At 69.6% G+C, this 54,184-nt stretch carries 57 protein-coding genes, 1 tRNA gene and 1 pseudogene; 31 read left to right on the top strand and 28 right to left on the bottom strand.

Going from position 1 to position 54,184, the window contains the following annotated elements:
- The 3 genes and pseudogenes from MKK84_RS18665 to MKK84_RS18655 all read right to left on the bottom strand — a co-directional run.
- Nucleotides 1–282 (bottom strand): annotated as a pseudogene (locus MKK84_RS18665) (porin family protein); the annotation flags it as partial.
- A 404-nt stretch (nt 283–686) separates the two neighbouring features.
- Nucleotides 687–848, bottom strand: coding sequence for a hypothetical protein (locus MKK84_RS18660; RefSeq protein ID WP_243922328.1), 162 nt, complete (start codon nt 846–848; stop codon nt 687–689).
- Between the two features lie 24 nt (nt 849–872).
- Nucleotides 873–1,058: a hypothetical protein gene (locus MKK84_RS18655; RefSeq protein ID WP_243922326.1), complete on the bottom strand. Its 186-nt coding sequence runs from the start codon at nt 1,056–1,058 to the stop codon at nt 873–875.
- Nucleotides 1,059–1,458: 400 nt separating this feature from the next.
- Here MKK84_RS18655 and MKK84_RS18650 point away from each other — a divergent pair, with 400 nt between their 5' ends.
- The 3 genes from MKK84_RS18650 to MKK84_RS18640 all read left to right on the top strand — a co-directional run bounded on the left by MKK84_RS18650 (nt 1,459) and on the right by MKK84_RS18640 (nt 2,548).
- A complete protein-coding gene (locus tag MKK84_RS18650) occupies nt 1,459–1,698 on the top strand; it encodes a 3',5'-cyclic-nucleotide phosphodiesterase (RefSeq protein WP_243922324.1) in 240 nt (79 codons plus the stop codon).
- 127 nt (nt 1,699–1,825) lie between these two features.
- Complete coding sequence (locus tag MKK84_RS18645; protein WP_243922322.1) at nt 1,826–2,077, top strand: 3',5'-cyclic-nucleotide phosphodiesterase; 252 nt, start codon at nt 1,826–1,828, stop codon at nt 2,075–2,077.
- A gap of 222 nt (nt 2,078–2,299) precedes the next feature.
- Complete coding sequence (locus MKK84_RS18640; protein WP_243922319.1) at nt 2,300–2,548, top strand: hypothetical protein; 249 nt, start codon at nt 2,300–2,302, stop codon at nt 2,546–2,548.
- 464 nt (nt 2,549–3,012) lie between these two features.
- On the opposite strand, the gene MKK84_RS18635 is transcribed toward MKK84_RS18640, so the two are convergent.
- Together MKK84_RS18635 and MKK84_RS18630 are read right to left on the bottom strand one after the other, a co-directional pair.
- Nucleotides 3,013–3,618 carry a hemerythrin domain-containing protein gene (locus MKK84_RS18635; RefSeq protein WP_243922317.1) on the bottom strand — a complete coding sequence of 202 codons (606 nt, stop codon included), beginning with the start codon at nt 3,616–3,618 and terminating at the stop codon, nt 3,013–3,015.
- A gap of 37 nt (nt 3,619–3,655) precedes the next feature.
- Nucleotides 3,656–4,144 carry a hypothetical protein gene (locus MKK84_RS18630; protein WP_243922314.1) on the bottom strand — a complete coding sequence of 163 codons (489 nt, stop codon included), beginning with the start codon at nt 4,142–4,144 and terminating at the stop codon, nt 3,656–3,658.
- Between the two features lie 109 nt (nt 4,145–4,253).
- Between MKK84_RS18630 and MKK84_RS18625 the strand changes: the two genes are divergently transcribed.
- Both MKK84_RS18625 and MKK84_RS18620 read left to right on the top strand, forming a co-directional pair.
- Nucleotides 4,254–4,436: a hypothetical protein gene (locus MKK84_RS18625; RefSeq protein ID WP_243922312.1), complete on the top strand. Its 183-nt coding sequence runs from the start codon at nt 4,254–4,256 to the stop codon at nt 4,434–4,436.
- Nucleotides 4,437–4,590: 154 nt separating this feature from the next.
- Nucleotides 4,591–4,806, top strand: coding sequence for a hypothetical protein (locus MKK84_RS18620; protein ID WP_243922311.1), 216 nt, complete (start codon nt 4,591–4,593; stop codon nt 4,804–4,806).
- Between the two features lie 180 nt (nt 4,807–4,986).
- Here the strand turns inward: MKK84_RS18620 and MKK84_RS18615 are convergent, their stop codons facing one another.
- The 6 genes from MKK84_RS18615 to MKK84_RS18590 form a co-directional block, all read right to left on the bottom strand.
- Complete coding sequence (locus MKK84_RS18615) at nt 4,987–6,585, bottom strand: ABC transporter substrate-binding protein (RefSeq protein ID WP_243922309.1); 1,599 nt, start codon at nt 6,583–6,585, stop codon at nt 4,987–4,989.
- Between the two features lie 93 nt (nt 6,586–6,678).
- On the bottom strand, nt 6,679–7,002 hold the full coding sequence (locus tag MKK84_RS35500; protein ID WP_279599601.1) for an Arm DNA-binding domain-containing protein: 324 nt from the start codon (nt 7,000–7,002) through the stop codon (nt 6,679–6,681).
- 75 nt (nt 7,003–7,077) lie between these two features.
- Nucleotides 7,078–7,701, bottom strand: coding sequence for a hypothetical protein (locus MKK84_RS18605; RefSeq protein WP_243922308.1), 624 nt, complete (start codon nt 7,699–7,701; stop codon nt 7,078–7,080).
- 4 nt (nt 7,702–7,705) lie between these two features.
- Nucleotides 7,706–8,161: an amino acid ABC transporter ATP-binding protein gene (locus tag MKK84_RS18600; RefSeq protein WP_409566525.1), complete on the bottom strand. Its 456-nt coding sequence runs from the start codon at nt 8,159–8,161 to the stop codon at nt 7,706–7,708.
- A gap of 57 nt (nt 8,162–8,218) precedes the next feature.
- The gene (locus MKK84_RS18595) at nt 8,219–8,626 is read right to left on the bottom strand and encodes a RidA family protein (protein WP_243922333.1); all 408 of its coding nucleotides are present in this window, start codon (nt 8,624–8,626) and stop codon (nt 8,219–8,221) included.
- Between the two features lie 266 nt (nt 8,627–8,892).
- A complete protein-coding gene (locus tag MKK84_RS18590) occupies nt 8,893–9,570 on the bottom strand; it encodes a hypothetical protein (protein ID WP_243922306.1) in 678 nt (225 codons plus the stop codon).
- A 263-nt stretch (nt 9,571–9,833) separates the two neighbouring features.
- On the opposite strand from MKK84_RS18590, the gene MKK84_RS18585 reads away from it, so the two are divergent.
- The 4 genes from MKK84_RS18585 to MKK84_RS18570 all read left to right on the top strand — a co-directional run bounded on the left by MKK84_RS18585 (nt 9,834) and on the right by MKK84_RS18570 (nt 13,382).
- Nucleotides 9,834–10,091, top strand: coding sequence for a hypothetical protein (locus MKK84_RS18585; protein WP_243922304.1), 258 nt, complete (start codon nt 9,834–9,836; stop codon nt 10,089–10,091).
- Between the two features lie 256 nt (nt 10,092–10,347).
- The gene (locus MKK84_RS18580; protein WP_243922302.1) at nt 10,348–11,565 is read left to right on the top strand and encodes an FAD-dependent monooxygenase; all 1,218 of its coding nucleotides are present in this window, start codon (nt 10,348–10,350) and stop codon (nt 11,563–11,565) included.
- Between the two features lie 263 nt (nt 11,566–11,828).
- Entirely contained in the window at nt 11,829–12,638 is an 810-nt protein-coding gene (locus MKK84_RS18575) for an enoyl-CoA hydratase/isomerase family protein (protein ID WP_243922300.1), read from the top strand.
- Between the two features lie 498 nt (nt 12,639–13,136).
- Nucleotides 13,137–13,382, top strand: coding sequence for a hypothetical protein (locus MKK84_RS18570; protein ID WP_243922298.1), 246 nt, complete (start codon nt 13,137–13,139; stop codon nt 13,380–13,382).
- A gap of 34 nt (nt 13,383–13,416) precedes the next feature.
- Here MKK84_RS18570 and MKK84_RS18565 read toward each other — a convergent pair whose 3' ends face one another.
- Nucleotides 13,417–14,952: a sensor domain-containing diguanylate cyclase gene (locus tag MKK84_RS18565; protein WP_243922296.1), complete on the bottom strand. Its 1,536-nt coding sequence runs from the start codon at nt 14,950–14,952 to the stop codon at nt 13,417–13,419.
- A gap of 256 nt (nt 14,953–15,208) precedes the next feature.
- Here MKK84_RS18565 and MKK84_RS18560 point away from each other — a divergent pair, with 256 nt between their 5' ends.
- Complete coding sequence (locus tag MKK84_RS18560; RefSeq protein ID WP_243922293.1) at nt 15,209–15,436, top strand: hypothetical protein; 228 nt, start codon at nt 15,209–15,211, stop codon at nt 15,434–15,436.
- A gap of 102 nt (nt 15,437–15,538) precedes the next feature.
- Here MKK84_RS18560 and MKK84_RS18555 read toward each other — a convergent pair whose 3' ends face one another.
- Entirely contained in the window at nt 15,539–15,802 is a 264-nt protein-coding gene (locus tag MKK84_RS18555; RefSeq protein ID WP_243922291.1) for a hypothetical protein, read from the bottom strand.
- 199 nt (nt 15,803–16,001) lie between these two features.
- On the opposite strand from MKK84_RS18555, the gene MKK84_RS18550 reads away from it, so the two are divergent.
- Complete coding sequence (locus MKK84_RS18550) at nt 16,002–16,292, top strand: hypothetical protein (protein WP_243922289.1); 291 nt, start codon at nt 16,002–16,004, stop codon at nt 16,290–16,292.
- 120 nt (nt 16,293–16,412) lie between these two features.
- Here the strand turns inward: MKK84_RS18550 and MKK84_RS18545 are convergent, their stop codons facing one another.
- From MKK84_RS18545 to MKK84_RS18525, 5 genes are all read right to left on the bottom strand, one after another.
- Nucleotides 16,413–17,216: a class II aldolase/adducin family protein gene (locus MKK84_RS18545; RefSeq protein WP_243922287.1), complete on the bottom strand. Its 804-nt coding sequence runs from the start codon at nt 17,214–17,216 to the stop codon at nt 16,413–16,415.
- A 903-nt stretch (nt 17,217–18,119) separates the two neighbouring features.
- A complete protein-coding gene (locus MKK84_RS18540; RefSeq protein WP_243922285.1) occupies nt 18,120–19,403 on the bottom strand; it encodes an amidase in 1,284 nt (427 codons plus the stop codon).
- A gap of 99 nt (nt 19,404–19,502) precedes the next feature.
- Nucleotides 19,503–20,282, bottom strand: coding sequence for an SDR family oxidoreductase (locus MKK84_RS18535; RefSeq protein WP_243922283.1), 780 nt, complete (start codon nt 20,280–20,282; stop codon nt 19,503–19,505).
- A gap of 109 nt (nt 20,283–20,391) precedes the next feature.
- A complete protein-coding gene (locus MKK84_RS18530; RefSeq protein WP_243922281.1) occupies nt 20,392–20,715 on the bottom strand; it encodes a hypothetical protein in 324 nt (107 codons plus the stop codon).
- Between the two features lie 91 nt (nt 20,716–20,806).
- The gene (locus tag MKK84_RS18525) at nt 20,807–20,944 is read right to left on the bottom strand and encodes a hypothetical protein (RefSeq protein ID WP_243922279.1); all 138 of its coding nucleotides are present in this window, start codon (nt 20,942–20,944) and stop codon (nt 20,807–20,809) included.
- A 223-nt stretch (nt 20,945–21,167) separates the two neighbouring features.
- On the opposite strand from MKK84_RS18525, the gene MKK84_RS18520 reads away from it, so the two are divergent.
- Nucleotides 21,168–21,422, top strand: a complete 255-nt coding sequence (locus MKK84_RS18520; RefSeq protein WP_243922277.1) for a hypothetical protein — start codon at nt 21,168–21,170, stop codon at nt 21,420–21,422.
- A 13-nt stretch (nt 21,423–21,435) separates the two neighbouring features.
- Here MKK84_RS18520 and MKK84_RS18515 read toward each other — a convergent pair whose 3' ends face one another.
- The 5 genes from MKK84_RS18515 to MKK84_RS18495 all read right to left on the bottom strand — a co-directional run bounded on the left by MKK84_RS18515 (nt 21,436) and on the right by MKK84_RS18495 (nt 23,126).
- Complete coding sequence (locus tag MKK84_RS18515; protein WP_243922275.1) at nt 21,436–21,900, bottom strand: hypothetical protein; 465 nt, start codon at nt 21,898–21,900, stop codon at nt 21,436–21,438.
- Entirely contained in the window at nt 21,897–22,406 is a 510-nt protein-coding gene (locus tag MKK84_RS18510) for a hypothetical protein (RefSeq protein ID WP_243922273.1), read from the bottom strand. Before MKK84_RS18510 ends, MKK84_RS18515 begins: the two co-directional genes overlap by 4 nt.
- A 65-nt stretch (nt 22,407–22,471) precedes the next feature.
- Entirely contained in the window at nt 22,472–22,693 is a 222-nt protein-coding gene (locus MKK84_RS18505) for a hypothetical protein (RefSeq protein WP_243922271.1), read from the bottom strand.
- Complete coding sequence (locus tag MKK84_RS18500) at nt 22,684–22,953, bottom strand: hypothetical protein (RefSeq protein WP_243922269.1); 270 nt, start codon at nt 22,951–22,953, stop codon at nt 22,684–22,686. The genes MKK84_RS18505 and MKK84_RS18500 overlap by 10 nt, the downstream gene beginning before the upstream one ends.
- Before the next feature lie 98 nt (nt 22,954–23,051).
- Nucleotides 23,052–23,126, bottom strand: a tRNA-Val gene (locus MKK84_RS18495).
- A gap of 435 nt (nt 23,127–23,561) precedes the next feature.
- On the opposite strand from MKK84_RS18495, the gene MKK84_RS18490 reads away from it, so the two are divergent.
- The 8 genes from MKK84_RS18490 (at nt 23,562) to scpA (ending at nt 34,921) form a co-directional block, all read left to right on the top strand.
- Complete coding sequence (locus tag MKK84_RS18490) at nt 23,562–25,748, top strand: glycosyltransferase family 2 protein (protein WP_243922267.1); 2,187 nt, start codon at nt 23,562–23,564, stop codon at nt 25,746–25,748.
- A gap of 155 nt (nt 25,749–25,903) precedes the next feature.
- The gene (locus tag MKK84_RS18485) at nt 25,904–27,238 is read left to right on the top strand and encodes an MFS transporter (protein WP_243922265.1); all 1,335 of its coding nucleotides are present in this window, start codon (nt 25,904–25,906) and stop codon (nt 27,236–27,238) included.
- 203 nt (nt 27,239–27,441) lie between these two features.
- Nucleotides 27,442–28,632 carry a ubiquinol oxidase subunit II gene (gene cyoA / locus MKK84_RS18480; protein WP_243922263.1) on the top strand — a complete coding sequence of 397 codons (1,191 nt, stop codon included), beginning with the start codon at nt 27,442–27,444 and terminating at the stop codon, nt 28,630–28,632.
- A 110-nt stretch (nt 28,633–28,742) separates the two neighbouring features.
- A complete protein-coding gene (gene cyoB, locus MKK84_RS18475) occupies nt 28,743–30,743 on the top strand; it encodes a cytochrome o ubiquinol oxidase subunit I (RefSeq protein ID WP_243922260.1) in 2,001 nt (666 codons plus the stop codon).
- A 4-nt stretch (nt 30,744–30,747) separates the two neighbouring features.
- Nucleotides 30,748–31,380: a cytochrome o ubiquinol oxidase subunit III gene (cyoC, locus tag MKK84_RS18470; protein WP_243922258.1), complete on the top strand. Its 633-nt coding sequence runs from the start codon at nt 30,748–30,750 to the stop codon at nt 31,378–31,380.
- Nucleotides 31,377–31,781: a cytochrome o ubiquinol oxidase subunit IV gene (gene cyoD, locus MKK84_RS18465; protein ID WP_243922256.1), complete on the top strand. Its 405-nt coding sequence runs from the start codon at nt 31,377–31,379 to the stop codon at nt 31,779–31,781. Before cyoC ends, cyoD begins: the two co-directional genes overlap by 4 nt.
- A gap of 74 nt (nt 31,782–31,855) precedes the next feature.
- Nucleotides 31,856–32,593, top strand: coding sequence for an SURF1 family protein (locus MKK84_RS18460; RefSeq protein ID WP_243922254.1), 738 nt, complete (start codon nt 31,856–31,858; stop codon nt 32,591–32,593).
- A 162-nt stretch (nt 32,594–32,755) separates the two neighbouring features.
- Nucleotides 32,756–34,921, top strand: coding sequence for a methylmalonyl-CoA mutase (scpA, locus tag MKK84_RS18455; protein WP_243922252.1), 2,166 nt, complete (start codon nt 32,756–32,758; stop codon nt 34,919–34,921).
- 95 nt (nt 34,922–35,016) lie between these two features.
- On the opposite strand, the gene MKK84_RS18450 is transcribed toward scpA, so the two are convergent.
- Nucleotides 35,017–36,126 (bottom strand): alpha/beta hydrolase, encoded by a 1,110-nt coding sequence (locus MKK84_RS18450; protein ID WP_243922250.1) that lies wholly within the window; start codon nt 36,124–36,126, stop codon nt 35,017–35,019.
- Between the two features lie 217 nt (nt 36,127–36,343).
- Here MKK84_RS18450 and MKK84_RS18445 point away from each other — a divergent pair, with 217 nt between their 5' ends.
- Nucleotides 36,344–37,978, top strand: coding sequence for an alpha-D-glucose phosphate-specific phosphoglucomutase (locus MKK84_RS18445; RefSeq protein WP_243922248.1), 1,635 nt, complete (start codon nt 36,344–36,346; stop codon nt 37,976–37,978).
- 194 nt (nt 37,979–38,172) lie between these two features.
- Here MKK84_RS18445 and MKK84_RS18440 read toward each other — a convergent pair whose 3' ends face one another.
- Nucleotides 38,173–38,685 carry a GNAT family N-acetyltransferase gene (locus MKK84_RS18440; protein WP_243922246.1) on the bottom strand — a complete coding sequence of 171 codons (513 nt, stop codon included), beginning with the start codon at nt 38,683–38,685 and terminating at the stop codon, nt 38,173–38,175.
- Nucleotides 38,686–38,880: 195 nt separating this feature from the next.
- Between MKK84_RS18440 and rpsD the strand changes: the two genes are divergently transcribed.
- Entirely contained in the window at nt 38,881–39,498 is a 618-nt protein-coding gene (rpsD, locus tag MKK84_RS18435; RefSeq protein WP_243922244.1) for a 30S ribosomal protein S4, read from the top strand.
- Nucleotides 39,499–39,606: 108 nt separating this feature from the next.
- On the opposite strand, the gene MKK84_RS18430 is transcribed toward rpsD, so the two are convergent.
- Entirely contained in the window at nt 39,607–39,921 is a 315-nt protein-coding gene (locus MKK84_RS18430) for a hypothetical protein (protein ID WP_243922242.1), read from the bottom strand.
- 114 nt (nt 39,922–40,035) lie between these two features.
- Between MKK84_RS18430 and MKK84_RS18425 the strand changes: the two genes are divergently transcribed.
- The 8 genes from MKK84_RS18425 to MKK84_RS18390 all read left to right on the top strand — a co-directional run bounded on the left by MKK84_RS18425 (nt 40,036) and on the right by MKK84_RS18390 (nt 48,444).
- Nucleotides 40,036–40,410 (top strand): DUF2293 domain-containing protein, encoded by a 375-nt coding sequence (locus MKK84_RS18425; protein WP_243922240.1) that lies wholly within the window; start codon nt 40,036–40,038, stop codon nt 40,408–40,410.
- Between the two features lie 75 nt (nt 40,411–40,485).
- Nucleotides 40,486–40,695 carry a molybdopterin-binding protein gene (locus tag MKK84_RS18420; protein WP_243922238.1) on the top strand — a complete coding sequence of 70 codons (210 nt, stop codon included), beginning with the start codon at nt 40,486–40,488 and terminating at the stop codon, nt 40,693–40,695.
- Between the two features lie 223 nt (nt 40,696–40,918).
- Complete coding sequence (gene tsaD / locus MKK84_RS18415; RefSeq protein WP_243922236.1) at nt 40,919–41,980, top strand: tRNA (adenosine(37)-N6)-threonylcarbamoyltransferase complex transferase subunit TsaD; 1,062 nt, start codon at nt 40,919–40,921, stop codon at nt 41,978–41,980.
- Nucleotides 41,977–42,828 (top strand): GNAT family N-acetyltransferase, encoded by an 852-nt coding sequence (locus MKK84_RS18410; protein WP_243922234.1) that lies wholly within the window; start codon nt 41,977–41,979, stop codon nt 42,826–42,828. The genes tsaD and MKK84_RS18410 overlap by 4 nt, the downstream gene beginning before the upstream one ends.
- Nucleotides 42,825–43,817 (top strand): NAD(P)H-dependent glycerol-3-phosphate dehydrogenase, encoded by a 993-nt coding sequence (locus MKK84_RS18405; protein WP_243922232.1) that lies wholly within the window; start codon nt 42,825–42,827, stop codon nt 43,815–43,817. The genes MKK84_RS18410 and MKK84_RS18405 overlap by 4 nt, the downstream gene beginning before the upstream one ends.
- 776 nt (nt 43,818–44,593) lie before the next feature.
- Nucleotides 44,594–44,998, top strand: a complete 405-nt coding sequence (locus tag MKK84_RS18400) for a hypothetical protein (RefSeq protein WP_243922230.1) — start codon at nt 44,594–44,596, stop codon at nt 44,996–44,998.
- 290 nt (nt 44,999–45,288) lie between these two features.
- The gene (locus MKK84_RS18395) at nt 45,289–46,854 is read left to right on the top strand and encodes a Hint domain-containing protein (protein ID WP_243922227.1); all 1,566 of its coding nucleotides are present in this window, start codon (nt 45,289–45,291) and stop codon (nt 46,852–46,854) included.
- Between the two features lie 3 nt (nt 46,855–46,857).
- Nucleotides 46,858–48,444 (top strand): glycosyltransferase, encoded by a 1,587-nt coding sequence (locus MKK84_RS18390; RefSeq protein ID WP_243922225.1) that lies wholly within the window; start codon nt 46,858–46,860, stop codon nt 48,442–48,444.
- Between the two features lie 292 nt (nt 48,445–48,736).
- Here the strand turns inward: MKK84_RS18390 and MKK84_RS18385 are convergent, their stop codons facing one another.
- A complete protein-coding gene (locus MKK84_RS18385) occupies nt 48,737–49,597 on the bottom strand; it encodes a LysR family transcriptional regulator (RefSeq protein ID WP_243922223.1) in 861 nt (286 codons plus the stop codon).
- A 108-nt stretch (nt 49,598–49,705) separates the two neighbouring features.
- On the opposite strand from MKK84_RS18385, the gene MKK84_RS18380 reads away from it, so the two are divergent.
- Complete coding sequence (locus MKK84_RS18380) at nt 49,706–51,259, top strand: MFS transporter (protein WP_409566524.1); 1,554 nt, start codon at nt 49,706–49,708, stop codon at nt 51,257–51,259.
- A 134-nt stretch (nt 51,260–51,393) separates the two neighbouring features.
- Here the strand turns inward: MKK84_RS18380 and MKK84_RS18375 are convergent, their stop codons facing one another.
- Entirely contained in the window at nt 51,394–53,772 is a 2,379-nt protein-coding gene (locus tag MKK84_RS18375; protein ID WP_243922221.1) for an EAL domain-containing protein, read from the bottom strand.
- Nucleotides 53,773–54,184: the final 412 nt, after the last annotated feature.

The raw sequence follows: 54,184 nt of genomic DNA, 5'->3' as shown, positions 1-54,184 counted from the left end.
GAGCTGAGCGCCGCCGGAGAAGCCGTCCTGGCTGTGGTTGGGGACGGTGGAGACGGGGCCGGGTGTGGCGTAGCGGAAGGGCACGCCGAAGCTGGTGCCGCTGGATCGTCTGGAGGCGTCGAAGGCGGAGCCGGCGTTGATACCGGAGTAGGCGCCCGACCAGGTGAACACCGGCACGGGGGTGAACACGGGCGGCGGGGCGGTGCGACGCGGCAGGTCGGCGGCCGAGGCGGCGGCCGTCAGGGCGGTGAAGGCGGCGAGCGAGGCGAGAAGCTTGGTCATCACGTCAGGTCCAACATTCAATCTGGAGCTATGACTACCGGACGGTGAGCCAAATGGCTGTAGTTTTACGGACACACCGCTGCCTGACGAGTGCTTGTGTCGTAGTAAACCGCCTCTTAACGCGCCTTCGACCGCCGTAATACTTCGCGGTCTACATGCACGAGCGCGACAACATGCCAGAGGCGCTTTGGTTGCGGGCCGTCAGGATGTTGCCATTCAGCTGTGGCCGCCATGCAACAGGGTCGAAGACCGCTTCGCTGCAAAACCGGTCGCGTTCCGCTTCCCCGGCATCGGCATGCCGACCCGGCCCGAGCACCGCTTCCTCGACCCGCCCGACTGGGCGCAGCGCTCGGCCGTGATCCGGTTCAAGCATAGGGTCCAGCCACTCGGCGTCGCCGACCCTGTCAATGGAACATCGGTAGCCCCGCGCCGAGGAGGCCAAGGCCGGATACGATCAAGGAGCCTGCCAAACCTTCGAGGACGCCACGGGCGATCGGCCGCCGCATCGCTTCGATGGCCAACACGATACCGCTGCAGAAGGCGAACAGGCTCAGTCCGAACAGCATCGTGGCTCTCCCAGATATCGCCGGTCAGGCGCCGTTGTCGGTGGTGATGTCGTCCGATCTCATGGCGTCGTCCGGGGCGCCGGCTGGAGAAGCCCCCAGCAGGACGCGTGTGACGATCGCCATGGCGGCGCGCACACGGGGGATTGCAGCGGCGTGGATCACACCACAGCCAAGCGCGGAGGTGCGGACCTGTGCGGCCGGTGCGATCAAGCTAGTGGCCATTCCGAGACCCGCGCCCTTTCGACGATGGCGATTGGAGCCGTGACCCGCTTTGATACCGAAGCGGATTCTGACGTGCGTCACCCAAACGAGGGATCGTCCACGCTTTCCGGTGCCGGTCACGCCGCGCGTGGCTTGCCGTTGCGGACTCGCGCGAACTTGGCCAGTGCCGCCTCTGTCGGCATCGTCCCGGTGCGTCAGGTCGAGGGCGAAAGCGGCACGCCGCGGCCGGCGACGCTGACCGTCTTGCAGCAGGCCCTCGAAGCCGCCGGCCCTGCGTTCATCCCTGAGACTGGAGGCGGGCCTGGGATCCGGTTTCGAGATCGGAAGGGATAAAATTCGCGCTTCGTTTGTTAGGACCTCCGCCAATCGCTCCGGTTAAGGACCAAGAATGCGCAGCCTCATCCTCGCCGTCAGCCTCATCGCTGTCGCCGCCCCTGCCTCGGCGCAGTCGCCCAACCGCGGCAATGCTGACCTACAGACCAATTGTGCCGGTGACGCCCTCGCGTTCTGCGCCGGCATCGATCCGAACAGCCGGCAGATGGATACCTGCTTCGAGAAGAATATGAGCAAGATGTCCCCGAACTGCCGTCGCGCCATCGATGCCTACAAGGGCGCCGGCGGGAAGTAGCAACGCTGCCATTCGGTGACAGCTCCAACGCCGCGGAGGGGTCGAACCTCGTCCCCGCAGGCGGAAGGGATAGATCGCCGAGCCAAGCCGTTAGTGCATCGACGAATCCATCAGCCAGGTATCCCATATGCGCAGCAGCATCCTCGCGCTCGGCCTCATCGCCGTAGCGGCTCCCGCCTTCGCGGCGCCTGAGGCGTCTGCCTCGGAGCGCGGCAACAAAGACCTGAAAACCTATTGCTCCGGCGATGCGGTCACCTTCTGCAGCGGCAATGATCCGGACAGTCCGGAGATGGATGCCTGCTTCAAGAAGAATATGGACAAGATTTCGGAGAACTGCCGGCGCGCGATCACCGCCTACAAGGCCGGTGGGGGCAAGTAAGACCTCCGCCCGACCTAGGGCCGTTCCCGATCGCGTTGGAGTCGTGAACAGCGCTAAGTCTTTGTTATGGGGCGCGCTCTTGCGCCGGACCGGTATCCAAATCGTCGGAGAGCGCTTGAGGGACAACGACAGCGCAGATCGGCCGTGCATTCGTGAACGGGATCGGTCTGTCGCTGCTGCGTGTTCAACCCTTGCCGCATCTGCAGCGGTGCGGAGTATGCCGTGTACAATCCCTTCTTCTCATCGCTGATGCTCGCAATCGAGGCTCAGCGCGTCGTCGAGCTGCGCTTGGTTCGTCTGGCCTGGGGCGGCAGCGAGGGACTGGCCGAGGCGCAGTCCATGGTGATCGAGAAGGTTCACGCGGCCGGCGAGGCTGTGACGACGTTGATGTTCGGCGGCTCACCCGAGACGGTCATCGCCCGCTACCGCGAGCATGTGGCGGCCAACACGAAGCGCTTGTTGGCCGTCTGAGCACAGCCCCCAGAGCGCGCTTCGCAGGGCGCTGGAGACACCCCAGCGAAGCTCGCAACGGCACCCACTGGAGCGCTCGCCGCCGAAGTGGAAACCGGTTCGGCGCAACAGGGCGCGTCACATCAAGAACTGAGAGCCGCGCGCGATCGCAACGCGGTCGGGCACGGCTCGAGAGAGCCTTCGTCGGCGGCAACGATCTGTTAACCATAAGCGCCCAGGGAACTGTCAGCGATCGGCTGGGGCTGAGCGCCGGACGAGCAGCACCGGACCCGCGGTGCGGCCGCGTCGGCGTCGTCGCAACAAGCCCGCACCTGGAACACCAGGGCGGGCTTTTCTCATCGGATTGCGTGGCGGGGTGCCAGCCAAGGAGAGCCGCATCTTCGCGCGCTATCGCCGCAAGGCTGCGATCCACGCGGCATGGGGCGGACTGCCTGGCGGGGGACGCGCTCCGCATCCTGGGCAGCTCAATTTGACCGCGATCGACCGAAGCGTCCGCTATTCCAAATCAGGTAACCGAGGCCAACCGCTACCCCGGCGAGCGTGGCGACGAGGGTGACCTCGCTCGACATGATCCCGGTCGCGCGGCCCCGCCTGCGGCTCCGAAGGGCGTTCGTCTTCGCGCGCACGAACGCCCGTGTGGCGGCAGCGACCTCCTCGGGGGAGAAGAGTGCCTGAGCTGCTGGGATCAGTTCGTGAACGTGCCGGTGCAGGTGTTGGTCCACGAGGAAGGTCGCATCCTCGAAGGTATCGAGCCAGCCGGCCGAGCCCTTTGTGCGGTCCTGGGCGAGCCGTTGGAGGTGGCGCCTGAACTCTGCGTGGCCGTGGTGCAGTTCTTCGATCAGCGCCCGTGTCCGGCTCTCGCGGCTGAGGGGAGCATAGAGGCTTGCATCAACGGCGATCGCATGCAGCTTCAATTCGTCCATGAGATCGGCCAGCATCTGCTCCCGGCCGCCGACGGCACGGGGGTCGTTGAGCGCAAGCGGGATATCGCGGATCAGCCCCCCGATGTTTTTGTGATCGCGCTCGATGAGCTGCCAGAGTGTCACGCGCTTCTCCCTTGTCTGTGTCATATCGACGGCTGTAAGAGTCTGAATAGGTTGGAAGGGGCTATGATTTCATTGTGGTCAGTTCCTGCAGGCGAAGATCGATTGCGCGGACGAGCTCTTCGGCAGCTCTAGCAAGGGTAGCATTGCGCGAGATCGCAAGTGCGGCTTGCTGCAGCGTGCGAAACTCTTGAAGGCGCGCGACTGGATCGCCCCCTTTGGCGATCGCCGACTGTACGAGGCCTTGGACCAACTCTTGCGCCAAGTGCGCGTCAGGGCCCGGTGCGACCCAGCCCGACGACGGCGGAAGGGCCGTGTTCATGCCCGGTTCGGATGTCGAGCGGATCAGCCTTCGCCACTTCGGATAATTTCGGCCACCCACGCGCTCGATCAGGCCTTCACCCTCCAGGACGTCGCAGGCCAGTTTGACGACCTCAGCCCGCCGCCGCGCCGTGATGCTGGCCCGCTCGGCAAGCTGCAGAGTGCTGATCGGCTCGTCGGTCAGAGCGATCAGGATGCGGGCGCGAATCGAGAGATGTCGGCTTGCAGTCACACGAACTCAATTTGCCACGAAAGCGACCGTTCACTGTTCAACGTCGCTGGTCCCGCACCGGTTTAGCGGTCCGACTATTGAGGGATCCGTCGAAAGTCCGCGCCAACCCATGTTGGGCAACCGCGCTTCCGGCCGCATCGTCACCGTACCGGCCGTGTCGGAGCGCGGCGGCATGGCCGCCGAATTTGCTCCGACCATGCGCCCCGACGCCGCCGTGTCGCGCAGCGCCCTTGAAGACCCGTCTCCGCACGCCTCGCCCTGCCGGTATCATCCCGACCCGGATCGGTTTTGATCGTGGCCCAGGTCTCGTGGCCAGACGGCCCGCAACACCGGCGCCGAAACAGGCATCTCACCGACATCATCCACAAGCCAGCGGACGTGCCCCCATTGGAACCGAAAACGATTCGTTAATTTAACCTACGTGTAAATTGCGGTGGAGCGTCCGGGTGAGCTTTACGGTTGTGGGTCCCAGGGACGATCACGAACTGGAGGACGCTGTACGTCGCGGTGTCGCTGACGGGTTGGCCCGGATGCTCGGCGTGCCGAAGCACCCGGTCGGCGTTCAGGCGTTCCTCGACAAGAATGCCCACGAATCCGATGAAGGTAGCGAGGGTCGGAGCGAACCAACGCGCCACCTCTCAAAGGCCGCAGCCGAAGTCTGAACCGCTCATCCCTGGACCGGGAAGCCCATGATTGTGGCGGTCTTCGCCATCGTGCGGCGCAGGCCCGGACTGATCGCTGCGTCGGCCAAGAGCTTCTTGGCCTGCTGGTGCATCTCGATCGCTTTGGCCAGGCATGCTTCCTCTACAGCCTGTGACGCTCGTCCAGGCGCCACACCCGGATCAGGTTTCTCGACGAGCGTTCCAAAACACGAACTGATCCTGGACGATGTCGCGGATCTCGCGCCGGTAGGCGGTCCGGTAGAAATACTGACCGGTCGGCAGGTATGGGACGTGAGTCATCGCCGCTACCTGTAGGTCGCGGGCGATTGCCTGCCGAGCAGTGTTGTCAGGTGCCTCAATCCAGGCCTCGCGCAGGGTCTCGATCTCCGGGATGTCTGGCCAGCCGAAGAAACCCCTCTGGCCGCCGCAACGCAGGACTTGCTCGGCGACCGGGTTGGTCATGTCGAGGCCGGTCCAGGTGGTGTTGAAGATGCTCCAGCCGCCCTGGTCCGGCGCGGCCTTGCTGGCGCGGCGGCTCACCACGCTGCCCCAGTCGGTGACGACGTATTGTACGTTCATCCCGAGCCGCCTCAGCAGGTCGTTCATGACTTCACCGAGCGCGCCGAGCACCGGATTGTCGCTCGCCGCCATCAGCACGACGCGCTCGCCCTTGTAGCCGGCGGCGATCAGGTCTCGCTTGGCGCGCTCCAAATCCCGCTTGCGCGTGAGCACGTCGAGGCCAGACTCGTTGGCCATAGGCGTGTCCGGGGTAAAGATCCCGACGCCGGTGCGCCAAAGCTTCCGATCGTCGCCACCCGCCGCGGCCATGAAGTCCTCCTGCGACAGGGCTTCGAGCACGACCCGCCGGACCGCCGGCTTATCGAAGGGCGGGTGAAGGTGGTTCATCACCGCGGTGCCGAGATTGCCCAGGCGGCCAGCGAGCTGCGTGACGATCTGCGGATTGCTCTGGAGGCTCGGCAACAGGTCGTTGATCGGGTTCTCCCACCAGTCGACTTCGCCGTTCTGGAGCGCGGCGGAGGCGGTCCCGGGATCGGGCATGATCTGCCACTCGACCCGCTCGAAATGGACGCGCTTCGGTCCGGCCGCCCACGAGACGTCACCGCTCGCGCGGGGTCGATAGTCAGGATTACGGTCGTAGACGACCCGGGCGCCGACCAGCCGCTCCTTGGTGTTGAAGCGGAACGGGCCGGAGCCGATCACCTCCGGGATTTGCTGCGCCGGGTCGATGCTGGCGAGGCGCTCGGGCATGATCATCAGCGCGGGCGGGCCGAGCTTGGCAAGGGTGTCCAGCATCAGCCCGTAGGGCCGCTTCAGGCGGATCATGAAACTGCGGTCGTCCAGCTCGCGCATGGTGTCCGTTCGAGCCATCAGCGCTTGGCCAAGGCTGTCGCGCTGGGCCCAGCGCCTGATCGACGCGATGCAGTCGCGGCCGCGCACGGCCTCGCCGTCGTGGAACCTCAGCCCCTCCCGGAGGCGGAAGGTCCAGATCAAACCGTCAGCCTCGACGTTATGGCCCTCGACCATCTGAGGCTGCGGCCTCAACTGCGCGTCGAGGCCGTAGAGCTGGTCGAAGACCATGAGCGCGTGATGGCGGGTGATGTAGGCGGTGGTCGTCACCGGATCGACGATGGTCAGGTCGGATTGCGGGACGAAGCGCAGTACGCTGGCGCGGCTACCCTGAGCGATCGCCGGGCGCGCCGGCAGGAAAGGCACGGCGCTGGCCGCCGCCGCACCGCCGAGGAAGGTTCGTCGCAGCATGGTTTCGAACTCCGGACGTCGCGTGCGAGGAGGGCGCCGGATCGAACTGCAAGACACGTTCCCGGTCCGCGCAGACGCAGTCCATGCCCTTCCTCATCCGCGTCGAGCGCAGGCCTCCGCAGGCTGCTGGCCGGGCGGCCGTATCATCGCCGCTCGCCCGGCTTCGTGCGCATCCCGACCGCGCCCGCAACTGGTCGCAAAACGCCGGGCCTCTTTGGCTATCAGAGCGCTGCGTAGCCCGATCGTGACGTGGCGGGGCCGCCCGGCTGACCGATACGGCACGAGGTAGCTGCGCCGCCCGGAGGTGAAGACGCGCAGGCCAAAGCCCGGGATCTCATCGCACCACAGGAAATAGAAGCGACCCTGGGGTTCGGCCGCCTCCACGGTGCGCTTCGTGATATTCGTCCTGGCTGCCATCCGGCATTGCTGAAGCAAGATGACCCGAAACAAAGCTTGGTCTTGAGGGCTTGGTTCGCGCGCTCAGGCGGTTGGCTAAGGCCTTTGGCCGTCGGCTCGATGCCGGGCTGCCAGTTTCTCGAGACGCTCGATGATGACGTCATGCAATCGGCTTGCAAGATCGTTCATCTTATCGATCACAGTATTGAGTTCGTTCAAATTGATTTCACGCTTGCTGAACACGCTGCTCGACGATGGGTTGGGCGATTCAAGGAAGATCCGCCCCGTTTCGTGGGTCCACCAGATCCCCTGCACGTATTCGCTGCGGCTTTCGCTGATGGCCGCGAAATCATCGATGATGAAATCCCAAGTCACGCCCCGGCCCTGGTTGACCTGCGCCTCTTCCAACAAGGAGCGCATGACATTGATGCGGGCCTGCTGATCGGTGATGCTATAGAAGATCTGCCGCACAGGCGCGTCATAGCCGCCGATAAGCTCGGACATGACCTCGCTCATGCTGCGCTCGAGCAGCGGGAAAAACGTGACGATCCGGCCGATCGCCAGGACGAAATCGTCGTTCGCGAGCCCCGATTCGAAGCGCCCGTCCGGCGTGTGGCCGACCTGCTTCGGCAGCCGGCCGAACCGCGTGGGGAGCTTGCTGCGGGGTGTGTTCATCGGCGGGAGACTAGAGCCGGGCCCGATCGCGTTGCAATCGGTCACGGCTCTAGGGTGTCGATGACCCGCGAAGGATGAAGCCCTTGGCCCGGTCGGTCCGGGGCGCGGTGAAGACGTCGTGCGGGGTCGCGACCTCCCGGATGCAGCCCCCCTCCATGAACACGATCGTGTCGGCTACGTCGCGGGCGAAGCTCATCGCGTGGGTCACCATCACCATGGTCAGTCCCTCCCGCGCGAGGCCCCGGATGACGCCGAGCACCTCCCCGACCATCTCGGGCTCGAGGGCGCTGGTCGGTTCGTCGAACAGGATGACCCGCGGCCGCATCGCGAGGGCGCGGCTGATCGCGACGCGCTGCTTCTGGCCGCCGGACAACGTGTGCGGGTACAGGTCGGCCTTCTCGGCCAGGCCCACCCGCGCCAGGATGCGCCGGCCCTCCGCCTCGGACGTCCCAGGACGTGGACGGGCGCCGCGGTCACGTTGCCGAGCACCGTCAGGTGCGGCCACAGGGCGAAGTGCTGGAACACCATGCGATGCGGGTTCGCGCCGCGGCCAGCGCGCGGCTCAGTCCTTACGCGGGTTCGATGCGGGAGCCGGTGCGGTGCCACGACGGGCGATCAGGTCGATCTCCACCAGGGCGTCGTAGGCGAGACCTGTCGTGCCCACGCAGGTTCGCGCCGGCAGCCGATCGGGCGGGAAGAAGGACTTGTAGGTCTCGTTGAACGTCGCGTAGTCCCGCTTGAACTCCGTCAGGAAGGCCCGGGCGACGACGACGTCCGCGAGGCCGAGGCCGAGGCCGGCCAGGACCGTCTCGAGATTGGCCATCACGTTGCGGGTCTGCGCGTCGATCCCGTCGGGCAGGATGCCGGGGCTGGCCGGCGTATCGGGCATCTGTCCCGTCACGAACACGAAGCCGTCGGCCTCGACCGCGTGGCTGAAGGGGGCGACCGGCCGTGGCCCGCCCGGGATCATGTGAAACACCGTCGCCGAGGCCGATGGGGGCTGCTGCACCGCGATCTCCGTTCCGCGGGCCTCGCCCGCACCCTGTCGTTGGCCCCGCGCCTAAGCAGGTTTCGCAGAAGTGGCCGCCGGTTTTACGATGAAAACCTGCGACCGGCCAAGGATCTAAGCGGAGGATGCGTCGGCGTGCCGACCCAACTCTGCTCAGGCCACATCGTCATGGTCTTGCTAGGCGGTCTTGTCCCGATTGGCGCGCCGCCGCCGCCGCGTCGCGCGCGCTAACCTCTGGCCGGAGCAGCCTCCTCCCATTCACGATCCTGCTTCGCGAGCAGCGCGGCGCGATGGGCCGCGGTTGCCTGCGGCTCCGTCGGCGGTGCGTCCATGGCCGCCTGTGCGGACCGGGACGCATCCGTCCTGTCCCCGCCCAGGACGCGGGCGAGCGTCGTGACGATGCGATCCACATCGCGGGACGTCACGGCGCCCGTCGCGAGAAGGGCGAGGCGTGAACGGCCGGCCATCTCCGCGCAGGACCCTCCGGCAAAGCCCAGCGCCGCGATGGCGTCGGCATCCAGAGGCAGATGTTCGACCGGCATGTCGGCCAATCGTCCGAGCCTGCGCGCGCCCGTGGCCCCGGGCGCATGCACCGCGCGGGCGCCCGGCAGCCACCGCGCGATCGCGTTGAGGAGGAACGTCCGGACGCGTTCGAGGCGGATCGGGCCGAACTTCCGGATGCTGGCGATCGCATCCGGGGACGTCTGAGCCAGATGGCCGAGATCCCGGTACCCGGCCTTGCGCAGGCGCGCCCGCAGGGAGGCCGTCAGGAAACCACGGCCGAAGCCCGACGCCGTGAGATGCTCAATCACGTCCGTGGGCAGGTCGTCGAACAGCGGGAGCCGACCGCTGATCTCGTCGAACAGGCTGTCGGACGTGACGGTGCGGGGGGATCGGCCGGGCATCGCCGCCGATAGGGCGATTTCCGGATTCCCGCAACGGTCAGCCGGCGCAGGCCTTCGCGCTGTCGGCTCGGCCCGCCATCCGACCCGCGACGAACGCGCGAGGCCGGCCGAAAGCCGCCGGTCCGCTTCGGAGCCGGTGCGCCGAGGGCCATCACCGGGACACCGGATCGGTCTCGCGGCGCGGGACCAGAGGTCATCCGGCCGTCATACCATCCGCCTAGGGCACGCCCCACGCCGGCGCGACCGGCCTGCCGCAGGCTCCGATGTTCACGCATAACTGCCTGGATCCGCACGATCCCTTCGCGGAGCGCGAGGTGCTGGTCGCGTTCACCATCGACGCGTCCGGCATCCGTCTCCTCGCCGCCAAGGATGCGGAGGGCCACGACATCCTGCCCGATCTGGTCGACGCCCAGCGCGACGACCTGCGGTGCGAACTCGCGGCGCAGCATTGGTGCCTGGGTGTGGACGGCGCGACTGCGGGCAGGCTCAATCGTCCGGCCCAGGCGGGTCCTGGCCGATAGGCCGGGATGCGGTCCGGAGGGCGGCGCCGACGCTGAGCTTGTCCCAGAGGGTGGCGATCCCGTCCGGGGACGAGCCGCGCAGCGAGCCTTCAAGCGCGCCCTGGAGCGAAACCCGGGAGGCGTTCGCGCCGGCTTTCCGCGCGCCCGGGTTGCACGGCGGGACCGGGCTCGACCGGGATGGGCGGCCCCGCGTCCTGGACCGAAGCAACCCGTTTCCCGCAGCCGTGTTGCGTCAGCCAAAGGGTTTGAGTCCCGCATGGCCCGTCGCATCCTGATCACCGGCGCGAGCATCGCCGGCAACACCGCCGCGTGGTGGCTCGGCCGGCACGGCTTCGACGTCACCGTGGTCGAGCGTGCCGCCGCGTTCCGGGACGGGGGGCAGAACGTCGATGTCCGCGGCGTCGGGCGCGAGGCGCTGCGCCACATGGGCCTGGAGCGGGCCGCCCTCGAGGCCGGGACCGGCGAGGAGGGCACCGCCTGGGTCGATGGGCGCGGCCGCGCCGTCGCACGGTTCGGCCTCGACCGGGCCACGGGCGACGGCCCGACCGCCGAGATGGAGATCCTGCGCGGCGACCTCGCGCGCCTCCTCTACGCGCCGGCCCGGGAGCGGGCGCTGTATCGCTTCGGCGACCACTTGGTGCGCCTCGACGAGGAGGGCGACGGCGTGCGCGTCGGCTTCGCCAGCGGCGCCGTCGCGCGCTACGACGCGGTGATCGTCGCCGAGGGGGTGGGCTCGGCCACCCGCGAACGGGTCTTCCCGGGGGAGAACGTGCCGCGGTGGATGGGCCTGACCATCGCGTATTTCACGATTCCGAGGACGCCCGACGACGACCGGGACTGGCGCTGGTTCAACGCCACGGGCGGACGCGGCATCTCGCTGAGGCCGGACCGGCACGGCACCACCCGCGCGATGCTGATGCTGCGCCAGCCGCCGGGCGGGGAGCAGGATTGGGACGCCGCCCGGCAGAAGGCCTACCTGCGCGACCGGTTCGCGGATGCCGGATGGCAGGCCAAGCGCGTCCTCGCCGGCCTGGAGACGACGGACGACTTCTACGTCGACGTCCTGCGGCAGGTGCGGATGAAGCGCTGGTCGTCCGGGCGCGTCGTACTGACCGGCGATGCCGCGTGGTGCGCGACGCCGCTCGCCGGCATCGGCACGACGCTGGCGGTCACCGGCGCCACGGTTCTGGCCGGCGCGCTGGCGCGGACGGACGACGTCGCGGCTGCCTTCGCGGACTACGAGCACGCCCTGCGTCCGTTCGTCGAGAAGGGGCAGGGCGTCCCGAAGATCGCACCGAAGCTGATGAACCCGCGCACCCGGCTCGGCATCGGCCTGCTGCACGGCGCGCTGAGGCTCGCGAGCCAGCCCGCTTTGCGTCGGCTGGGCGCCAAGCTCTCCGGCGGGCGCACCGGGGAGCCCGATCTGGCCCGGTACACGACCGCCGTCACACAGCCCCCGCCGAACCGACCCTGATCGCGTTTCCCCCTCCCCCACGGCCCAACGCTGTTCACATCCGGGTTTTCTGCGCGGCGGGTCGATCCCCGTGTGTATCCGGTCGTCTGCCCGGGAGGTGGGCGCGGCGCTCGCGATCATCCGATCCGGAACGGAGCGGTTGCTGGCGCTGGTCGGCCTGCCGCCGCGGCCGGACGGCGCCCGCCCGGTCATGCCCTGGCCGATCCCGGGGCGCGGGGCGCATAACGGCATCCCGTCCGATCGATGGTCCGACCGAGGCATCCATGACCGACGCATCCCTGCACGAGACCTACGCCACCCTGACGACCGAACGGCCCCACGCCGACGTGCTCCTCGTGACCCTGGCCCGGCCCGGGGCCGCGAACGCCATGAACACCCAGATGGGCCGCGACCTGTTCACGCTGTTCGACGGGCTCATCGCCGAGCCCGGCCGGTGTCGCGCGATCGTGCTGACCGGGGCCGGTGAGACGGCCTTCTGCGCCGGCGGCGACCTCAAGGAGCGCAACGGCATGACCGACGCGGCCTGGCAGGACCAGCACCGCGTGTTCGAGCGCGGCATCCGCGCCCTCGTCGAGTGCCCGATCCCGGTCATCGCGGCGGTGAACGGGGCGGCCTATGGCGGCGGCTGCGAGATCGCGCTCGCCTGCGACTTCATCTACGCGGCCCGGCACGCCCGGTTCGCGCTGCCGGAGGTGACGCTCGGCATCATGCCGGGGGTGGGCGGCACGCAGACCCTGCCGCGCGCGGTGGGGGAGCGGCGGGCCAAGGAACTCCTCCTGTCCGGCCGCCCCTGGTCGGCCCAGGAGGCGGCGGCCTGGGGCATGGTCAACCGGGTCTGCGACGGCGGGCGGCTCCGCGCCGAGGCCCTCGACACGGCCGCCACCATCGCGGCGAACGCGCCGATCGCCATCCGCCAGGCCAAGCATGCCCTGCACCATGGCCTGTCCCTGGCGCTCGCCGACGGCATGCTGTTCGAGATCGAAGCCTACAACCGCATGGTCCCGACCGAAGACCGGCGGGAGGGCATCCGCGCCTTCAACGAGAAGAGAAAGCCGGTCTTCACCGGCCGCTGAGCGCCTGTTCGACCGGGCTCACCACATCGTGTGGTGGTCCGTCCCGACCCCCGCCCGCGCAGTGCGCCGGGAGCCTAATCCTCTCCCCGGCCCGCCGCAGCCGCGCCGGCGGCGGATCGGAACCCCCGATCTGTGTGCGAAATGTCGCATTCATCCGGCAGTCAGGACGATAGTGTTGATATTGGCTGACGCTGCCGGAAACACTTTGTTACGTCAGCGCTGCCTTCGAGTTTGCGCCAATGATCGACAGAGCGTGGCATAGTCCAATATCGAGATTGTTTCGCCGGGTCCGGAACTGGTACGAGAGTTTGCCCGTGCAGGCCGCTTTCTCGTTCCGGACGTGTTTTCTGCTTGTCTGGACCATGATTATCACTGCGGTCACGTACAGCCTGGTTGACCTGATGCCGTCATGATGCTGCGGCGCAATATTGTGAAAGCTTGCTAAGCTTTAACAGATCGGTCTACGTAAGCGCACCGTATCGGCAATCCGGTGGCCGCATGCTCTACATTCTGGTCGCGGCTTTGGGCGTTGCCGTCGCCCGTCAGTTCTCTTGGTTCGGCGTCTTCGCCATCAGCACGATCCTGGCGGTCGCCATGGGCGTCGAAGGCGCGCTCCACGATCGGACCCTGGCGAAGGTGCTGCATCGCGACTGGGAGGTGATCGTCACCTTCCAGGCCGCCTATGTCGCCCACATCGTCTGGGACGTGTACGGCCCGCGCGTGATGGCCCGGCTCGGCCGCTAACGGGCCCCCTCCTCCCGCACGATCCCGCCCCCGTTCAGGCGCGTCCGACCAGCTGCAGGCTGCTCCGCTGGGGCGCGGGGGCCTGCGCGGCGGCGATGCGGGTCTGGTTGCGGCCGCCCTCCTTGGCCGCGTAGAGGGCTTCGTCGGCCCGGCGATACAGGTCCGGCAGGTCCGCGCCGCCCCCCGGCCCCGCCCAGGCGAGCCCGATGCTGACCGTCACGGACCCCGCCCCGATCCCCGCGGACGGAACCGTCAGCGCGGCGACCTCGGCATGGACCTTGTCGGCGATGCGCGCGGCGCCCGCGCCGTCGGTCTCCGGCAGCAGGAAGGCGAATTCCTCGCCGCCGATGCGGCTGACGAGATCCTCCGGCCGGTGCACGCTCGCGGCGAGGCGGCGGGCGAGCGCCTTCAGGATCGCGTCCCCCACCGGGTGCCCGTAGCGGTCGTTGTAGCGCTTGAAGTGATCCGCATCGACGATCAGCAGCGACAGCGGCCGGCCGTCGCGGCGGGCGGTCTCGATCGCCTGGGCGAACCGGTCCTCGAACCAGCGGCGGTTCGGCAGGCCGGTCAGGGCGTCGGTGCGCGACAGGGCGGCCAGCTCCTCCTGCATCGCCTCCCGGCGGCGCAGCTCGCGCCCGAACAGCAGCGAGAGCACGACCGTGAGGCCGCACAGGACCAGCGTGATGCCGCCGATGGTGACGGCCTTCGTGAGCCACGCCGCCTCCACGTCCCGGGTCGACAGGGCGACGTTCAGGATCAGCGGAAGCGTCCCGATCGGCGCGAAGGTGTAGAACCGCTCGACCCCGTCGCGCGCGGAGGTGCCGACGAAGCTGCCCTGGCGGTCGCGCACGAAGCGCCGGAAGGTCGGGGCCTGCGCGATGTTCGCCCCGATGTCGGCCTCCCTGAACGGGTAGCGCATGATGCGGGTGCCGTCCGCGCCGTACAGGTTGATCGCGCCGCCGGGGCCGAGGTCGATCTCGCGGAACAGGTGCTCGAAGTAGGACAGCTTCACGGTGCCCAGGACCACGCCGCCGAAACGCCCGTCGGGCCGGTTGATGCGCCGGCTGAACGGCAGCATCCGCTCGCCGGTCAGGCGCGAGACGATCGGGCGGCCGACCTGGAGGCCCAGCCCGTCATGCGCCTGATGGTTCTTGAAGTATTCGCGGTCCGCGTAGTTGCCCGCCCGCGGCGGCACCGCCCCGATGTCGTCGGTGACGTTGCCCTGCGCGTCGATCACCAGCATCACGCCCAGGTCGCGGGCGGTCGCGGCGCGGTCGAACAGGATGAGCTGGCGCATCTGGGGATCGGCCTGCGCGAGGCCGGGCGCCGCGAGGTTCTCCACGGTCGCCTGGAGCGAGAGGTCGTAGAGCTCGGCGTTGCGCGCGATGTCGCGCTCCAGGACCTGGAGGAGGTTCCGGGAGGTCTGCTCGGTCCGGTCCCAGGCGTCCCGGCGCAGGTCGGCCAGCATCAGCCCGGTGACCGCGACCATGCCGACCGGGGCCAGCACGCCCAGCGTGCTCCACGTCCGGGCCGACCGAAGCCACGCATGGAGGTGGCCCAACCGAACCATCTGTAAATCCACGCCAACGTGTCGATTAAGACCAGTAGATCAGAACATATGACTGAATCGTTACCTGAACCCCGCGGGTTTCGGCAGATCTGACCTGAAACGCGGCACCGCGGCATGGACCCGCGGCGCGTGTTCGGCGGTGCCGGGCGCCCGATCGGCAAGTATCCACAACGAATCCGTGGGGGCGCAATTCTGTACCGATACCCGGATGTTCTGCGAGGGACTATATGGCTCAGGCTTGGAGCGCGAGACCGACATGTCGGACGAGGACGCCTTTGCCCAGGAGATCGCGGCGCTCCTGATCGCCGACATCAAGACGTCGGGCGCGCGCAGCCGGGCCGAGCTGGAGGAGGCCTGCCGGACCTCGCTCCGGAGCCTCCTGGGCGAGGCCGAGGTGCCGCCGCAGATCGCCGTGCTGATGCCGATCGGCCTGGAGCGCTGGCCGCGGGTGGTGGTGAAGGGGCGGCGCCTGCCGGACGTCTGAGCACCCTGTCCTGGTTTCGAAAGGGTCGAGCCCTGTCGCGGGTCCAGGGCGGAGCCCTGGTGCCGGACTGCGTCCGGTGCCGGACCTTGTCCCGCGCTGGGCTCAGCGCCCGATCACGCCCGTCCCGGCGCCGGGGGGAAGCGCGTTCGGGCCGGTGTTCGGGGCCGGCGTCGCGGCCTGGTTCCGCTGGATGTCCATGCGCAGCATGTCGGACTGGGTGGTCTGCTCCTGCCGCAGGCCGCGCAGCTGGCTGCTCGACTCCATGGACTGGTTGGCGGCGTTGGGATTGGTCTGCTGGACCTGGGCCAGGGCGGGGGTGGCGAGGGCGGCCGACAGGCCGAGGCCGGCGAGGATGAGGCTGCGCATGATCGGGCTTCCGTGTGGAGGTCTCTCCCCCGTTTGACCGATCGGGGGCCCGCCAAGTTCCGGGATGCCGCCGTGGGGTGACGCGATAGCCCATGCGCCGGGCGGATGGTTAGCCGATCCCTCCCCGGCCTCCGGCGTCTTTACGCGTTGTTAACGGCTCCCGGAGGAGTCTGCCGACGACGAGGGGGAGTGTCCCGGGATGCGTGTTCTCACGGAGGCGGACGAGCAAGCGGTCGAGCGCCTGACGCTCCAGCTGCTCAACGATGCCTATTGCGACCTCGCGGCCGTGCTCCGCGGCGCGCAGCCCCAGGCCGCCGCCGCGATCCTCGGCGTGATGGAGCAGCGGGTGACCGACGTGCTCAGCCGGATCTGCCAGCAGGGCCTGGAGGGTCCGGCCTCGGTGGCGATCGCGATCGCGGTCGGCGAGCGGATCGGCGCGATCATGGATCAGGCCCACGGCCGCGACACGCAATCCGCCCTGGCGGCCTGACGCTTATACCACGTTGCGATGATCCCGACCCAGGGTCGGGATCATCGCGCCCGGCGGACGACCGCCGCCGCACCGTCGCGCGGGCGAACCGCGATGAGTCGGGCTCATCGCGGTTCGGTCTTAGCCCTGTGCGAAAAAATCCGGATCGGTGCGCGCCAGCATCCGCTTGAACGCGGCCCATTCGTTGTCGGGCGCGCCCTGGACCACGACGCGGTCGTAGCCGGCGGCGTATTGCCCGGCGGTCTTGGCCGCGACGGCGGCGGAGGGCCGGATCACCGGCGCGCCCGCGGCCTGGATCGCGAGCTGTGCCCGGCACGAGCGCTCCATGTTGTGCATCAGCCGGAACGCCTCGCCGACGGTGCGCCCGCAGGTCAGCAGCCCGTGGTTGCGCAACACCATGACGGGCTTGTCGCCGAGATCGGCCACGAGGCGCTGGCGCTCGTCGAGGTCGAGGGCGATGCCCTCATAGGCGTGGTAGGCGACGCGGCCGGCGAACTGCATCGACCACTGATTGAGGGCGAGCAGCCCCTCCTCCTGGCAGGACACCGCGACGCCCGCCACCGTGTGGGTGTGGAGCACGCAGATCGCGTCGTGGCGGGCGGCGTGGATGGCGCTGTGGATCGTGAACCCGGCCGGGTTGATGCCGAGCCCCATCGGATCCTCGATCACCCGCCCGTCGAGATCGACGGTGACGAGGTTTTCGGGCGTCACCTCCTCGAAGCGCATCCCGTAGGGGTTGATGAGGAACCGGTGCCCGCCCCCCGGCAGCCGCGCCGAGATGTGGGTGTAGATGCTGTCGTCGAGCCCCAGCCGGTGGATCAGCCGGTAGGCGGCCGCGAGATCGACCCGCATGGCTCGGATCTCGGCGGCGAGATCGGACTCTTCGTGGTTGTCCGCGACGAGCGAGGGTGAGGCTGCGTTCATGCGACGGCTCCCTGTGGCGCTTGGGATCGCGGGGCGACGCGGGCGGTCCCGGGGTCCCGGGCGGACGGCGCATTGGGCCGAGCCGGGGGACAGCCGTAAGGTGCACTATGGTGGGGCGGTCGGCAATGCGCGGTGTCTCACCCACTCCCTTATCCTGAGGTGCCCGCATCCGCGGGCCTCGAAGGAGCGTTTCAGGGATGGCGCGGCTGGCTGGAGGGCTCCTTCGAAGCCTCCGCTGCGCTCCGGCGCACTCAGGATGAAGGCGCGGGTGCGGCGCAGGACACCCAATCCTTCATCTTGACAAAATTCCTAATTCATGCTCCAAGTCTCTCACCCCGCCGCGACGCGTCGTGAGACGCTTCGGGGCGTCGGTCCGGTCAGCCGCCGGGCCGGCGGCGGTGGGGCGGTGCCCGCGTCTGCCGTCGGCTGCGGCAGCCCCGGGCGCGGGACTCGACAACCCCCGGCTCGGGCTGGGCGGCGGCCGGCGGAGGAAATGCCACGGTCGTTCAGGCCAGAGGCCGACCCTGTCCTGGGCGGTGTGGAGGTCTACGGCGCTCTCCACGACGAGAGGGCGTGCGACGAAGGCTCGCTCGGAAGCCACCGGGGTGCCACAGCGCAACCCAGCGGTCTTAGCGTAGGTTCGAGCCCCCCGCGTGACGGACACCGGATGCAGGATCGGACGCAGGGGTCGAAACCGGCCCAGGCGTCCGCGGGACGCCGGGAAGCCGGCTTTGACAACGTTGTGTTCGGGCTTCGCGGCGTCCCGCGTCACCCCGGTGACAACAGGGTTTGGCCATGCCCCCGGCGGCGCAGCGCGCGGGGCCGCGGAGGTGTGCGTGGACGCGCGTCTCGGATCCCTTGCAAGAGGCAGGATCGGTCCAGAGGTGTCGCCGCGCCAGCCCCCTACCCCGCCAGCACCGCCTCGATCCCGGCGCCGAGTGCCAGCAGGCGGCGGTCCTGCCCGTGGCGGGCGAGCAGCATCAGCCCCGCCGGCCGGGCGAGATCCGGCATCGGCAGGGACAGGCCGGTGAGATCGAAGAAATTGCCGAAGGCCGTGTTGCGCAGCATCAGCCGGTTGGCCGCCAGGAAGGCCGCATCGTCGGCCTCCAGCGGGGCAATGAGCGGCGCCGTCGTGGCGGTCGCCGGCAGCGCCAGCAGGTCGAGGGGCGCGAGCCGCCCGTCGAGGGACGCGATCAGCTCGGCGCGGCGGCGCAACGTCCGGATGTAGCGCGTCGCCGGGGCCGCCCGGCCGGCGAGGATCCGGCGGTGGACCCGCGGGTCGTAGCTTTCGGCTTGCGCGTCGAGCCAGTCGGCGTGGATCGCGGCGGCCTCGATCGCCGCCAGCGACCCGTCCGGCAGCGCTGCATCCATGGCGGCCAGCAGATCGTCGATCGGATGGTCGATCACCCGGGCGCCCGTCGCCGAGAGTCGCGCCAGCGCCCGCTCGAACGCCTCGGCCACCAGCGGCTCGGTCTCGGTGAACAGCAGGCCCCGGGGCACGCCGATCCGCAGGCCCGCGACGGGAAAGGCGTCGAGCGGCGCGGGCTCTTCGCCCGCCATCACGGCGTCGGCGGCGGCGCAGTCGGCCACAGTCCGGGCCAGGGGGCCGAGGGAATCGAGGGCGTAGGAGAGCGGAAAGGCGCCGGCCAGGGGCACCCGCCGGGCGGTCGGCTTGAACCCGACCACGCCGTTCAGGGAGGCCGGGATCCGCACCGAGCCGCCGGTGTCGGAGCCGATCGAGACGTCGCTCGTCCCCTGCCCCACCGAGACCCCGGCCCCGGCGGACGAGCCCCCCGGGATGCGGGCCGGATCGGCGGCGTTGCCGGGGGTGCCGTAATGCGGGTTGAGCCCGAGGCCCGAGAAGGCGAATTCCGACATGTTGGTCTTGGCCAGGATCACCGCCCCGGCCCGGCGCAGGCGGGCGACCACCGGGGCGTCGGACGCGGCCGGGGGCGCCCCCGCGAGTAGGACCGAACCGGCCGTGGTGGTCTCGCCCGCCACGTCGAACAGGTCCTTGATCGACACGATCGCGCCGTCGAGCGGCCCGAGGGACAGCCCGTCCCGGCGGCGGGCATCGGCCGCGTCCGCCGCCGCCCGGGCGGAATCCGGGTAGAGGCGGGTGAACACCGCCGGGTCCCCCGTCCGGATCCGCGCCAGACGCTCCTCGAGGGTGTCGCGTACGCTCATGGTCCTCACCGCGTGTTGTGCCGACCAGAGATCTCAGGGCTCTGCCCTGAGAACCCGCCCAAGGGCTCGCCCTTGGGAAACCCGAACGCCCGGGTCACCTCAGAGCGTGCCCGGATAGGCGCCGCCATCCATCAGCAGGTTCTGGCCGGTGATGAACCCGGCGTGCCGGCTGCACAGGAACGCGCAGGCCGCCCCGAACTCGTCGGGATCGCCGAAGCGGCCGGCGGGATTCTCCCGGGCGCGGGCTTCGAGGAACGCCTCCACGCTGAGGCCGGCCTTGGCGGCGAGCGCCCCGGCGTTGCCGCGGATCCGGTCGGTGTCGAACGGGCCGGGCAGCAGGTTGTTGATCGTCACCCCGTGCCGCACGACCTGCCGGGCGAGGCCCGCCACGAAGCCGGTCAGCCCCCCGCGGGCGCCGTTCGACAGGCCGAGATGCGCGATCGGCGCCTTCACGGACGACGAGGTGATGTTGACGATCCGGCCGAACTTCCGGTCGATCATCCCGTCGACCGTCGCCTTGATGAGCGCGATCGGCGCTAGCATGTTGGCGTCGAGCGCCCGGATCCAGGCATCCCGGTCCCAGTCGCGAAAATCGCCGGGGGGCGGGCCGCCGGCGTTGTTGACCAGGATGTCGGGCTCCGGGCAGGCGGCCAGCGCTGCGGCCCGGCCGGCCTCGGTGGCGATGTCGCCCGCCACGACGGTGACGGTGGCGCCGGTCTCCCGGCGGATCTCGTCGGCGGTCCGCTCCAGAGTCTCCGCGGTCCGGGCGGTGATCGTCACCGCGACGCCCTCCCGGGCGAGCGCCAGGGCGCAGCCCCGGCCCAGCCCCCTGCTCGCCGCGCAGACGAGCGCCCGGCGCCCGCTCAAGCCGAGATCCATCGTGAAGCCTCCCCGAGTCGGCCCCCCGCCCAGGGGCATCCCGTGGGTCATAGCGCAGGGCCGGGTGCCCCCGAAAGCCGCAGACCACCTTTCGGGATGACGCGCGTGCTCAGGCGCAGGCCCGGAAGCCGGATCGCTCGGCCTCCTGGCGGGCGAGGCTGAGGACGCGGCGGCGCGCCTGGCCATCCTCGATCGCCAGCCAGTGGCGCACCAGGGCCAGGAGCTCGCTGGCATCCGCGTCCAGGGATTCCGCGCCCGGGGATTCGGTGTTCGCGACCGCATCGGTGAAGAAGGTCTCGACCGGCCGATCGAGTTCGCGGGCGAGCCGCTCGAGCGTGGCGCTCCGGCGCCCCAAGCGATGGGCCGCGGCGGGTTTCCGCGCGTGTCCGGCGGGCAGCGGCTGAGCCGGAGCCACAAGCGTGAACTGGGTCATGCCTCAAAACCAGTCGCGCCCCCGGAGGGTTTCGCCCCCACGCGGCGGGGTGGCGGCAGGGTAAACATGGCCTTAACGGCGCCGGCCGCCCTCACCAGGTCCGGGGATCGCGGGGGCGGGACAGGTCGGGCAGCGTCTCCCGCTCCGGCGCCACCCATCCGGCCCAGAGCAGGGCCACCACCCCCGTGAGGAGCGGAAGCGCCGTACTGAGGACGATGCTGAGCGTCACGGCGATCCTGCCAGCGGAGTGCGAACCGATCCGGCCACCCTGCCCCGGCGGGCGTATGCGCGGGCTTAAGGCGATCGATCGCATTGCGGAGACCGGGGGCCGCGGGACGCGGGACGACCCCGCCCGGCGGCGGTCCACCCCGCGATCCGGGTGGGCGGCTTCATCAGCATGTTACAGAGTCGTATTACCGGCGACCCTCGCGGCTGGCGCGAGGAGGGCTCGGATGACGGCGCGTTACTGCATCGATCCGCTCGACCCGTATGCCGAGGCGCAGGTGCTCGTCACCTACCGGGAGGGCCGGCCGCTCCCCGCGCTCACGTCGGTCCTCGACGGTCAGGGCCGCAACCTGCTGCCGGACCTGTCCGAGGCCTGCATCCGGATCCTGCAGCTCGAGATCGCGGTGTATTACGGCCCCGGCGATCCCTTCGCCTGGACGCGGCACGCGGTCGACGTCGCGGCCGCTCCGGCGCTCGCCTAGGACCCCGGCCGAATCAGGCCAGGGCCGGTTCCTGGGTCAGGGCGCCGAACTCGCTGACCATGCATTCGTGCATGCGCCGCAGCCACGCCCGCGCCTCGGCGGTCTGGGCCTCCGCCCGCTCGATCCGCTCGGCCGCCGCGCGGACCTGAGCCTCGGCGCGCTCCGCCCGGGCCACAGCCTCGCGCAGCAGGGATTCGGCATGGAGCGCCCGATCCTCGGCGGCACGCGCGGCCGCCTCCGCTTCCCGCACCGAGCGCTGGGCTTCTCGCATCGAATCCCGCGCATTCGTCTGAAGGTTGCGCACCCGGGTCGCGAGGCCGCGCACGGCCGTCAGGGAGGCCGACCAGTCGTCGGGCTCCGGGGCCGGTGCCGCGGCTGGGCCGGAGAACAAAGCCACGACCCGGTCGATCGGATCGCTCCGGCCGTCAGCGGCTCCGAAGGCGGCCGGGGCGCGCGCCGCGAACGCCGCGCCGCTCATGCCGCGGCCTGGTCGGTCATGTCGGAGAATTCGGACAGGATCGCTTCCTGGACGCGCCCGAGCCATTCCTCGGCGTGCCGGGCGCGCTCCTCGGCGGCGCGGGCACGGGCCTCGGCCGCCTTGGCACGCTCCTCGGCGGCGATGACCTGGGCCTCGGCGCGCACCTGGACGTCGCGAGCCTGCATCTCCGCGATGCGGGCCCGCTCGTTGGAGGCGTTGATGTCCTCCCGGACCCGCTCCAGCACGTGCTCGATGCGCTCCTCCCGCTCCCGGGCCTGCGCCTCGACCACGCGCGCCTGTCGGGCTGCGGCCTGGACCCTGTGGATCAGCCCGTCCCATTCCTGCAGCGCCGGATCCGGCGTCGGGAGTTCGACCGGATCCTGCATCGACGAGACGACCCGCAGGACGCTGCCGAGTCCGGCTTCGGCCGCGGCGCCGAGTTCCTGCTTGAGTCTCTCCGCGGGCCGGAAGCGCGGGTCGTTCAGAAGCCTCTGCAGCTCGCTCACGGACCTTCTGCTCCCTATCGGCCGGATCTGATCCAACTAAACTGGTAAAAATGGTTAACGAAGGGTTAAAACAGGGGCGATCCGACGCGAATGTTGGCGCGTTCGTGAGCCTGTGCAGGGTTTCCGCACGACGCCGCGCGCTCAGCCCTGGCAATGTGCATCAGCGGCAGAACGGGGATCATGATTTCGAGGGCGACCGGCGGGACGACGATCTCCGGGCGCAGGCAGCGGTCGGCGTGGGTCGGGCCGGTCAGCGCGGTGACCGCCCCGGAGCCCGTCAGCGCCACCGCTCCTTCATGCAGGCGAGGACATAGACGGTGCGCATGCAGCGCTCCTTGTCGTCCTGCGAATGGGCGTTGCCCATGCAGGCATCCATCCCGGTCGTCAGCAGCAGGCGATCGATGTCGTTCTTGGATTCGCAGGTGAAGATCGGCTGGAAGCCCTCGAACCGGCTGACCTGCCAGAAGATCGCAACGAACAGCAGCAGGCAGAAGGCGCAGACGAGCAATCGGCTGTCGTAGAACCAGTGCCTGCGCTCGTCGGTCATGACGGCCCTACGAACCTTCGGCTGCGGCTCGCTGAACCCGTGTCAGGCTCGCCGAGCCTGGGACCAAGGCGCCGCGGCCGGATCGACCGTCTGGCGAATGGTGGAGACGACAGGGATCGAACCTGTGACCTTTCCCATGTCAAGGGAATGCACTACCGCTGTGCTACGTCTCCTGATCGACCGCGATCAGGTTCATCGAACCTGGAAGCCATCGAGAAAGCCCGGACTTCTCGGCTGCTCATGAGGAGTGCCGACACCCCTGTCAAGGGAGTGCCCTCCCGCTGAGCGATGCGCCCGGGCCGGAGCCGTGTGGGCTCCGGTGGGCGGGGCCTATAGCCCCTGCCCGGCCGGGGCGCAAGCGGAACCTGTCTTTTGGAAGACGCTGCTGGAAGACGCCGCGCATGGCCGGTCCGTGCGAGGTGCACGGGTTCGGCAAAATGCGCTATGCCCCTGCCGCCCGGCATCCGGCCGCGCCGCAGGGCGCCGGCCCGCCGCCTCATGCTTCGAGACATGCGCTGCATCTTCGACCACGATCAGGGTGATTCGACCCACGAACTCGGATCCGCGGGGGGCGGGATCGTCGCTGCGGCCGACGAGAGTCAGCGCTGATGGCCTCCGCATCGGGCTCCGAGATGCCCGCCTCCCGTCTGCCGCCCGCGCAGGTCACCGGATTCGGGCGTAAGCCCCGTCCCCTGTCGGCGCGGGTGACGGCGGACGGCTTGCGCGTGGCGCTGCCGGGGCTCGCGGGACGCTGGGTCGAGATCATCCTGGCGAACGATCCGGCCGAGGGCCGCGACACCGTCCCGGATATCAGCTTCGTCGGTGCTGACGGGCGCCCGGGCTCGCTCTTGCCGCAGGAGGCGCGGGGCGGGGGCGCCTTCGCGTGGATCGGCCGCCTGCCCGAGGACGTCGTCGAACTCCGCGTCGCCGACCCGTCCGGACGGGTGCCGGCCCGGCTGCGCCGGATCGCCCTGCGCCGCCTCGTCCGGCCGATCCTGGCCGGGCGCGGCCTCCTGCGCGAGCCGGCCCTGACCGCGCAGGCCCTCTATTGGCGCGTCCTCGGCAAGAAGGTCCGGGCCCGGGGCTTCCTCGGCCGCGCCCTGCGCCACCGGCGGGTGACGGGCTACGAGGCGTGGCTCGGCACCCACACCCTGCGCCGGCCCGAGCGGGACGGGATCGCCGCCGAGATCGCCGCCTGGGCCGATCCGCCGCTGATCTCCGTGCTGATGCCGGTCCACGATCCCGACCCGAAGGTGCTCAGGGCCGCCCTCGCCTCGCTCGACGCGCAGCTCTATCCCCACTGGGAACTCTGCGTCGTCGACGATGCCTCGACGCGCCCCGCGATCCCGAAGATTCTCACCCAGGCGGCCGAGGCCGATCCGCGCATCCGCGTCCTGACCCGGCTTGAGAACGGCCACATCGCCCGGGCGACCAACGATGCACTGGGCCTCGCCCGGGGCGCGGTCTGCGCCTTCATGGACCACGACGACGTGCTCACCGTGGACGCGTTCTACGAGGTCGCCCGGGCGCTGCGTCAAGACCCGGACCTCGTGCTGATCTACAGCGACGAGGACAAGATCGATGGGCGCGGCCGCCGCTTCGACCCGCATTTCAAGGCGGGCTTCGACCGCGAGCTGCTCTACGCGCAGAACTACATCAACCATCTCACGGTGGTGCGGACCGAAGCCTTGCGCGCCGTCGGCGGCCTGCGCCCCGGCTTCGAGGGCAGCCAGGACCACGACCTGCTGCTCCGGCTGACCGACGGCCTCGACCCCGCCCGCATCCGCCACATCCCACGGGTGCTCTACCATTGGCGCGCCGCGCAAGGCTCCGGCACCTTCTCGGACCGGTCGCTCGCCCGGGCCGAGGCCGCGCGCCTGCGCGCCCTGGAGGAGGTCGTGGCCCCATGGGGCGGGCGGGCGGAGCCCGGCCCCAACGGCTTCAACCGCCTGATCCGGCCCCTGCCGGCGCCGCCGCCCCGGGTCTCGGCGATCATCCCGACCCGCGACCGCGCCGAGATCCTGTCGGTGACCCTCGACGGATTGCTGACCGCGACCGATTACCCCGATATCGAGGTGATCATCCTCGACAACGATAGCCGCGAGCCCGAGACCGCTGCCCTGTTCGCCCGCTACCGCGACGATCCGCGGGTGCGCGTCGTACCGGTGCCGGGGGCGTTCAATTTCTCCGATCTCTCCAACCGGGGTGCGGCGGCCGCCACCGGGCCGGTGCTGCTGTTCCTCAACAACGACATCGAGGTGCTGGAGCCGGACTGGCTCACCGAGATGGTCCGCCACGCGGTCCGGCCGGAGATCGGCGCGGTCGGGGCGAAGCTCCTCTATCCGGACCGGACCATCCAGCACGGCGGCATCGTGCTGGGGATCGGGGGCGTGGCCGGCCACAGCCATCTCGGCGTGCCGGACGCGGATCCGGGCTACTTCTGCCGCATGGTGATCGCCCACGAGGTCTCGGCCGTGACGGGCGCCTGCCTCGCCATGCGGGCCGACGTGTTCAGGCAGGTCGGCGGCTTCGACGCGGTCGCCCTGAAGGTCGCCTTCAACGACGTCGACCTCTGCCTGAAGATCCGCCGGGCCGGCTACCGGATCGTCTGGACGCCCTTCGCCCGTTTGATTCACCACGAGTCGAAGAGCCGCGGGGCCGAGGACACGCCCGAGAAGCAGAAGCGGTTCGAGGGCGAGGTGCTCACCATGCTCGACCGCTGGGGCCCGGAGCTGCGCGCCGACCCGTATTACAACATCAACCTGTCACGGAATTCCGCGCACTACCGCGTCTGAGCGGCCGCCCCGGCTCGGTGGGCGTGGACGGTGCCATGCATGCGTCAGTGGGTGAACTTGCGTCCGAAGCCGGTTGCGATACCTCTGGACATGCCGCAAGAGGCGGTTCCGGCCATGGCGCTCAAACGAGCGCGCGGCGAGGGTGACAATCAGAGATGAGTGCGAATTCCCCGACGGTCACGGGCCTCGAGCGCGACGCCCAGCAGGCAATGGGTGACCACAAGGTCCACCCGAACGAGATCGCCATCGGCGTGGTGATCGGCCGCGCGTCGGAATACTTCGACTTCTTCGTGTTCGGCATCGCCTGCGTGCTGGTCTTCCCGAAGGTGTTCTTCCCCTTCGTCGATCCGCTCAAGGGCACGCTCTACGCCTTCGCGATCTTCGCCCTCGCCTTCATCGCCCGCCCGATCGGCACCGTGCTGTTTATGGCGATCGACCGGCGCCACGGCCGCAGCGTGAAGCTGACCACGGCCCTGTTCCTGCTCGGCGGCTCGACGGCCGCGGTGAGCTTCCTGCCGCGCTACGACAGCATCGGGATCTCGGCGGTCTACATCCTCGCCGGTCTGCGGATCCTGCAGGGTCTCGCGCTGGGCGGCGCCTGGGACGGGCTGGCCTCGCTGCTCGCCATGAACGCGCCGCGCGAGCGCCGCGGCTGGTACGCGATGATCCCGCAGCTCGGCGCGCCGCTCGGCTTCATGGTGGCGAGCGCCCTGTTCGCGTTCTTCCTGGTCAACCTCGACGAGGCCGACTTCATCGACTGGGGCTGGCGCTTCCCGTTCTACTGCGCCTTCACGATCAACGTGGTCGCCCTGTTCGCCCGGCTGCGCCTCGTCGCCACCGACGAATTCGCTCGGATGATGGACCTCGACCGGCTGCGCCCGGTCCCGGCGCTGGAGCTGTTCCGGCACCATGCGGGCGACGTGGTCCGCGGCGCCTTCGTACCGCTGGCCGCCTTCGCGCTGTTCCACCTCGTGACGATCTTCCCGATCGCGTGGCTGGCGCTGATGAACACCAATACCCGCTCGCCGGGCGAGTTCCTGATCGTGCAGTTCTCCGGGGCCATCGTGTGCGCCGGCGCGGTCGCCGCCTCCGGGTTGATCGCGGACCAGATCGGCCGCCGCAACAGCCTGATCATGAGCAGCTCGCTGATCGGCTTCTTCGCCCTCGGCAGCATCATCGCGCCGCTCCTGTTCGGTGAGAGCGCGATTGGCCAGACGATCTACGTCACGATCGGCTTCATGCTGCTCGGCCTGGCCTATGGCCAGACCGCGGGTGCGGTGAGCGCCCGCCTCGGCAACCACTACCGCTACACCGGTGCCGCGCTGACCTCGGACTTCGCGTGGCTGCTCGGGGCGGGCTTCGCCCCGCTCGTGGCGCTGTTCCTGTCGCAGCGCTACGGGCTGGCGATGATCGGGGTCTACCTCCTCTCGGGGGCGGTCTGCAGCCTCGTGGCGCTGTTCTTCGATCGCTCGGAAATGCGCCAGATGTAGCCGGTCCGGCCCCGCGGCTCCGGTCGCGCGGCCCCCGACGGCTGACAGGAATGCCGCTTCGCGCGGTACGGCAGGAGCGCCGCGCGAGCGGCATATCGGACGCGCCGCGTGAGCGGCTTGGCAGAAGCGCCGCGCAAGCGGCATGGGATGACGAGACGCGTGCTGTGACCTCTACGACCCATCGAGCGGACAGGATCGACATCGTGCGAGCCCGGATCGGCCGTGGGCGGCGCCTCCTGCCGCTCCTTGCCCTACCTCTCCTGACCCTTCTGGGCGGCTGCAACATGGTCGTCCTGCACCCGGCCGGCTACGTGGCCGAGCAGCAGCGCAACCTCGTGCTGGCCGCAACCGGGCTGATGCTCTTGATCATCGTACCGGTGATCGCCTTCACGCTGATCTTCGCGTGGCGCTACCGCGCCACCAACGAGGACGCGGTCTACGATCCGGAATGGCACCACTCGACCCAGCTCGAGGTGCTGATCTGGACGGCGCCGCTGATGATCATCATCGCGCTGGGCGCGCTCACCTGGATCGGGACCCACACCCTCGATCCGTTCCGGCCGCTGAGCAAGCTCGACGCCAAGCGCGACGTCCCGGCGGGCACCCAGCCGCTGGAGATCGAGGCGGTGGCGATGGATTGGAAGTGGCTGTTCCTCTACCCGCAATACGGGATCGCCACGGTCAACGAAGTCGCGGCGCCGGTCGATCGGCCGATCCGCTTCAAGATCACCGCCACCGACGTGATGAACACGTTCTACGTGCCGACGCTCGCCGGCATGGTCTACGCGATGCCGGGGATGCAGACCCAGCTCCACGCGGTGATCAACCGCGAGGGCGCCTGGGAGGGCCGCTCGGCCCATTACAGCGGCGCCGGCTTCTCCAACATGTTCTTCAAGTTCCACGGCAAGACCAACGACGGCTTCGACCAGTGGGTCGCGCAGACCAAGGCCAAGGGCGGCGAGCTGACCCAGGAAGCCTACCTGAAGCTGGAGGAGCCGAGCGAGGCCGAGCCGGCGCGCTACTACAAGTCCTACATGAAGGGCCTCTACGACCGGATCATCGGCATGTGCCCCCGGCCCGACCAGATGTGCGTCGGCGAGATGACCAAGATCGACGCCAGGGGTGGCGCGTCCGGCGAGGAGGCCGAGGCCAACTACAAGCGGCTGCAATACGACAACCGCTTGGCCGAGCGCGGTGTTGAGGCGCCGGGCGCGACGGCGCCGGCCTCCGAGACCGGCCCGCACGGCCAGACGCAGCCCCAGGGCATGAAGCCGCGGCCCGACATGGGCAACCCCGATGTCCGGGGTCAGAAGGGGCCCGACAGCCAGGGCAAGGGCTCCGGCGAGGGCCAGAGCGAGGGCGGACAGATCGCCCCCAAGCAGCTCAACCAATGATTCGACTGAACCCGTGATGCAACCCGAACCGAAGATGCCGCTCCCGTCGCGAGCGGACCCCACACACGAGACCGGCGGTCGCCGTCGAACCCACTGAACGGGCCGATCCCATGTTCGCAAACCTCGATCTACAGCAACTGCTCTTCGGACGATTCACGATCGAGCAGATCCCCTATCACGAGCCGATTCTGCAGGCGACGTTCGCGGGCGTCGCCGTGGTCGGCCTCGCCGTGCTCGGCGTCATCACCTACTACCGCTTCTGGGGTCCGATGTGGCGTGACTGGATCACGTCGATCGACCACAAGAAGATCGGCATCATGTACTGCATCTTCGCGGCCGTGATGCTGCTGCGCGGCTTCGCCGACGCGATGCTGATGCGCTCGCAGCAGGCGGTGGCGTTCGGTGACGAGCAGGGCTTCCTGCCGCCGCACCATTACGACCAGATCTTCACCGCCCACGGCATGATCATGATCTTTTTCGTGGCGATGCCGTTCGTCACCGGGATGATGAACTTCGCCGTGCCGCTGCAGATCGGCGCCCGCGACGTCGCCTTTCCGTTCCTCAACAACTTCAGCTTCTGGATGACGGTCGCCGGCGGCATGGTGGTGATGGTGTCGCTGTTCGTGGGCGAGTTCTCCCGCGCCACGTGGCTCGCCTATCCGCCCCTCTCCGGGGCGGCGATGAGCCCCGGCGTCGGCGTCGACTACTACATCTGGGCGCTGCAGATCGCCGGTATCGGGACCTTGCTGTCGGGCATCAACCTGATCGCCACCATCGTGAAGATGCGGGCGCCCGGCATGACCATGATGAAGCTGCCGATCTTCGTCTGGTCGTCGCTGTGCACCAACATCCTGATCGTGGCCGCCTTCCCGATCCTCACGGCCGTTCTCGCGATGCTGTCGCTCGACCGCTACGTCGGCACGCATTTCTTCACGAACGACCTCGGCGGCAACGCCATGCTGTACTTCAACCTGATCTGGATCTGGGGTCACCCGGAGGTCTACATCCTGATCCTGCCGGCCTTCGGGATCTTCTCGGAGATCACCTCGACCTTCTGCGGCAAGCGCTTGTTCGGCTACACCTCGATGGTCTACGCGCTGGTGGTGATCACCATCCTCGCCTACCTCGTGTGGCTGCACCACTTCTTCACGATGGGCTCGGGCGCGGACGTGAACTCGTTCTTCGGGATCACGACCATGATCATCTCGATCCCGACCGGGGCGAAGATCTTCAACTGGATGTTCACGATGTACCGCGGCCGGATCCGGTTCGAGGTGCCGATGCTCTGGGTGGTGGCGTTCATCGTCACCTTCGTGATCGGCGGCATGACCGGCGTGCTGCTGGCGGTGCCCCCGGCCGACTTCGTGCTGCACAACTCGCTGTTCCTGATCGCGCACTTCCACAACGTGATCATCGGCGGCGTGCTGTTCGGGATGTTCGCCGGCGTGACCTTCTGGTTCCCCAAGGCCTTCGGGTTCAAGCTCGACGAGTTCTGGGGCAAGGTCGCCCTCGTGTTCTGGGTGACCGGGTTCTACGTCGCCTTCATGCCGCTCTACGTGCTCGGCCTGATGGGTGTGACCCGGCGCATGCAGCACTTCGACGACCCGTCGCTGCAGATCTGGTTCGTGATCGCCGCCATCGGCGCGGTGCTGATTGCCTGCGGTATCGCCTCGCAGGTCGTGATGTTCGTGGTGTCGATCCGCAACCGCGACAAGCTGCGGGACCTGACGGGCGATCCGTGGGGTGGCCGGACGCTCGAATGGTCCACCTCCTCGCCGCCGCCGGACTACAACTTCGCGTTCACGCCTGTCGTCCACGATTCGGACGCGTGGTGGGACATGAAGAACCGCGGCTTCGCCCGCCCGATGACGGGCTACAAGCCGATCCACATGCCGAAGAACACCGCGGCCGGGGCAATCCTGGCGGGCCTGAACTTCGTCTTCGGCATCGCGATGATCTGGTACGTCTGGTGGCTGGCGGCGCTCAGCTTCGTGGCGATCTTCGTCGTCGCGATCGCCCACTCCTTCAATTACAACCGCGACTACTACATCCCCGCCGACACCGTCAGCCGGACGGAAGGTCAGCGGACGCGTGAGCTGGAGATGGCGTGATCCCATGATGCACGCGGAGACTGCACCCCCCGGCGCCGCGGCGCCGGTGTTCTACCAGACCGACGAGGAGGGCCATCATTCCGAGGGCTCGACCATGCTCGGTTTCTGGCTCTACCTGATGAGCGACTGCCTCATCTTCGCGACCCTGTTCGCGACCTACGGGGTGCTCGGGCGCAGCTATGCGGCCGGCCCCACTCCGAAGGAGCTGTTCGACCTGCCGGGCATCGCGGTGAACACCGCCATGCTGCTGTTCTCGTCCATCACCTACGGCTTCGCCATGCTGGAGATGGATCGGGACCGGGTGAAGCAGACGCAGATCTGGCTCGCCGTCACCGGCCTGTTCGGCGCAGCCTTCGTGGCGCTGGAGATCCGGGAATTCGTCCACCTGTTCCACGAGGGCGCACCGCCCTGGCGCAGCGCGTTCCTGTCGTCGTTCTACACCCTGGTGTCGACCCACGGCCTGCACGTCTCCATGGGCATCCTGTGGCTGATCGTGCTGATGGTGCAGGTCGGCAAGCGCGGCCTGATCGTCGAGAACAAGCGCCGGCTGATGTGCCTGTCGATGTTCTGGCACTTCCTTGACCTGATCTGGATCGGCGTCTTCACCGTCGTCTACCTGATGGGAGTGCTCGAATGAGTGCCGACGCACGCCACCTCACCGGTCACGGTCAGGACACGCACGATTCGCACGCCCACAGCTCGGGCGGGCACGGTACCGTCCAAAGCTACATGACCGGTTTCGTCCTGTCGGTGATCCTGACGGTGATCCCGTTCTGGCTGGTGATGGGCAACGTGCTCGACAACAGCCTCGTCACCACCCTGGTGATCCTGGCGCTGGGCGGCGTCCAGATGGTCGTGCACATCGTCTACTTCCTGCACATGAACACGAAGTCGGAGGGCGGCTGGACCTTCCTGGCGCTGATCTTCACCATCATGGTGGTGGTGATCATGCTCGCTGGCTCGGTGTGGGTGATGTACCACCTCAATCACAACATGATGCCGATGGACGCCCACGACGTCATGAACAACGCCCGCTGAGCGGGCGCGCGACAGTGGACCCGTCGGGGTCGGCGGGGGGCTCCGGTGGGGACCCCTCCCCGGCCCCGTTGTCGTTGGGGCGACGCATCGTGTTCGGGGCCGCCGCGGCGTTCGTGTTCGTGGTGCTTGTCGGCCTCGGCACCTGGCAGGTTCAGCGCCGGGCCTGGAAGCTCGACCTGATCGCCCGGGTGGATGCCCGCGTCCACGCGCCGGCCGTACCCGCCCCAGGCCCCGCCGCTTGGCCGCAGATCGGCCCCGACGACGCCTACCGCCACGTCACGGTTTCGGGCACCTTCCTGCACGATCGCGAGACCCTGGTTCAGGCGGTGACCGAGCGTGGCGGCGGCTTCTGGGTGCTGACGCCGCTGCGCCGCTCCGACGGCAGCCTCGTGCTGATCAATCGCGGCTTCGTGCCCGGCGACCGCCGGGATCCGGCGACCCGGGCGGCCGGCCAGGTGGCGGGCGAGACCGCGGTGACCGGTCTTTTGCGGCTGACCGAGCCGAAGGGCGCGTTCCTGCGTTCCAACGATCCGAAGGACGACCGCTGGTATTCCCGCGACGTGGCGATGATCGCGGCGGCCCGGCGGCTCTCCGATGTCGCCCCCTACTTCGTGGATGCCGACGCGACGCCCAATCCCGGCGGCCTGCCGGTGGGCGGGCTGACGGTGATCGCCTTCCCTAACAGCCACTTGGTCTACGCGCTCACGTGGTATGGGATGGCGCTGATGCTGGCGGGGGCGATGGTCTACCTGCTGCGGAGCGGGCGCAGGAACAACCGGGTTTCCAAAGGGCGCGAGTCCTTTGGCGGGTGATCAGGGCGGAGCCCTGATGTCTGTGGCGCTGCGTGCCGCCGCAAAAGGTCGAGACTTTTCGAATCCAGACGAGAGGCAGGGCGCGGGATCGACTTGAGGGGAGTAGCCCACTCCGAGCGCGTCTCTATAATGGCATGACAAACGCCATAACGAGTCAACGCCATGACCTCCCGCATCCCGAACTTCGCCGAGATCCCGCTGGCCGGCGAATCGCTCGCCGTGGTGGCCCCGGCGCTCGGCGAGCCCTGGATGACGCCGGAGGGGATCCCGGTGAAGGGCCGTTACGGGCCGGAGGACCGGGACGGCATCGAGTTCCTCGACACCTATCCGGGGATCGCGCCGTTCCTGCGCGGTCCCTACCCGACCATGTACGTCACCCAGCCCTGGACGATCCGGCAATATGCCGGCTTCTCCACGGCCGAGGATTCGAACGCCTTCTACCGGCGCAACCTCGCGGCTGGGCAGAAGGGCCTGTCGGTGGCCTTCGATCTCGCCACCCACCGGGGCTACGATTCCGACCATCCCCGCGTCTCGGGCGATGTCGGCATGGCGGGCGTGGCGATCGACTCGATCTACGACATGCGCACGCTGTTCTCGGGCATCCCCCTCGACGAGATGACCGTGTCGATGACGATGAACGGCGCGGTGCTGCCGATCCTCGCGCTCTACATCGTGGCGGCCGAGGAGCAGGGCGTGCCGCCGCAGAAGCTCGCCGGCACGATCCAGAATGATATTCTCAAGGAGTTCATGGTCCGCAACACCTACATCTATCCCCCCAAGGGATCGATGCGGATCATCTCGGATATCTTCGCCTATACGTCGAAGAATATGCCGAAGTTCAACTCGATCTCGATCTCCGGCTATCACATGCAGGAAGCCGGGGCGACGAACGACCTGGAACTGGCCTACACGCTGGCCGACGGCGTCGAGTATATCAAGGCGGGTCTGGCGGCCGGGCTGACCATCGATCAGTTCGCCCCGCGCCTGTCGTTCTTCTGGGCGATCTCGACCAACTTCTTCATGGAGATCGCCAAGATGCGGGCCGCGCGCCTGATCTGGGCCAAGCTCGTGAAGGGGTTCGATCCGAAATCCGACAAGTCGCTGGCGCTGCGCACCCACTCGCAGACATCCGGCTGGTCGCTCACCGCGCAGGACGTGTTCAACAACGTCACCCGCACCAACATCGAGGCGATGGCGGCGACGCAAGGCGGCACCCAGTCGCTCCACACCAACGCGCTCGACGAGGCGCTGGCCCTGCCCACCGACTTCTCGGCCCGGATCGCCCGCAACACCCAGCTGTTCCTGCAGCAGGAGAGCGGCACCAGCCGGATCGTCGATCCGTGGGGCGGTTCCTACTACGTCGAGAAGCTCACCGCCGACATGGTCGCCCGGGCCTGGGAGCATATCCGCGAGGTCGACGGGCTCGGCGGCATGGCTAAGGCGATCGAGGCCGGCATCCCCAAGCTGCGGATCGAGGAGGCTGCGGCCCGCGCCCAGGCCCGGATCGATTCCGGTCGCCAGACCATCGTGGGCATCAACAAGTTCCGGGCCGACGACGACATGGCCATCGACCTGCTGCGGGTCGACAACGGCAATGTCCGCCGGCTGCAGATCGACAAGCTCAAGCGCCTGCGTGCCGAGCGCGACGAGGCCGCGGTGTCGGCCCGGCTCGACGCGCTCACCCAGGCCGCGGACGGCCCCGGCAACCTGCTGGAACTCGCCGTCGAGGCCGCCCGCGCCAAGGCGACGGTGGGCGAGATTTCCGAGGCCCTGGAGAAGGCCTGGGGCCGGCACCGCGCCGAGATCCGCTCGATCTCCGGCGTCTACAAGCGCGAGGTGGGGGGCATGTCGCCTGTGATCGAGGAAGTCCGGGCGCTGGTCGAGGCGTTCGAGGAGAACGATGGCCGCCGGCCGCGCATCCTGGTCGCCAAGATGGGCCAGGACGGGCACGATCGCGGCCAGAAGGTGATCGCCTCGGCCTTCGCCGATCTCGGCTTCGACGTCGATATCGGGCCGCTCTTCGCCACCCCGGCCGAGGCCGCCCGGCAGGCGGTTGAGAACGACGTCCACATCGTCGGCGTCTCGTCCCTGGCCGCCGGCCACCTGACCCTGGTGCCGGAACTGAAGGCAGCGCTGACCGAGCAGGGCCGGGACGACGTGATGATCGCCATCGGCGGCGTCATCCCGCCGGGCGATTACGCGGCGCTGACGGCGGCCGGCGCGGCGGCGATCTTCCCGCCCGGCACGGTGATCGCCGAGGCGGCGGTCAAGCTGATCCGGGCGCTGAACGAGCGGCTGGGGTATGAGGCCCGGCAGGCGGCGGAGTGAGAAGCCTCGCGCAGTCCGCGTGAGGCATTCGCGCCCCAAACCGTCCGCCGGATCGATTACTAGACAGGTGGACGGATGGACGCGGAGCTAGCTCCTCAGTTCAGCGCCTGCGGGTCCGCCTCCGTGAGGAAGGCCCCCACCTCGTGGAGGAACTGCATGCGGTTCTTCTCCATCATCACCGTGTGGGTGCCCTCCCCCAGCTCGACGAAGCGCTTGTAGGGGGTGTGCGTGAGCTTGGTGAAGTATTCCTGCGCCTGATAGCTCGGCAGGTCCGCATCCCACTCGGCGTGGATGATCAGCACCGGCACGCGGATCTCGCCGGGGTCGTAGAGCGGCTTGTCCACCGCCCAGTAGGCGTCTTTGTCGGCGACCGTGCCGTTCGGCGCGCGCAGGACCGGCGGCGATTGTGTCGCGCCGACCGGATCGGTCGCGAAGGTCGCGTCGGCCCATTGGTCGAACCAGCCCGCCGGGATCAGGTCGGCCTTCTTGTCCTCGGGCACCCCGGTCAGCCAGCGCGCCCGGGCGCTGTCCCGGCTGACGGTCCGATAGGCGCCCACCGGACCGCCGCCGCCGACCAGGCCGGGCGTGCGCGCCAGCCATTGCGGCGCGTAGAGGACGAGCCGGTTGACCTTGTCGGTGTGGGTGCTGGTGTAGAGCCCCATGGTGGATGTCCCCCAGGACCAGCCCATCAGGTCGATTTTTTCTACGTTGCGTCGCTTGGTGATGAAGTCCACCACCTGCCCGACCACCTTGGCGGCATCGGGGGTGCGCATGAGCGGCGGGTTATCGGCCGGCGGCGCGTCCATGGCGGCCGGGCGTCCGGACAGGCCATAGCCCGGCAGGTCCACGCAATAGACGTCGAAGCCCAGACCCGCGAGGTAATCCATGGCCGACATCCCGCCGAGCGGCAGGTCGAAGGCCGTGGAGGACGGGTAGGTGGAGCCGTGCACGTAGAGCAGGATCCGGTCGCCCGGGAAGCGGTCGATCCCGGCCGGACGCTTGTTGCGCACGTAGATGTCGACGCCCGGCTCGCTCCAGGGCAGGCGGAACTCCTCCATGGCCAACCGGCTCGACGGGGCCGCCGCCGGGGCCGGCGTCGCCGCAACTGCCAGACCGGCGGCGAGCGCCCCGACCAGTTGGCGCCGGGCCAAGCCCTGGCCCGGCCACGTTCCGTTCGGATCGGTCTGCGCTGGTCTGTCCGCCATGGTGTCCTCCGGCCCGCCTTGTCTGGCGGCTCGGGAGATTCAACCGGGGGTTCTGGGCCGGCGCAACGCCCCACGGCGCCGGCCGGCCGACAAGCGGCGGATTCCGTCGCCCGATCCGGCGAAACGCCGTGAAAAAAGCCCGCCCCTGTCGCTGGGGCTGGTGACGCCGCGCCTCCGGGCGGGCATTGAGGCGCAAGATTCCGGGAGACGCCCGTCCATGACGACCCCGACCACGATCGCCACCACGCCCTTCCCCGACCAGAAGCCGGGGACCTCCGGCCTGCGCAAGAAGGTGCCGGTGTTCCGGCAGCCGAACTACGTCGAGAACTTCGTCCAGGCGATCTTCGACACCCTGCCCGAGAAGGCGGGCGCGACCCTGGTGCTCGGCGGCGACGGCCGGTTCCTCAACCGCGAGGTGGTGCAGAAGACGCTGCGGCTCGCCGCCGGCAACGGCTTCGGCCGGGTGCTGGTCGGGCGCGGCGGGCTGCTCTCGACGCCAGCCGCCTCCTGCGTGATCCGCAAGGCCAAGGCGCTTGGCGGCATCATCCTGTCGGCCAGCCACAATCCGGGCGGGCCGGAGGGCGATTTCGGCATCAAGTTCAACGCCGCCAATGGCGGTCCGGCGCCCGAATCCGTCACCGACGCGATCTTCGCACGCGCCAAGGCGCTGACCGAATACCACCTCGTCGACGCCCCGGACCTCGACCTCGACACGCTCGGCGACACTCGCCTCGGCGCCATGACGGTCACGGTGATCGACCCGGTGGCCGATTTTGCCGAGCTGATGCGCACGCTGATCGACTTCGACGCGGTGTCGCGCCTGTTCGCCTCGGGCTTCCGCATGCGCTTCGACGCCATGAGCGCGGTGACGGGCCCCTACGCCACCGCGATCCTGGAGGGGATGCTCGGCGCGCCGGCCGGGACGGTGGTCAACGCGGTGCCGAAAGAGGATTTCGGCGGCCACCACCCGGATCCGAACCCGGTCCATTGCCACGACCTGTTCGACCTGATGCAGGGGCCGGACGCGCCGGATTTCGGCGCGGCGTCCGATGGCGACGGCGACCGCAACATGATCGTGGCCCCGGGCCTGTTCGTGACCCCGAGCGACAGCCTCGCGCTTCTGGCCGCCCACGCCCACCGGGCGCCGGGCTATGCCGGGGGCCTCGCGGGCGTCGCGCGCTCCATGCCCACGAGCCGCGCCGCCGACCGGGTCGCGGCCGCCCTCGGCATCAAGGCCTACGAGACGCCCACCGGCTGGAAGTTCTTCGGCAACCTGCTGGATGCGGGCCTCATCACCTTGTGCGGTGAGGAGAGCGCCGGCACCGGCTCGAACCATGTGCGCGAGAAGGACGGGCTCTGGGCGGTGCTGCTCTGGCTCAACATCCTGGCGGCAACGGGCGAGCGCGCCGACGCGCTGGTACGCGCCCATTGGCAGACCTACGGGCGCGACTACTACGCCCGCCACGACTACGAGGAGGTGGATTCGGACGCCGCCAATGGCCTGATGGACGCGCTCCGCGAAAAGCTCGCCGGGCTGCCGGGGACGCGGATCGGCGATCTCACGGTGTCGACCGCCGACGAGTTCGCCTACCGCGATCCGGTCGACGGCTCGCTGACCGAGCGCCAGGGCATCCGGATCGGCTTTGCCGAGGATGCGCGCGCCGTATTCCGGCTCTCGGGCACCGGCACCGCCGGGGCGACGTTGCGGGTCTATCTGGAGCGCTACGAGAACGCGCCGGACCGGCTCGACCTCCCCGTGGCCGAGGTGCTTGCCTCTGTCGCGGCGGCGGCTGGCACGATCGCCGAAATCGCGCCGCGCACCGGCCGGCCCGAGCCGAGCGTGGTGACCTGAAACGGGGTTTCCAAAGGGCGAGCCCTTTGGCGGGGTTCGGGGGCGGAGCCCCCGAGATCGGGCGAAGCCCGGCACCAGGGCTCTGCCCTGGACCCGGAAAAGGTCGAATACCTTTTGAGACCGGGACTTTTTGCCGACGTGCCTAGCCCGCTGACGGGCCGGCGATGGGTGCCGCGGAACGACGGCATCGTCCATCAGGGCGCACTTGCACGATCGCCAGAGGGGGCATCGCCCAGCACCTTCACCATGTGCACGGTGATGTCGTCGTCCCGGGTCCGGCCCGGGCCGGCATAGGGCTCCTCCCGCTCCACCCGGTAGCCGAGCGCGCCGTAGAGGCGCAGGTTCGCAACGTACTTCTTGTTGGTGTAGAGGCGCAGCCGCGCCAGCCCCGTCTCTCCGGCAATCCCCTCGGCGAGACCGAGCAGCTGGGTGCCGAGGCCCCGCCCCTGGAAGGCCGGATGCACCGCCACGTTGACGATCAGCAGGTGGTCGGTCTCGGCTTGGGTCTCGATCAGTGCGGCAAGGTCCGCGCCGGCCCGCAGCAGATCGAACCGGTGGGTCCGCACGGCCTCGGCGTAGTCCGCCTGCATCGGTGTCGGCAGGCGCCCGATCACCGGGATCCACTTGGTGTAGGCTGCCTCGACCAGCGCGCGGATCGCCTCCGCGTCCGCCGGCTCCCCGCGCCGGATCGCAATCGTCTCGTCCACCAAACGACCTCCTGTGGTTGACCGCGGCGCCCCCGTCCCCTAAGACGCAGCCCGTCGATGGGGCTCCGCACGGGGCCCCTTGGCGTTTTCACGCGCACCCGTGGGCGGGATACTCCCGCCCTGTCGTCCCCGACATCCTGTCCGGGAAAAGGAGGGCGCGTTCCTCAATCTCGGTCACGAGAGGACGCGAAGTAGATGTCAAAGCGGATTCAGGCGAAGCACAAGCTCGACCGCCGCATGGGCCAGAACATCTGGGGCCGCCCGAAGAGCCCCGTCAACCGCCGTGAGTACGGCCCCGGCCAGCACGGCCAGCGCCGTAAGGGCAAGATGAGCGACTTCGGCACGCAGCTGCGCGCCAAGCAGAAGCTCAAGGGCTATTACGGCAACATCACCGAGAAGCAGTTCCGTCGCTACTACGCCGAGGCGATCCGCCAGCGTGGCGATTCCGGCGAGAACCTCGTGGGCCTGCTCGAGCGCCGCCTCGATGCCGTGGTCTACCGGTCGAAGTTCGTCGCGACCCCGTTCGCCGCGCGCCAGTTCGTCAACCACGGCCACGTCAAGGTCAACGGCGTGCGCGTCAACATCCCGAGCTACCAGGTGAAGGCCGGTGACCTCATCGAGGTCAAGGAGTCGTCCCGTCAGCTCGAGATCGTCATCGTGGCGACCCAGCTCCCCGAGCGCGACGTGCCGGACTACATCGAGGCCGATCACGCCAAGATGACCGCTCGCGTCACCCGCATCCCCACCCTGTCCGAGGTGCCCTACCCGGTGCAGATGGAGCCGAACCTCGTCATCGAGTTCTACTCCCGCTAAAATTCGACCGGAGACGGTCTCGACGGAGGGGCTGCCCATCGGGCGGCCCCTTCGCGTTTCTGCTGCCGCGTCCCTGAGCGATGGCTTGCGGGACGGGACCCCGGGACCTCAGCACCCGTGGCAGATCGAGCCCATCGTGTTGTGCATCTTGCTGTCCCAGGCCTTCGAGCGGGCCTCCGCAGCCTTCTGGGCCTTGATCATCTCGGCCTCGTTCACAGGGCGCGGTCCTCCGGTGGCCGTCAGGCCGGCGCCAGGGGGCTTGGTCTGGCCCGTGGCGGTGAGCTGCCGGCTGCGCCGGACGCCGGGGGCCGAATCCGGGACCGGTGCGACGCCGGCACCCCGGTCGGAACCCGGGGCCTGGGCCAGCGCTGGACTCGCCCCGAGCAGAACGCCCAGGATCACCGCCTGACGGATCGTTGCCATGAACCAGATCTCCCCGGCGGGGGTTCGTGTCCCTGTCCCGCCTCTTGTGAATGCAATCTTAGCGGATCCGAGCCGTGAAATCACACCGCCGGAGGGGGCCCGGTGAGCGACGCAATGCCCCCCCGTAATCGGCGCGAGGCGGTGGCGGCGGCGCTGGCGCGGCTCGCCCCGCGCCTGCCGGACTTCGAGGCCGATTCCGTCCTGGCTCGGGCGCTGGCGAGTCCGGGCCTGCGCCGGGCCGCGCCCGAGACCGCGGCGCGGCTCGCCCTCGTGACCTATGCCCGTCATGTCTTCACCGATTACGATGACCTCCTGGCCGACGGGTATGACCGGGACAGCGCCCGGCACTTCGTCCTCGACGACCTCAACGCGGCGCTCGTCGGCTGGGGCGCCGCGCCGATTCCCGAGGAGGAGGCCGAGCAAGAGGCCGACGACGAGGGCGATACCGGGGACGAGCCGGAGGGCGATCCGTCCCCGGAGGCGCGCTGAGGCGGTCGCGCGCGGGCCCACCTTGCTGTAGGAGACCGGCCCAGAGCCGCCCGGTGCGGCAGGGGATCCGGACTCATGAAGATCAGCGCGCGCAACGTCATCAAGGGCACGGTCGTCTCGGTCGAAAAGGGTGCGACCACGTCCCACGTGAAGATCGAGATCAGCCCCGGCCAAGTGGTCACGGCCTCGATCACCAACGCGGCGGTCGATTCGCTCAAGCTCGTCGCCGGCGGTTCCGCCTATGCGGTGATCAAGGCCTCCGACGTGATGGTGGCGGTCGACTGAGGCGGCGGAATACGCCCGCCAGCTCGATCGGTACGGGTCGGCGATGGCCCCCTAGCCACGACCCTGATCCTGAGGTGCGGCGAAGCCGCCTCGGAAGAGGGTTTCGCTGCGCTTCGGTACCCTAGGACGCGGGTGCGGATGGGGAGGATGGCTTAGACCAGGCCTCGCCTTCGCGCCCAGACTGCCGGCGGCTTCGAGGCCGCCCGAACCAGGAGATCCACGCGTGCAGAAGACGGTGCTCGGTATCGAGACCACCTGCGACGAGACCGCCGCCGCATTGGTCTCGGTCGACGCGGATGGCGTCGGGCAGATCCGCGCCGACGAGGTGCTAAGCCAGATCGCCGAGCACGCGGCCTATGGCGGCGTCGTGCCCGAGATCGCCGCCCGCGCCCATGTGGAGGTGCTCGACCGGCTGATCGCCCGCGCCCTTGAGAGAGCCGGGATCGGCTTGCCCGAGCTCGACGGGATCGCGGTGGCGGCCGGGCCGGGGCTGATCGGCGGCGTGCTGGTCGGACTCGTCACCGCCAAGACCCTGGCGCTCGTGACCCGCAAGCCGCTGCTCGCCGTGAATCACCTGGAGGCCCACGCCCTCACGGCCCGGCTGACCGACGGGATCGCCTTCCCGTACCTGCTGCTGCTGGTCTCGGGCGGCCACACCCAACTCCTGGCGGTGCGCGGCGTCGGCGACTACGTCCGGCTCGGCTCCACCATCGACGACGCCATCGGCGAGGCCTTCGACAAGGCCGCCAAGCTGCTGGGCCTCGGCTATCCCGGCGGCCCCGAAGTCGAGCGCATGGCCGAGGCCGGCGATCCCGAGCGCTTCGCCCTGCCCAGGCCGATGCTCGGCCGGCGCGAGGCCGATTTCTCCCTCTCGGGCCTCAAGACCGCCCTGCGGATCGAGGCGGAAAAGATCGCCCCCCTCGCCGAGCGCGACGTCGCCGATCTCTGCGCCGGCTTCCAGGCCGCGGTGGTCGACGTCGTGGTGGATCGCGCTCGGGTCGCCCTGCGCGCCTTCTCGGGCGTGGCCGGACGGCCCACCGCCCTGGTGGCGGCAGGGGGCGTGGCGGCCAACGGCGCGATCCGGCGGGCGCTCGCCGCGCTGGCCGGCGAGGCGGGCTTGAGCTTCGTCGCCCCGCCCCTGCACCTCTGCGGCGACAACGGCGCGATGATCGCCTGGGCCGGTCTGGAGCGCCTGCGCCTCGGGCTGGTGGACGACCTCACCGCCCCGGCTCGGCCGCGCTGGCCGCTTTCGGCCGATCCGGCCGCCGCTGCGGCGGCCGGATGAGCGCGGCGGCGCGACGCGCGCATTGGCGCGAACTCGTCGAACGCCGCCTGCCCGAGGCCGCCCGGCCGGACTGGCCGGTGCGCCTCGACCATTGCTTCGCGCGAATCCTGCTCGACAACACCTGCGGCGGCCCCTGGCGCGACCATGTCCGCCCGCCGGCCTATGCCAACATGCCGCTCGATCAGCTCGAGATGGCGATCGCGCTGGGTGAGGCCGTGCTCGCCGGACACGCGGATCTCGCCCTCCTGAACCGCCGCTCCCTGGCATGGCGCGGAAAGATCGCGTGTGCCGCGGTCCCCGACGCCCTCCGGGACGGAGACCTGATCCTGCGCCGCTGGCGTCCGGACGACACGGCACCCTTCGCGGCGCTCAACGCCGACCCGGCGGTGATGGCCTATTTCCCCCGGCCGCGGACGGAAGCGGAGAGCGCCGTCGAGGCGGGCTTCTGCGACCGGCGCTTCGTGGCCGACGGCTTCGGACCCTGGGCGGTCGAGCAGGGCGGCCGGTTCCTCGGCTTCGTCGGCGCCTTCCGGATCATGCGGGCCACGCCGTTCCCAGGGGGCGAGCGGGTCGGCGCGACGATCGAACTGGGCTGGCGTCTTGCGCAGGATGCCTGGGGCCGCGGCCTCGCCACCCGGGCCGCGCAGCTGACCCTCGCCGACCTCGCCGGGCGCTGCGGCATCCGCACCGTCGTGGCCTACACGGCCGCTGGAAACGACCGCTCCCGGGCCGTGATGGAGCGCCTCGGCATGGTCCCGGCCGGAACCTTCCCGCATCCGGCGGTATCGGACGGGCCTTCGCGCGTCCATCGGCTGTATCGGCTCGAACTCGCGGAGGTCCCGGCATGAGCATGTCGATCAACGTCGTCGGCGGGGGAGCCTGGGGCACGGCGCTCGCTAACGCCGCGGCGGCGGCCGGGCATCCCGTCACGCTCTGGCTGCGCGACCCGGAGGCTGCCACCAGGCTCCAGGCCGAGCGGGAGAATCCGCGCTACCTGCCGGGCGTCCCGCTCCATCCGCGCATCCGCGCGACGGCGCAGTCCGAAAAACTCGCCGGCGCCCAAGCGACCCTGCTGGTGGTGCCGGCCCAGACCGTGCGCGGCGTGCTGGAATCCCTGCGCGCGCCGCTGGCCTCGGCCGGGCCAGTCATCCTCTGCGCCAAGGGGATCGAGCGCGGCAGCGACAGCTTCATGAGCGCCGTGGCCGAGCAGGTACTGCCGCCGGACACGCCCGTCGCGGTCCTGTCGGGCCCGAGCTTCGCGGCCGATGTCGCCCGCGGCCTGCCTACCGCCGTGACCCTGGCGGCGGCCGATCCCGGCCGTGCCGCGTCCCTGTCGGCGCTGCTCTCGGGACCAAGCCTGCGGCTCTACCACACCGACGACGTGCGCGGCGTCGAGATCGGCGGGGCCGGCAAGAACGTGCTGGCCATCGCGTGCGGAATCGTGGCCGGGCGCGGCCTCGGCGAGAGCGCCCGGGCGGCGCTGATCGCCCGGGCCTTCGCCGAGCTGATGCGCTTCGCCCGGGCCTTCGGCGGCCGGCCCGAGACGCTGATGGGCCTCTCGGGGCTCGGCGATCTGGTGCTGACCGCCTCCTCGCCGCAATCGCGCAACTTCGCCTTCGGGCAGCGGCTCGGCGCCGGGGCGGGTCCGGACGAGGCCGCGGGCGGCAAGCTCGCCGAGGGCGCCTTCACGGCGGCGGCCTTGGCGGGCCTCGCAGCCGCCCAGGGCGTCGAGATGCCGGTGGCGCAGGCGGTCGCGGCGATCGTGGCGGGCTCGGCCGGGGTCGACGACGTGGTGGCGGGGCTGCTGGCGCGGCCGCTGCGGGGGGAGATGGATTAGGGGGCTGCCGGACGTTCAAGACGCACGCGGTCTGATCGTTGGAATGGCCGCTTGGAGTAGCGTTTTGCCGGTCAGCTTTCGAGCATCGAATGCAATAAGCGAGCGTCACCAACTTGCCCATGATGCGGCGGACCGCATCATCGCTGTTCTGCGCCGCAGCGATGGGAGCTCCGCTCAGGAGGGCATCGGTTATGCCGAGCCGGCTCCAAATTTCTGTTTTGACGCGCTCTTCTGCACTGAACCAGTGCCCGCGTCGGCGGAGAGCGCTCAAGCCACGCGGGGGAACGCCGCCGGCTCACGGATCGTCTACACGCGGATCAACGACCAAAAAGAAGCAGGCGCCTCTCCGTTGTTGGAGGTGGCGGGCGAGCCGATGCCCCAGGGCAGCCCCTGCCCTGGCGCGGGCGGGGGAACGACTCACGGTCGCCGACGTGGCACCCTTCGACCCGCTGGCGCGCGCCTGACGCCGCGCGTGCGACTGCGCGGTTCCCGGCGATCAGAGGGTTGGCTCTCTGTGCCTATTTACGGCTGTTCCTGTGACTGAATTGGCAAATTTGATGTCAGTGTGCGCTGTAACTTAGAGAACACAGCCGGCAATAAACGGCGGTCTATCATGGCCGGCGACTGCGTTGCGATCGCTTACGCCCTCGACTCGACGAGCTTAAGGACATCACGCTGAAAACAAGTACCCGCACGCGCGAGATCGCAGCTGACGGGTCCATGTAGGGCGACGAGGGACGCAACGATGGCAGGTGGTCAGGGCGGAAACGGCGCAGGTGGCACTGGCGGCGGTACGCCCGGTCAAGACGATCCGACGCAAACTGGAACGGGTGGAACCGGTGGTTCGGGTACCCAGCCAGGCGCCGGTGGCGGCGGCGGTGGAAGCGGAGCTGCGGGTGGCGCCGGTGGCTCAGGTGATGGCGGCGCGGCTGGAGGCGCAGCAACTACGTCACAACAGCAGGTCAACACCGCAGTCAACGGCGCTCAAGGTACATCTGCAACAGCTGGAACGAACGGCGGCGGCGGCGGCGGCGGTGGTGCTCCGTCTGCTTTATTTAATTACAATGGTGCCGGCACACTCCCCTCCACCAACTACTCTAATATTGTCGGCATCGGCGGAAGTGGTGGCGCTGGTGATGGTACTGGTAGCGGCGGCGGCGGTGGTGGTGGCGGCTCCCTAGCTAGATTTGCAGCCGGAAGCTCCAACAATACCACTAACGGAACGATCATTACTGGTGGGGCTGGTGGAGCTGGTGGTGCGGCTGGCGGTGCCGCAGGTTCGTCCGGCGGCAACGGCGGCGATGGCGGCGCAGCTCTCTATTACGGCGACAACTCCACCTTCACGATCGTCAACGGAGCGACGGTCACAGGCGGCGCCGGCGGGGCCGGAGGCAGCGGCGGTCTGAGCGGCATTGCTGGCACCCAAGGTGCGGGCGGGGCTGGCGTAGTTGCCTCGAACTCGACCATCTCGGTGAACGCCAATGGTACGCTGGCCGGCGGCACTGGCTCGACCATGGGCAACGCCGCGACGTTCACGTCGGGCGCGAACACGCTCAATCTCGGTGGCGCGATCAATGGCAACGTCGCGATCCAGACCGGCACGCTGCAGATCAACGCGGCCGCCGGTGGCTCGACGCTGGCCAATACGATCACCGGGGCCGGCGGTGTCATTCAGAACAGCGCCAACACCCTGACGCTGACCGGGGCCAACACCTACTCGGGCGGCACGACGATCGGCGCGGCCGGGAGCGCCACATCCAGCACGTTACAGCTCGGTGGAGCGACCTCGGCCGGCACGGGGCCGATCACTTTCGCCAGCATGTCGGGCAACGCCACCGCGCGACTCGGGCTCGATGTTGCCGCTCAGCCGGCTAACAACACCACCTTCTCCAACACGATCGCCAACTTCGGCTCCGGCAACGAACTCGCACTGACCGGGCTAAGCAACTCCAGCGTCAGCTACAACAGTGCCAGCACCTCGATCACCGTCACCGGCACCCGGGTTGGCGGCGGTCAGGTGAGCGAGAACTTCGTGCTGTCCGCCCCGCGTGCGACCAACTTCTCGGCGACGTCGGATGGCCAAGGCAACACCATCATCCGGGCTGCGGCGCCTAACCCGCCGGCCAGTAACGCGCCGTGCTATTGTACCGGCACGCGGATCCTCACCGATCACGGCGAGGTCGCCGTCGAGAACCTCGCGATCGGTGATCGGGTCGTGACCGCCGCCGGCGCGCTCCGCCCCATCCGCTGGATCGGCACCCGCAGCTACATCGGCCGCTTCGCGAACACCAACCCCGCAATCCTGCCGGTATGCGTTAAGGCTGGGGCGCTCGCCGACGGCATCCCCTCCCGTGATCTGTGGGTCTCCCCCGACCACGCGCTCTCCCTCGATGGCGTGCTGATCCCGGCCGAGCACCTCGTCAACGGTTCCACCATCGTCAAGGCGGACACCGTCGAGAGCGTCACCTACTGGCACATCGAACTCGAGAGCCACGACGTCCTGCTCGCCGAGGGGGCCCCGGCCGAGAGCTTCGTCGACGATGGCGGTCGGGCGATCTTTCATAACGCCGCCAGCTACCGCACCCTGTATCCGCACCAGCCGACGTGGCCGGTCGCGGCGGTTTACTGTGCCGAGCGCGTGACGAGCGGGTACGCCCTGGAGGCGGTGCGCCGCCGCCTCGCGATCCGCGCTGGCCTCCCGGTCGCGCCCATGCGCGTGTTCGGCGAACTGCTGGGCCACCTCGACCTGTGCGATGGCATGCGTGTCACGGGCTGGGCGCTGGACCTCGCGCATCCGGACGGGCCGGTCTGCCTCGACGTGGTGGTCGATGGCACCGTGGTGGCGCTGGCCTGCGCCGAAGTCTACCGGGCCGATCTGGAGGCCGCCGGCATCGGCAACGGCTGCCACGCCTTCGATCTCGCGCTGCCCCGGCCGCTCACGCCCGAGGCCGCCTACACCGTCGAGGTCCGTCGCTCGGCCGACGGCGCTGTCGTCGGCGCGCTGCGGGTCGAGGCTGCGATCGCGATCGCCGCCTGATTCATGGCGTTGCGCGGGCACGTCGACTGGCTGACCCGCCAACAGATGATCGGCTGGGCGCAGGACACATCTGCGCCCGACACGCCTGTCAGCCTCTTCGTCTCGGTCGATGGCCGGGTGGTGGGCCGCTGCTTGGCCGATCGGCCCCGGGACGATCTCGTGCGCGAGGGCATCGGGCACGGCCGGCACGGCTTCGACTTCGCGTTCCCGGGCGGGTCGTTGCCGGCACTCGATCGCTGCACGGTGACGGTCCGCCGGGAGGGCGATGGTGCCGTCCTGCCGGGCTCGCCCCGGGCTCTCGATCCGATCACCCTGTTTGACGAGGATCTGCAGGAGCGGCTGGCGCGCGCCCTCGTCGAGCCTGTCGATCAGGACGAAGCCGAACGCCGGCTCACCTTCCTCATGGACCAAGTGCAGCGCCTGCGGTTGGCGCACGCTGACCGGCACGCGCTGCCGGCCACGGCACCGAACCGGCGGCGCGCGCTCGTCATCGACACCGTGATGCCGGCCACAGGTCGCGATGCGGGCTCGAATGCGATCCGCTCGCACATGCGCTCGCTGCATCGGCTCGGCTATGCCGTGACGTTCGTACCGACCGATCTCTGGGCCGATGGTGCGGCTCTGGAGGCGGAGGGAATCACCTGCTGCCTGCACCCCTGGTACGCCACCGTCGAGGAGGTGCTGTGCCGGCACGCCGGAGCCTTCGCGCTCGTGTACCTACATCGCGTCGATACCGCCGGCCGGTACATGCAACTCGTGCGCGACACGCAGCGGAGTGCGCGGCTGGTCTACAGCGTCGCCGATCTGCACCACCTGCGCACGGCCCGGCAGGCTGAAATCGAGGGTCGGACGGATCTCGCCGCCTACGCCGAGCACCTGCGGCTCCTGGAGCTGACCGCGGCGCGGACGGCGGACGCAGTGATCACCCACTCGACCCACGAGGCGGAGATCCTGCGCCGGCACGTTCCGTCCGAGCGCGTGCACGTCGTGCCCTGGGCGGTGTCCCTGCGCCCGACCGGCGTGCCGATCGCCGAGCGGCGGGGCATCGCCTTCATCGGCGGCTACGCGCACCGGCCGAACGTCGACGCAGCGCACTTCCTGATCGAGGCGGTACTGCCGGAACTGCGGGCGCGGGGCTTCGACGCACCGTGCCTGCTGGTCGGCAGCGACATGCCGGAGAGCCTGAAAGAGCTCGCCGCCGCACGATCCAGGGTGGAGGCGATCGGGCCGGTGGCAGACCTCGCAGCGGTGTTCGCCAGGGTCCGGCTCACCGTGGCGCCGCTGGCCTACGGGGCCGGGGTGAAGGGCAAGGTGCTGGACAGCCTGGCGGCGGGGGTGCCGTGCGTGTGCACGTCGGCGGCGGCGGAGGGGATCGCGCTGTCCGAACCGCTCGCCGGGCTGGTGGCGGACACGCCGGCGGGGCTGGCGCGGTCGATCGTGACGCTCCATGAGGATGCGGACCTCCACCGGGCCTGCGTGGAGGCGGGCTTGGCCTACGTGGCCGAGTGGCTGAGCGAGGATCAGGTCGACGGGGCGATGCGGGCGGCCTTGGATCTGCCGACGACGGTTGCCGCTGCCGGTGCCCCATAGACGTGCCTCTGCGTCTGCCGAAGCGCAGAACGGCTCAGGTCCGGTTTTCGGCAACACGCCAACTTACGCGTCCCACTTGGAGCCGAAGGTATCGGATGACCGACGGACGGCTGCTTCTGGGATGCACGGACGGCGGTCCGCACGGCTGCGTTGGATCGAAACGACGTGTCAACGATCGGGCTGATTGAGGTTCACACCCCCGGCAAGTTCGCTTCGACACGGAGGCACACCGCATCGTCCCGAAGCCCGGGTCGCCGCGTCAGGGTGCTGCCCTGACGACCCGCCAAAGGGCTCACCCCTTCGCAAACCCGTGACTCGCCCCGCGGAACGCCGCCGTGATCGCCCGCAGCGTGTCCCGGGTCTTCGGGTCGGAGGGGGCGGCGTGCAGCACGATCGCCAGCGCGGACAGCGGCGGCAGGCCGAGCGCCGGGCCGACATCCACGACATCGGCCGGCGCGAGCCGGCGCGGGAAGGCCGCCACCGCCAGCCCCGCCGACAGAGCCGCGGCGATCGCGGCCGTCCCGCCTAAAAAGACCTCCGTCCAGGCGATCCCGGCCCGGTCGAGCAGCCGGCCCGCCACGTCGCGGACGGCGCAGCAGGGCGCGGTCGCGGCCAGCCGCAGCGGCTCCCCCGCCCGGTGCGCGAAGCCCGGCGCCGCGAACCAGCCGAACGGCTCCGGCCCCAGGATCTCGCCCGCGCGCCGGTCGTCGTCGCTGCGGATGATCGCCGCGTCGAGCCGGCCCGCCTCGAAGCCGTCCAGCAGGGGACGGGCGTTGTCGATCTGCACCTCCATGGTCAGCGCCGGATCGACGGCTTTAATCCGCGCCAGCAGGGCCGGAACCTCCGGCCCCATCACGTGGGCCGCGATCCCGAGCCGGAAACGGCGCGGCGGCGCCGTCAGCCCCGCCAAAGCCCGCTCATGCGCGGCCAAAAAGTCCCGCGCCGCCGCGAGGAAGACCGCCCCCTGCGCCGACAGGCGGACCTGACGGGGCGTCCGCTCGATCAGCCGCTGGCCGAGCCCGTCCTCCAGCCGCTTCAGCTTCACGCTGACGGCGGCCTGCGTCGTCCCCAGCGCCTCGGCCGCCCGTGTGAAGCTCCTGTGATCCGCCACCGTCACGAAGGCGCGCACGGACTCGACGTCGAGAACGGCCATGCGGTCCATCCCAAAGTGTCATCACTGAAATCGATATCCATCCGATTGTGTTGTGATCAAGGGGGCGTCACCTTCGGCCGCATCGTCCGCTCTCCGAAGGTTTTTTCCATGGTCGGCGACCATCATCTGCAATCGAACGCGCCTATTTCCGCCATCGATCCGGGAATAGGCCGGTCTTTGGTGCGGGATCGACATCGCAATACGCTGGCGCTCGCGGCGATCTGCCTGTCGGCCCTGATGCTGGGACTGGAGATTTCCAGCATCCCGTCGATCCTGCCGACCCTGGAGCGGGTCCTGGGCGCCGATTTCCGGCAGCTGCAGTGGATCATGAACGCCTACACGGTGGCCATGACCACCTGCCTGATGGCCATGGGAACCCTGGCCGACCGCTTCGGCCGTCGCCGGGTGTTCCTCGTCGGCGTCGCGGCCTTCGGGGCGGCCTCGCTGCTCTGCGGGCTGGCGCCGAGCGCCCCGGTCCTGATCGCGGCCCGGTTCCTCCAGGGGGCGAGCGGCGCCGCGATGCTGGCCTGCCAGACCGCCGTGCTGTCCCACCAGTTCCGGGACGGCGCCGAGCGCGGGGTGGCGTTCGGCTGGTGGGGGATCGTGTTCGGATTCGGCCTCGGCTTCGGGCCGCTGATCGGCGGCGTCACCGTGGCGGTGCTGGCTTGGGAATGGGTGTTCCTGGTCCATGTCGGGCTGGCGCTCGTCACCCTCGCCCTGGGCCGCGCGGGCGTCGCCGAATCCGCCGATCCTCAGGCGCTGCGCATCGACCTGCCGGGGATCGCGACCCTGTCGCTTGCCGTGTTCAGCCTCGTCTATCTGATCACTCGGGGGGAGAAACTGCGGGTCGAGGACCCGGTGAGCTTCCTGGCGCTGGCCGGCGCCGCAAGCGCGATCGCCTTCGTCATCATCGAGTTGCGCGCAGCGCGGCCGATGTTCGACTTCGCGGCCTTCCGCAACCGGCGCTTCTCCGGCGCCCTGCTCGGGTCGGCGGCGATGAATGCCAGCTTCTGGCCGTTCGTGATCTACCTGCCGATCTACGTCCAGGCGGTCCTGGGCTACGACAGCGTCGCGGCGGGCTTCGTGCTCCTCGCCTACACGCTGCCGACCCTGGCGGTGCCGCCCGTGGCGGAGCGGCTGCTGCTGCGCCACGGCCCGGGCGCGGTCATCCCCCTCGGCCTGTTCACCATCGGGGCGGGGTTCCTGCTCATGCGGCTGGCCGCCACCGGGGCCGAGGCGGGCTGGCTGACGCTGCTGCCCGGCTGCGTCCTGGCTGGCCTCGGCCTCGGCCTCACCAACACGCCGGTCACCAACACCGCCACCGGTGCGGTGTCCGCGGAACGCGCCGGCATGGCCTCCGGCATGGACATGAGCGCGCGCATGATCACGCTGGCGGTCAACATCGCGCTGATGGGCTTCCTGCTGCTCCAGGGCGTCCGGGTGGCCCTCGGCCGGGTTTTGCCCGCGGAGGCGGCCGGTTCGCTCGACGCGCTGGCCGAGGCCGTGGCGGCCGGCACCCTCCCCGCCGACGGGATCGGCCCGGCCGTGGCCCGGCAGGCGCTCGCGTCGGGCTTTGCCGGGGTGATGCTCTACGGGGGGCTCTGCGCCTGGCTGGTCGCGGGCCTGAGCGTGCTCGTTTTCGGCCGGCTCAGGCCGGCGTGACCGTCAAGTCCGGGTTTCCAAAGGGCTGTCGCCCTTTGGTGGGTTGTCCGGGCAAGGCCCTGACGGAACTCAGGGCTCTGCCCTGGACCCGCGACAGGGCTCGCCCTTTCGAAACCAGGACGGGATCGGGCCGCTCACGCCACGGCGGCGACCGGATCCTGCGCGTTGCCGTGGGTGTATTCGGCGAAATGCGCGATCGGCCCGGGCCGGCCGAGCAGGTAGCCCTGCGCGATGGTGCAGTGCTCCGCGGCCAGGAAGGACAGTTCGTCGTCGGTCTCCACGCCCTCCGCCACCACGGCGAGGCCGAGGCCGCGCCCCAGGCCCAGCACGGAACGCACGATCGCGGCGCCCTGCGGGTTGCTGTTCACCGCCTTGATGAACGAGCGATCGATCTTGATCCGGTCGAACGGGAAGGAGCGCAGGTTCGACAGGGAGGAGTAGCCGGTGCCGAAATCGTCCATGGCGATCCGCACGCCGAGCGCCTTGAGCTGGCGCAGGGTGAGCAGCGCCCGCGCCGGATCGCGGATCAGCGCGGTCTCGGTGATCTCGATCTCGAGGCGCTCCGCCTTCAGGCCGCTCTCGAACAGGGCCCCGTGGACGAACTGGACGAAGTGCGGGTTGTGGAGCTGCACCGCCGAGACGTTGACGGCGATCGCCAGGGGCTGCGGCCAGAGGGCCGCCGTCCGGCAGGCCTCGCGCAGCACGAAGGCGCCGATCTCGAGGATCGCCCCGGTCTCCTCGGCGATCGGCACGAACTCGGCCGGGGAGATCGGGCCGCGCTCCGGATGGTGCCAGCGCAGTAGCGCCTCGAAGCCCATCACCGCGCCGGTCTCGATCCGCGTCTGCGGCTGGTAGACGAGGTGCAGCTCGCCCCGGGACACTGCGTGGCGCAGGTCGTGCTCGAGCATGCGCCGGTCGCGGATCTGGGCGCCCATGCTGGCGTCGAAGCGACGGCAGGTGCCGCGCCCCTCGGCCTTGGCCCGGTACAGGGCGGCGTCGGCGTGGCTCAGGAGCGCGCGCTGGTCCTGCGCGTCGTCGGGATAGACCGCCAGCCCGATGCTGGTGGCGATCACCGGGCCGGAGGCCGCCGGCACCGCCGCGAGCATCGCCAGGATCCGTTCGGCCAGCCGCTCGGCCGATCCCTTGGCGGAGCCGTGTCCCAGGGGCGTCAGGATCGCGAACTCGTCGCCGCCGAGCCGGGCCATCAGCTGCGTGGGATCGAGCAGGCCCCCGACGCGCAGCGCGAGGTCGCGCAGCATCGCGTCGCCGGCGGCGTGGCCGAACAGGTCGTTGACCTCCTTGAACCGGTCGAGGTCGAGGCACAGGACGGCGAGCCGGGTGCCCTGGTCGTCCGCTGCGCGCAGCTCCCGCTCCAGCCGGGCGTGGAAGCTCGTCCGGTTGGCGAGCCCCGTGAGGGCGTCGTGATGGGCGAGGTAGTGGATCTGGCTCTCGGCGCGGCGGCGGGCGCGCAGGTCGCGCACCGCCACGGCATAGTGCGGCTGGCGGCCATACTCCGCCATCGGCCGCATGATCACCTCCACCGGGACGGTCCCGCCACCCGCCGGCACGAGTTCGGCCTCGACGGGCTCTCCGGCCGTGCCGGCCGTCGCCGCAAGGCTGGGCAGGTAGGTGGACAGGCGGGCGCCCACCAGGGAAGCGGCCGGCGTGCCGGCGAGCCGGGCGAAGGCCTCGTTGGCACTGACGATCTGGCCGTCGCGGCACACCACGAGGCCCTCGACGGCCGCGTTGGCGAGGCTGCGCAGGCGCTCGCGCTCGGATTCGGCGCGCCGCCGCTCCCGCAGGTCGAGGAGGAGGGCGGCCCCGGCCAGCAGCAGGATCAGCGAGCTCGCCAGGGCGACGGCGGCGGCGAGCCACTCGGTCCGGATCGCGCTCGCGGGGATCGCCACCGTTGGATCGGGCAGGATGGTCACCGCGGCCATCCCGGTGAAGTGATGGCCGCAGATCGCCAGGATCAGCAGCCCGGCGCTGAGGCCCCGGCCCCGGACGGTGACCGCCGACAGGCCCGCCACCAGCGCCAGGGCGCCCAGCACGGCGCCGACCGCCACCGAGACGGCGACCACCGCCGGGTTCCAGATCAGATGCCCCGGCACCTGATAGGCGGCCATGCCGGTGTAGTGCATCGCCGCGATGCCGCCGCCCACGACGGCGCCGCCGATCGCCGCCCGCGCCCGGCCCCCCATGGTCGCCAGGGCGAAGCCGAGCCCGGTGATCGCGACGGCGTCGGCGTAGGACAGGATCGTGAGGCCGATCCCGTAGCCCGAGGGCAGTCCGGGGGCGTAGGCCAGCATGGCCAGGAAATGCGTGGCCCAGATCCCCGAGCCCCCCGCCGCCGCCGCGACGGCGAGCCATGTGTAGCGACCGCGCCCGCCGGCCCGCCCGGCATGGGCGAGCAGCCCGATCGCCGTCGCGCTCGCCAGCGCGCAGACCAGGGCCGCAAGGGCCACCAGCCACAGGTTGTGTTCCCCGACGAAGCAGCCGATCACGGTCAGCATGTGAACAATCAGCGGTAGTTACATGGCTTTGTAGATAGAATTACTAATGATTAGAGTTTAATATTTGAACAACAGCCACGGTCTACTCCGCGGTGCGCGAAGCACGGGTCGGCATAGTCTGCTCCCTGACCGAGCCGGCATCCTGCGCGCGCCGCGGACGCGCGGCACGCACAGGATGCCGGCGGGGAGCGCGCGCGATCGGGGGCCGCTCGCGCGCGCTCCGCCGACGTGGACTCCGGTCCGACGCGGGAGCGCGCGCCACAACAAGGGCTTAGCAGGCTGCTGAAGAAGTCCTGATTTGGCGGCGTCGGAGATGATTTCCGTCGTTTGGACGGTTTCGGCTGACCGGCGATAGCCGGTGGTTCAGCCCCGTCCGCAGCGCCGGGGGCGGTGTCGCCCGGTCAGGCCGCTG

The organism is Methylobacterium sp. E-065, from assembly GCF_022829605.1.
Taxonomy (GTDB): domain Bacteria; phylum Pseudomonadota; class Alphaproteobacteria; order Rhizobiales; family Beijerinckiaceae; genus Methylobacterium.
This window is presented reverse-complemented; position numbering and strand designations above follow the sequence as displayed.

Excerpts from the sequence above, each read along its gene's own strand:
- MKK84_RS18485 (WP_243922265.1), top strand. The coding sequence starts at position 25,904 with ATGAGTGCGAATTCCCCGACGGTCACGGGCCTCGAGCGCGACGCCCAG.
- MKK84_RS18585 (WP_243922304.1), top strand. The coding sequence starts at position 9,834 with ATGTTCACGCATAACTGCCTGGATCCGCACGATCCCTTCGCGGAGCGC.
- MKK84_RS18405 (WP_243922232.1), top strand. The coding sequence starts at position 42,825 with ATGAGCATGTCGATCAACGTCGTCGGCGGGGGAGCCTGGGGCACGGCG.
- MKK84_RS18615 (WP_243922309.1), bottom strand. The coding sequence starts at position 6,585 with ATGCTGCGACGAACCTTCCTCGGCGGTGCGGCGGCGGCCAGCGCCGTG.
- MKK84_RS18590 (WP_243922306.1), bottom strand. The coding sequence starts at position 9,570 with ATGCCCGGCCGATCCCCCCGCACCGTCACGTCCGACAGCCTGTTCGAC.
- MKK84_RS18580 (WP_243922302.1), top strand. The coding sequence starts at position 10,348 with ATGGCCCGTCGCATCCTGATCACCGGCGCGAGCATCGCCGGCAACACC.
- cyoC (WP_243922258.1), top strand. The coding sequence starts at position 30,748 with ATGATGCACGCGGAGACTGCACCCCCCGGCGCCGCGGCGCCGGTGTTC.
- MKK84_RS18425 (WP_243922240.1), top strand. The coding sequence starts at position 40,036 with ATGCCCCCCCGTAATCGGCGCGAGGCGGTGGCGGCGGCGCTGGCGCGG.
- MKK84_RS18530 (WP_243922281.1), bottom strand. The coding sequence starts at position 20,715 with ATGACCCAGTTCACGCTTGTGGCTCCGGCTCAGCCGCTGCCCGCCGGA.
- rpsD (WP_243922244.1), top strand. The coding sequence starts at position 38,881 with ATGTCAAAGCGGATTCAGGCGAAGCACAAGCTCGACCGCCGCATGGGC.
- MKK84_RS18550 (WP_243922289.1), top strand. The coding sequence starts at position 16,002 with ATGCGTGTTCTCACGGAGGCGGACGAGCAAGCGGTCGAGCGCCTGACG.
- cyoD (WP_243922256.1), top strand. The coding sequence starts at position 31,377 with ATGAGTGCCGACGCACGCCACCTCACCGGTCACGGTCAGGACACGCAC.
- MKK84_RS18420 (WP_243922238.1), top strand. The coding sequence starts at position 40,486 with ATGAAGATCAGCGCGCGCAACGTCATCAAGGGCACGGTCGTCTCGGTC.
- MKK84_RS18520 (WP_243922277.1), top strand. The coding sequence starts at position 21,168 with ATGACGGCGCGTTACTGCATCGATCCGCTCGACCCGTATGCCGAGGCG.
- scpA (WP_243922252.1), top strand. The coding sequence starts at position 32,756 with ATGACCTCCCGCATCCCGAACTTCGCCGAGATCCCGCTGGCCGGCGAA.
- MKK84_RS18385 (WP_243922223.1), bottom strand. The coding sequence starts at position 49,597 with ATGGCCGTTCTCGACGTCGAGTCCGTGCGCGCCTTCGTGACGGTGGCG.
- MKK84_RS18650 (WP_243922324.1), top strand. The coding sequence starts at position 1,459 with ATGCGCAGCCTCATCCTCGCCGTCAGCCTCATCGCTGTCGCCGCCCCT.
- MKK84_RS18625 (WP_243922312.1), top strand. The coding sequence starts at position 4,254 with ATGTTGGGCAACCGCGCTTCCGGCCGCATCGTCACCGTACCGGCCGTG.
- MKK84_RS18595 (WP_243922333.1), bottom strand. The coding sequence starts at position 8,626 with ATGATCCCGGGCGGGCCACGGCCGGTCGCCCCCTTCAGCCACGCGGTC.
- MKK84_RS18575 (WP_243922300.1), top strand. The coding sequence starts at position 11,829 with ATGACCGACGCATCCCTGCACGAGACCTACGCCACCCTGACGACCGAA.
- MKK84_RS18380 (WP_409566524.1), top strand. The coding sequence starts at position 49,706 with ATGGTCGGCGACCATCATCTGCAATCGAACGCGCCTATTTCCGCCATC.
- MKK84_RS18375 (WP_243922221.1), bottom strand. The coding sequence starts at position 53,772 with ATGCTGACCGTGATCGGCTGCTTCGTCGGGGAACACAACCTGTGGCTG.
- MKK84_RS18560 (WP_243922293.1), top strand. The coding sequence starts at position 15,209 with ATGTCGGACGAGGACGCCTTTGCCCAGGAGATCGCGGCGCTCCTGATC.
- MKK84_RS18645 (WP_243922322.1), top strand. The coding sequence starts at position 1,826 with ATGCGCAGCAGCATCCTCGCGCTCGGCCTCATCGCCGTAGCGGCTCCC.
- MKK84_RS18490 (WP_243922267.1), top strand. The coding sequence starts at position 23,562 with ATGGCCTCCGCATCGGGCTCCGAGATGCCCGCCTCCCGTCTGCCGCCC.
- MKK84_RS18545 (WP_243922287.1), bottom strand. The coding sequence starts at position 17,216 with ATGAACGCAGCCTCACCCTCGCTCGTCGCGGACAACCACGAAGAGTCC.
- MKK84_RS18500 (WP_243922269.1), bottom strand. The coding sequence starts at position 22,953 with ATGACCGACGAGCGCAGGCACTGGTTCTACGACAGCCGATTGCTCGTC.
- MKK84_RS18430 (WP_243922242.1), bottom strand. The coding sequence starts at position 39,921 with ATGGCAACGATCCGTCAGGCGGTGATCCTGGGCGTTCTGCTCGGGGCG.
- cyoB (WP_243922260.1), top strand. The coding sequence starts at position 28,743 with ATGTTCGCAAACCTCGATCTACAGCAACTGCTCTTCGGACGATTCACG.
- MKK84_RS18635 (WP_243922317.1), bottom strand. The coding sequence starts at position 3,618 with ATGACACAGACAAGGGAGAAGCGCGTGACACTCTGGCAGCTCATCGAG.
- MKK84_RS18390 (WP_243922225.1), top strand. The coding sequence starts at position 46,858 with ATGGCGTTGCGCGGGCACGTCGACTGGCTGACCCGCCAACAGATGATC.
- MKK84_RS18410 (WP_243922234.1), top strand. The coding sequence starts at position 41,977 with ATGAGCGCGGCGGCGCGACGCGCGCATTGGCGCGAACTCGTCGAACGC.
- MKK84_RS18445 (WP_243922248.1), top strand. The coding sequence starts at position 36,344 with ATGACGACCCCGACCACGATCGCCACCACGCCCTTCCCCGACCAGAAG.
- MKK84_RS18535 (WP_243922283.1), bottom strand. The coding sequence starts at position 20,282 with ATGGATCTCGGCTTGAGCGGGCGCCGGGCGCTCGTCTGCGCGGCGAGC.
- MKK84_RS18450 (WP_243922250.1), bottom strand. The coding sequence starts at position 36,126 with ATGGCGGACAGACCAGCGCAGACCGATCCGAACGGAACGTGGCCGGGC.
- MKK84_RS18565 (WP_243922296.1), bottom strand. The coding sequence starts at position 14,952 with ATGGTTCGGTTGGGCCACCTCCATGCGTGGCTTCGGTCGGCCCGGACG.
- MKK84_RS18540 (WP_243922285.1), bottom strand. The coding sequence starts at position 19,403 with ATGAGCGTACGCGACACCCTCGAGGAGCGTCTGGCGCGGATCCGGACG.
- MKK84_RS18515 (WP_243922275.1), bottom strand. The coding sequence starts at position 21,900 with ATGAGCGGCGCGGCGTTCGCGGCGCGCGCCCCGGCCGCCTTCGGAGCC.
- MKK84_RS18555 (WP_243922291.1), bottom strand. The coding sequence starts at position 15,802 with ATGCGCAGCCTCATCCTCGCCGGCCTCGGCCTGTCGGCCGCCCTCGCC.
- MKK84_RS35500 (WP_279599601.1), bottom strand. The coding sequence starts at position 7,002 with ATGGCAGCCAGGACGAATATCACGAAGCGCACCGTGGAGGCGGCCGAA.
- MKK84_RS18660 (WP_243922328.1), bottom strand. The coding sequence starts at position 848 with ATGCTGTTCGGACTGAGCCTGTTCGCCTTCTGCAGCGGTATCGTGTTG.
- MKK84_RS18570 (WP_243922298.1), top strand. The coding sequence starts at position 13,137 with ATGCTCTACATTCTGGTCGCGGCTTTGGGCGTTGCCGTCGCCCGTCAG.